This is a genomic window from Hydrogenophaga sp. L99 (genome assembly GCF_058731905.1).
The window spans coordinates 887191-942412 of record NZ_CM178972.1; the positions used below are offsets into that span (position 1 = coordinate 887191).

General features: G+C 63.2%; 52 protein-coding genes, 1 tRNA gene and 1 riboswitch (1 of these 54 cut by a window edge). Of the genes, 36 read left to right on the forward strand and 17 right to left on the reverse strand.

Translation table 11 applies throughout. The annotated features are described in order from the left end of the window. Positions 1-617, reverse strand: partial view of a nitrate- and nitrite sensing domain-containing protein gene (locus tag AC4QBL_RS04285; protein WP_472906609.1) — the 5' end (the start) only. Its footprint begins 679 nt before the window's first position; only the first 617 of its 1296 coding nucleotides appear in the window; it begins with the start codon at positions 615-617; its stop codon lies beyond the left edge, outside the window. Positions 618-725: 108 nt separating this feature from the next. Here AC4QBL_RS04285 and tsaD point away from each other — a divergent pair, with 108 nt between their 5' ends. From tsaD to AC4QBL_RS04415, 26 genes are all read left to right on the forward strand, one after another. Further along, entirely contained in the window at positions 726-1829 is a 1104-nt protein-coding gene (tsaD, locus tag AC4QBL_RS04290; protein WP_472906610.1) for a tRNA (adenosine(37)-N6)-threonylcarbamoyltransferase complex transferase subunit TsaD, read from the forward strand. Positions 1830-2047: 218 nt separating this feature from the next. Next, positions 2048-3361 carry a branched-chain amino acid ABC transporter substrate-binding protein gene (locus AC4QBL_RS04295; RefSeq protein WP_472906611.1) on the forward strand — a complete coding sequence of 438 codons (1314 nt, stop codon included), beginning with the start codon at positions 2048-2050 and terminating at the stop codon, positions 3359-3361. A gap of 43 nt (positions 3362-3404) precedes the next feature. Further along, positions 3405-4613, forward strand: a complete 1209-nt coding sequence (locus tag AC4QBL_RS04300; protein WP_472899384.1) for a pyridoxal phosphate-dependent aminotransferase — start codon at positions 3405-3407, stop codon at positions 4611-4613. Positions 4614-4726: 113 nt separating this feature from the next. Continuing rightward, the gene (rpsO, locus tag AC4QBL_RS04305) at positions 4727-4993 is read left to right on the forward strand and encodes a 30S ribosomal protein S15 (protein WP_472899383.1); all 267 of its coding nucleotides are present in this window, start codon (positions 4727-4729) and stop codon (positions 4991-4993) included. 265 nt (positions 4994-5258) lie between these two features. Beyond that, a complete protein-coding gene (pnp, locus tag AC4QBL_RS04310; protein WP_472899382.1) occupies positions 5259-7388 on the forward strand; it encodes a polyribonucleotide nucleotidyltransferase in 2130 nt (709 codons plus the stop codon). A gap of 17 nt (positions 7389-7405) precedes the next feature. Continuing rightward, a complete protein-coding gene (locus AC4QBL_RS04315; protein WP_472899381.1) occupies positions 7406-8395 on the forward strand; it encodes an NAD(P)H-quinone oxidoreductase in 990 nt (329 codons plus the stop codon). 33 nt (positions 8396-8428) lie between these two features. Further along, positions 8429-9175, forward strand: a complete 747-nt coding sequence (tpiA, locus tag AC4QBL_RS04320; protein ID WP_472899380.1) for a triose-phosphate isomerase — start codon at positions 8429-8431, stop codon at positions 9173-9175. Between the two features lie 36 nt (positions 9176-9211). Beyond that, a complete protein-coding gene (secG, locus tag AC4QBL_RS04325; protein WP_472906612.1) occupies positions 9212-9616 on the forward strand; it encodes a preprotein translocase subunit SecG in 405 nt (134 codons plus the stop codon). Between the two features lie 170 nt (positions 9617-9786). Further along, positions 9787-9871, forward strand: a tRNA-Leu gene (locus AC4QBL_RS04330). A gap of 48 nt (positions 9872-9919) precedes the next feature. Next, complete coding sequence (locus AC4QBL_RS04335) at positions 9920-10279, forward strand: NADH-quinone oxidoreductase subunit A (RefSeq protein ID WP_439114644.1); 360 nt, start codon at positions 9920-9922, stop codon at positions 10277-10279. A gap of 36 nt (positions 10280-10315) precedes the next feature. Continuing rightward, positions 10316-10795: a NuoB/complex I 20 kDa subunit family protein gene (locus AC4QBL_RS04340; RefSeq protein ID WP_068175390.1), complete on the forward strand. Its 480-nt coding sequence runs from the start codon at positions 10316-10318 to the stop codon at positions 10793-10795. Positions 10796-10839: 44 nt separating this feature from the next. Next, entirely contained in the window at positions 10840-11460 is a 621-nt protein-coding gene (locus AC4QBL_RS04345) for an NADH-quinone oxidoreductase subunit C (RefSeq protein WP_472899378.1), read from the forward strand. Between the two features lie 23 nt (positions 11461-11483). Next, positions 11484-12737, forward strand: a complete 1254-nt coding sequence (locus tag AC4QBL_RS04350; protein ID WP_472899377.1) for an NADH-quinone oxidoreductase subunit D — start codon at positions 11484-11486, stop codon at positions 12735-12737. Continuing rightward, positions 12734-13255 (forward strand): NADH-quinone oxidoreductase subunit NuoE, encoded by a 522-nt coding sequence (nuoE, locus tag AC4QBL_RS04355; RefSeq protein WP_472899376.1) that lies wholly within the window; start codon positions 12734-12736, stop codon positions 13253-13255. Before AC4QBL_RS04350 ends, nuoE begins: the two co-directional genes overlap by 4 nt. A 1-nt stretch (position 13256) precedes the next feature. Continuing rightward, a complete protein-coding gene (gene nuoF, locus AC4QBL_RS04360) occupies positions 13257-14633 on the forward strand; it encodes an NADH-quinone oxidoreductase subunit NuoF (protein WP_472899375.1) in 1377 nt (458 codons plus the stop codon). A 14-nt stretch (positions 14634-14647) separates the two neighbouring features. Then, complete coding sequence (nuoG, locus tag AC4QBL_RS04365) at positions 14648-16783, forward strand: NADH-quinone oxidoreductase subunit NuoG (RefSeq protein WP_472906613.1); 2136 nt, start codon at positions 14648-14650, stop codon at positions 16781-16783. After that, a complete protein-coding gene (gene nuoH, locus AC4QBL_RS04370; RefSeq protein ID WP_304825461.1) occupies positions 16780-17862 on the forward strand; it encodes an NADH-quinone oxidoreductase subunit NuoH in 1083 nt (360 codons plus the stop codon). The genes nuoG and nuoH overlap by 4 nt, the downstream gene beginning before the upstream one ends. Before the next feature lie 15 nt (positions 17863-17877). Beyond that, positions 17878-18411, forward strand: coding sequence for an NADH-quinone oxidoreductase subunit NuoI (gene nuoI / locus AC4QBL_RS04375; protein ID WP_472899373.1), 534 nt, complete (start codon positions 17878-17880; stop codon positions 18409-18411). A 33-nt stretch (positions 18412-18444) separates the two neighbouring features. Next, the gene (locus tag AC4QBL_RS04380; RefSeq protein WP_472899372.1) at positions 18445-19101 is read left to right on the forward strand and encodes an NADH-quinone oxidoreductase subunit J; all 657 of its coding nucleotides are present in this window, start codon (positions 18445-18447) and stop codon (positions 19099-19101) included. Further along, a complete protein-coding gene (gene nuoK, locus AC4QBL_RS04385) occupies positions 19098-19415 on the forward strand; it encodes an NADH-quinone oxidoreductase subunit NuoK (RefSeq protein WP_322304288.1) in 318 nt (105 codons plus the stop codon). Before AC4QBL_RS04380 ends, nuoK begins: the two co-directional genes overlap by 4 nt. Before the next feature lie 27 nt (positions 19416-19442). Beyond that, positions 19443-21473: an NADH-quinone oxidoreductase subunit L gene (nuoL, locus tag AC4QBL_RS04390; RefSeq protein WP_472899371.1), complete on the forward strand. Its 2031-nt coding sequence runs from the start codon at positions 19443-19445 to the stop codon at positions 21471-21473. Between the two features lie 13 nt (positions 21474-21486). After that, positions 21487-22962: an NADH-quinone oxidoreductase subunit M gene (locus AC4QBL_RS04395; RefSeq protein ID WP_472906614.1), complete on the forward strand. Its 1476-nt coding sequence runs from the start codon at positions 21487-21489 to the stop codon at positions 22960-22962. Between the two features lie 36 nt (positions 22963-22998). Further along, on the forward strand, positions 22999-24495 hold the full coding sequence (nuoN, locus tag AC4QBL_RS04400; protein WP_472906615.1) for an NADH-quinone oxidoreductase subunit NuoN: 1497 nt from the start codon (positions 22999-23001) through the stop codon (positions 24493-24495). 74 nt (positions 24496-24569) lie between these two features. After that, the gene (locus tag AC4QBL_RS04405; protein WP_472899368.1) at positions 24570-24872 is read left to right on the forward strand and encodes a DUF2818 family protein; all 303 of its coding nucleotides are present in this window, start codon (positions 24570-24572) and stop codon (positions 24870-24872) included. Between the two features lie 104 nt (positions 24873-24976). Continuing rightward, positions 24977-25612, forward strand: a complete 636-nt coding sequence (locus tag AC4QBL_RS04410; RefSeq protein ID WP_472899367.1) for an NUDIX domain-containing protein — start codon at positions 24977-24979, stop codon at positions 25610-25612. Continuing rightward, positions 25609-26097, forward strand: a complete 489-nt coding sequence (locus tag AC4QBL_RS04415) for a DUF1178 family protein (protein ID WP_472899366.1) — start codon at positions 25609-25611, stop codon at positions 26095-26097. Before AC4QBL_RS04410 ends, AC4QBL_RS04415 begins: the two co-directional genes overlap by 4 nt. A 61-nt stretch (positions 26098-26158) precedes the next feature. Here the strand turns inward: AC4QBL_RS04415 and AC4QBL_RS04420 are convergent, their stop codons facing one another. The 4 genes from AC4QBL_RS04420 to AC4QBL_RS04435 all read right to left on the reverse strand — a co-directional run bounded on the left by AC4QBL_RS04420 (position 26159) and on the right by AC4QBL_RS04435 (position 30844). Further along, a complete protein-coding gene (locus AC4QBL_RS04420) occupies positions 26159-27487 on the reverse strand; it encodes a Glu/Leu/Phe/Val family dehydrogenase (protein WP_472906616.1) in 1329 nt (442 codons plus the stop codon). A gap of 398 nt (positions 27488-27885) precedes the next feature. After that, the gene (locus AC4QBL_RS04425) at positions 27886-28491 is read right to left on the reverse strand and encodes a hypothetical protein (RefSeq protein WP_472906617.1); all 606 of its coding nucleotides are present in this window, start codon (positions 28489-28491) and stop codon (positions 27886-27888) included. 210 nt (positions 28492-28701) lie between these two features. Further along, positions 28702-30489 (reverse strand): ABC transporter transmembrane domain-containing protein, encoded by a 1788-nt coding sequence (locus AC4QBL_RS04430; protein WP_472906618.1) that lies wholly within the window; start codon positions 30487-30489, stop codon positions 28702-28704. Positions 30490-30550: 61 nt separating this feature from the next. Then, on the reverse strand, positions 30551-30844 hold the full coding sequence (locus tag AC4QBL_RS04435) for a hypothetical protein (protein ID WP_472906619.1): 294 nt from the start codon (positions 30842-30844) through the stop codon (positions 30551-30553). A 248-nt stretch (positions 30845-31092) separates the two neighbouring features. Between AC4QBL_RS04435 and msrA the strand changes: the two genes are divergently transcribed. Continuing rightward, a complete protein-coding gene (msrA, locus tag AC4QBL_RS04440) occupies positions 31093-31650 on the forward strand; it encodes a peptide-methionine (S)-S-oxide reductase MsrA (protein ID WP_472899362.1) in 558 nt (185 codons plus the stop codon). A 32-nt stretch (positions 31651-31682) separates the two neighbouring features. Here the strand turns inward: msrA and AC4QBL_RS04445 are convergent, their stop codons facing one another. Genes AC4QBL_RS04445 through AC4QBL_RS04455 form a run of 3 tightly spaced genes read right to left on the reverse strand, consistent with a single transcriptional unit; the run spans position 31683 to position 36369 of the window. Continuing rightward, positions 31683-32567, reverse strand: a complete 885-nt coding sequence (locus AC4QBL_RS04445) for a MipA/OmpV family protein (RefSeq protein WP_472906620.1) — start codon at positions 32565-32567, stop codon at positions 31683-31685. 21 nt (positions 32568-32588) lie between these two features. Beyond that, positions 32589-33779 carry a lipocalin-like domain-containing protein gene (locus tag AC4QBL_RS04450; protein WP_472906621.1) on the reverse strand — a complete coding sequence of 397 codons (1191 nt, stop codon included), beginning with the start codon at positions 33777-33779 and terminating at the stop codon, positions 32589-32591. Positions 33780-33783: 4 nt separating this feature from the next. Beyond that, a complete protein-coding gene (locus AC4QBL_RS04455) occupies positions 33784-36369 on the reverse strand; it encodes an FtsX-like permease family protein (protein WP_472906622.1) in 2586 nt (861 codons plus the stop codon). A gap of 197 nt (positions 36370-36566) precedes the next feature. Here AC4QBL_RS04455 and AC4QBL_RS04460 point away from each other — a divergent pair, with 197 nt between their 5' ends. Both AC4QBL_RS04460 and AC4QBL_RS04465 read left to right on the forward strand, forming a co-directional pair. Beyond that, positions 36567-37463: a transglutaminase-like domain-containing protein gene (locus AC4QBL_RS04460; RefSeq protein ID WP_472899358.1), complete on the forward strand. Its 897-nt coding sequence runs from the start codon at positions 36567-36569 to the stop codon at positions 37461-37463. A gap of 109 nt (positions 37464-37572) precedes the next feature. Then, the gene (locus tag AC4QBL_RS04465) at positions 37573-37743 is read left to right on the forward strand and encodes a hypothetical protein (protein WP_169801527.1); all 171 of its coding nucleotides are present in this window, start codon (positions 37573-37575) and stop codon (positions 37741-37743) included. 83 nt (positions 37744-37826) lie between these two features. Here the strand turns inward: AC4QBL_RS04465 and AC4QBL_RS04470 are convergent, their stop codons facing one another. Continuing rightward, complete coding sequence (locus AC4QBL_RS04470) at positions 37827-38483, reverse strand: class I SAM-dependent methyltransferase (protein ID WP_472906623.1); 657 nt, start codon at positions 38481-38483, stop codon at positions 37827-37829. Positions 38484-38662: 179 nt separating this feature from the next. Beyond that, a riboswitch (TPP riboswitch) is annotated at positions 38663-38770 on the forward strand. Between the two features lie 103 nt (positions 38771-38873). On the opposite strand from AC4QBL_RS04470, the gene AC4QBL_RS04475 reads away from it, so the two are divergent. From AC4QBL_RS04475 to AC4QBL_RS04495, 5 genes are all read left to right on the forward strand, one after another. Beyond that, the gene (locus tag AC4QBL_RS04475) at positions 38874-39899 is read left to right on the forward strand and encodes a thiamine ABC transporter substrate-binding protein (RefSeq protein ID WP_472906624.1); all 1026 of its coding nucleotides are present in this window, start codon (positions 38874-38876) and stop codon (positions 39897-39899) included. Positions 39900-39904: 5 nt separating this feature from the next. After that, on the forward strand, positions 39905-41530 hold the full coding sequence (locus AC4QBL_RS04480) for an ABC transporter permease (RefSeq protein ID WP_472906625.1): 1626 nt from the start codon (positions 39905-39907) through the stop codon (positions 41528-41530). Next, the gene (locus tag AC4QBL_RS04485) at positions 41523-42167 is read left to right on the forward strand and encodes an ABC transporter ATP-binding protein (RefSeq protein ID WP_472906626.1); all 645 of its coding nucleotides are present in this window, start codon (positions 41523-41525) and stop codon (positions 42165-42167) included. The genes AC4QBL_RS04480 and AC4QBL_RS04485 overlap by 8 nt, the downstream gene beginning before the upstream one ends. 78 nt (positions 42168-42245) lie before the next feature. Further along, positions 42246-42590: a heavy metal-binding domain-containing protein gene (locus AC4QBL_RS04490; protein WP_472899353.1), complete on the forward strand. Its 345-nt coding sequence runs from the start codon at positions 42246-42248 to the stop codon at positions 42588-42590. 21 nt (positions 42591-42611) lie between these two features. Continuing rightward, complete coding sequence (locus tag AC4QBL_RS04495) at positions 42612-43058, forward strand: hypothetical protein (RefSeq protein WP_472906627.1); 447 nt, start codon at positions 42612-42614, stop codon at positions 43056-43058. Positions 43059-43077: 19 nt separating this feature from the next. Here the strand turns inward: AC4QBL_RS04495 and AC4QBL_RS04500 are convergent, their stop codons facing one another. The 3 genes from AC4QBL_RS04500 to AC4QBL_RS04510 are packed head-to-tail and all read right to left on the reverse strand — an operon-like array spanning position 43078 to position 46831. Further along, the gene (locus tag AC4QBL_RS04500) at positions 43078-44292 is read right to left on the reverse strand and encodes a lytic murein transglycosylase (protein WP_472906628.1); all 1215 of its coding nucleotides are present in this window, start codon (positions 44290-44292) and stop codon (positions 43078-43080) included. A gap of 37 nt (positions 44293-44329) precedes the next feature. Beyond that, positions 44330-45733, reverse strand: coding sequence for an MBL fold metallo-hydrolase (locus tag AC4QBL_RS04505; RefSeq protein ID WP_472906629.1), 1404 nt, complete (start codon positions 45731-45733; stop codon positions 44330-44332). A gap of 60 nt (positions 45734-45793) precedes the next feature. After that, on the reverse strand, positions 45794-46831 hold the full coding sequence (locus tag AC4QBL_RS04510) for a ZIP family metal transporter (RefSeq protein WP_472906630.1): 1038 nt from the start codon (positions 46829-46831) through the stop codon (positions 45794-45796). 318 nt (positions 46832-47149) lie between these two features. Between AC4QBL_RS04510 and AC4QBL_RS04515 the strand changes: the two genes are divergently transcribed. Beyond that, on the forward strand, positions 47150-47923 hold the full coding sequence (locus tag AC4QBL_RS04515) for a ferredoxin--NADP reductase (protein ID WP_472906631.1): 774 nt from the start codon (positions 47150-47152) through the stop codon (positions 47921-47923). 85 nt (positions 47924-48008) lie between these two features. On the opposite strand, the gene AC4QBL_RS04520 is transcribed toward AC4QBL_RS04515, so the two are convergent. From AC4QBL_RS04520 to grpE, 4 genes are all read right to left on the reverse strand, one after another. Then, positions 48009-49145 carry an NAD(P)/FAD-dependent oxidoreductase gene (locus tag AC4QBL_RS04520; protein ID WP_472906632.1) on the reverse strand — a complete coding sequence of 379 codons (1137 nt, stop codon included), beginning with the start codon at positions 49143-49145 and terminating at the stop codon, positions 48009-48011. 556 nt (positions 49146-49701) lie between these two features. After that, positions 49702-50835 carry a molecular chaperone DnaJ gene (gene dnaJ, locus AC4QBL_RS04525; protein ID WP_472899342.1) on the reverse strand — a complete coding sequence of 378 codons (1134 nt, stop codon included), beginning with the start codon at positions 50833-50835 and terminating at the stop codon, positions 49702-49704. A gap of 121 nt (positions 50836-50956) precedes the next feature. Next, positions 50957-52897, reverse strand: a complete 1941-nt coding sequence (gene dnaK, locus AC4QBL_RS04530) for a molecular chaperone DnaK (protein WP_472906633.1) — start codon at positions 52895-52897, stop codon at positions 50957-50959. Between the two features lie 97 nt (positions 52898-52994). Then, positions 52995-53561, reverse strand: coding sequence for a nucleotide exchange factor GrpE (grpE, locus tag AC4QBL_RS04535; protein ID WP_472906634.1), 567 nt, complete (start codon positions 53559-53561; stop codon positions 52995-52997). A 150-nt stretch (positions 53562-53711) separates the two neighbouring features. Between grpE and AC4QBL_RS04540 the strand changes: the two genes are divergently transcribed. After that, complete coding sequence (locus AC4QBL_RS04540) at positions 53712-54563, forward strand: fumarylacetoacetate hydrolase family protein (RefSeq protein ID WP_472906635.1); 852 nt, start codon at positions 53712-53714, stop codon at positions 54561-54563. Between the two features lie 169 nt (positions 54564-54732). Here AC4QBL_RS04540 and AC4QBL_RS04545 read toward each other — a convergent pair whose 3' ends face one another. Continuing rightward, positions 54733-55089 (reverse strand): winged helix-turn-helix transcriptional regulator, encoded by a 357-nt coding sequence (locus tag AC4QBL_RS04545; RefSeq protein WP_472899338.1) that lies wholly within the window; start codon positions 55087-55089, stop codon positions 54733-54735. Positions 55090-55222 lie beyond the last annotated feature (133 nt).

Genomic DNA, 55222 nt, shown 5'->3' on the forward strand with positions numbered 1-55222 from the left:
TGCAGGCAGCGCTCTTGCGAGTCGATCAGGTGCAGCAATCGCTGCTGCTCGCTGGTTTCAGCCCGCCCGCTGGCATACAGCGCCGAGCCGGCTGCGCGCTCTTGCCCGGCAAATTCCTTGCCCTGCATGAAGTTGAAGCGGGCCACCAGCAGGCGGGAAATCTCCGGGTCCGTTGCGCTGTCGGCCGCTTCAAACACCACCGCCAGCAGCCCGGCAATCAGCCGCACATAGGCTTCGGTGGCTTGGCGGGCCGCCCAGGCCTGGCTTTCAATCTGTGCCCGCAGGCCGGGCAGGGCGTCCAGCCCGTGCAGCACATAGGCGATGCGGCTGAACAGCCGCGCGCCATTGCCCACCGAGGCTGATTCGGTGTCCAGGCTGTCAAAGCAGGCGCGCAGGTCGCTTTCAAGGCCCTGGCATTCGCCGATCTGCACCTGGCGCTCGGGCGCAAACCGGGCGCCGTTCGAGCCCAGGTACAGGTTGGACAGCCCGCGCTCGCGCTGCAGCCCGTGCACCAGCCGCCCGGTCACGTTCACCAGCGCGCTGGTGAGCGCCAGCGCCTGCAGCTCAGCGATTTCGCAGCGTTTGGCTGCGACGAGAAAATTCAAACCAGATTTCATGAAGTGCAAGGGATGTTGGGGACGCTGTATGCAACAAACATGCCGCCTTGGGTGGGGCGGTGAGGGCGGGTACCCACCTGCGACGGTGCCGCCCCGTACACTCCGGGCATGCTGATTTTGGGAATCGAATCGTCTTGTGACGAAACCGGCGTGGCCCTGGTGGACGCCAGCGGCACCGGCACGCCCCGGCTGCTGGGCCATGCCCTGCACAGCCAGATTGACATGCACCAGGCCTATGGCGGCGTGGTGCCCGAACTGGCCAGCCGCGACCACATACGGCGCGTGCTGCCTTTGACCGACGCCGTGTTGACCCAGGCCGGGCTGCCGCTGGCGGCGGTGGACGCGGTGGGCTACACCCGCGGGCCGGGCCTGGCGGGCGCTTTGCTGGTGGGTTCGGGCGTGGCCTGCGCGCTGGGCTTTGCCCTGGGCAAGCCGGTGCTGGGCGTGCACCACTTGGAAGGGCATTTGTTGTCGCCGTTTCTCAGCGCCGACCCGCCTGAGTTTCCGTTTGTGGCGCTGCTGGTGTCGGGCGGCCACACCCAGCTGATGCGGGTGGACGGCGTGGGGCGCTACGAACTGTTGGGCGAAACCATCGACGATGCCGCCGGCGAGGCGTTCGACAAGTCGGCCAAGCTGCTCGGCCTGGGTTACCCCGGCGGGCCTGCGCTGTCCAAGCTGGCCGAGCAGGGCGATGCGCTGGCCTACAAGCTGCCGCGCCCGCTGCTGCACAGCGGCGACCTCGACTTTTCGTTTGCCGGTCTGAAAACGGCGGTGTTGACCCAGGTGAAGCGGCTGGCCCACGCCAGCATGGACGGCCCGGCTACCACGCACCTGGCCGACCCGCTGAGCCTGCAGCAAAAGGCCGACGTGGCCGCCTGCGTGCAGGCCGCCATTGTGGAGGTGCTGGTCAAAAAGTCGCTGGCCGCGGTCAAGCTGACCGGCCTGCGCCGCCTGGTCGTGGCGGGCGGTGTGGGCGCCAACGCGCTGCTGCGTGAGCAGCTCAATGCCGCTTGCGCCAAGAGCGGTCTGCGCGTGCACTACCCCGAGCTGCATCTGTGCACCGACAACGGCGCCATGATCGCCCTGGCCGCTGGCCTGCGGGCCCAGGCCGGTCTGGCCTTCACCGGTGACGAGCCGTTTGCCGCCAGCGGCTACCGCTTTGACGTGCGGCCCCGGTGGCCGTTGGCCGAGCTGGCACAAGCCAGCGCCTGATCGGCCTGGCACCCGATTTGCAAGGCTTCGGGCGGCTCATTTCGGCCATGAGCGGCTGACCATCGGCCTGCAAAAATCGGTGGCTGGGCAAAGTTAATTATGAATTACACTGCGCCACCCCGACCCAGCGCGTCACGGGTCTCGCTCCCATTGGGGCGGCTGGACCCCGCCTGGGAACTGTGCCGGCCACCCGCCAGCCCACCTTCACCGGAACCCGTATGAAACCCGTTTTGTCATCTTCTTCGCGCCGGCGCTGCACCACCTGGGCGCTGGCCATGGCGGCCTGTCTGAGCCTGCCGGTGGCCGCGCAGCCAGCCGTTCAAACCGCTGGCGCATCCCCGATTCGCATCGGCATGATCGAAGGCCTTTCGGGTCCATTTGCCAACACCGGCGAGGCCGTGTTCCGCAACCTGGTGTGGGCCACCGAGCGTGTGAATGCGCGCGGCGGTGTCAAGCTGCCCGGCGGCAACCGCCCCTTGCAGATCGAGCGCTTTGACAGCAAAGGCCAGACCGAAGAGGCCCTGTCGGCCCTGCGTTCCGCCATCGACCGCAACATCACCATCGTGACCCAGGGCAACAGCTCGGCAGCCGCGTCGGGCCTGATTGATGCCTTGAACAAGCACAACGAACGCGATCCGTCGCGCCAGGTGGTGTTTCTCAACTACTCGGCGGTTGACCCGGTGCTGACCAACGAAAAGTGCAGCTACTGGCATTTCCGGTTTGACGCCCATGCCGACATGCGCATGACCGCGCTCATGAGCGTGCTGCGTGAAGACGCCGCGCTGAAAAACATCTACCTGATCGGTCAGGACTACAGCTTTGGCCAGGCGGTGCTGCGCGAAGCGCGCAACCAGCTGGCGGCCAAGCGGCCCGACGTGAAAATTGTGGGCGACGAACTGCACCCCATGGCGCGGGTGAAAGACTTTTTGCCCTATGCCAACAAAATCAAGGCCAGCGGCGCCCAGGCCGTGCTCACCGGCAACTGGGGCAACGACCTGACGCTGCTGGTGAAAGCCGCTCGCGAAGTGGGTTTTGAAGGCACGTTTTACACCTTCTATGGCAACGCGCTGGGTGCGCCTGCGGCCATTGGCGATGCGGGTATCGGCAAGGTGGTGGCCGTGGCCGACTGGTTCCCCAACGTGGCCACGCGCGAGTCGGAAGCCTTCTACCAAGCCTTCCGCCAGCGTTTTCCCAAGCCCGAAGAGGACTATGTGCACATGCGCATGCAGCTCATGATCGAGTCGCTGGCGCAGGCCATTGGGCGCGCGGGCGCCGATGGCAGCCCGATCAACGCCGCCAACATCGCCGCCCAGCTCGAAAAAGCCGACGTCACCTTTGCCGGCCAGCGCGCCCGCATGCGCGCCGCCGACCACCAGTTTCAGCAGCCGCTGACGGTGGCGGTCATGGACCGCCAGGGCGCGCCCGGTGTGAGGTTCGATGTCGAAGGCTCGGGCTATGGTTTTCGTGTCATCCGCAGCATCAGCCCCCAGCAGGCCGAGCAGCCACACAGCTGTAACATGGTTCGACCATGACCCTCCCGCCGTCCGGAAGGGTCTCGAACAAAGGAAATGACTGATGCGTCAAGTGGTTGAGAACCTGGAAGAGTCGCGCATCCGCGAAGTGGCCAACGAAGGTCTGGGCCGCCCGGACGTGCTCAAGTTCTGGTTTGGCGAAAGCGACGAGGTCACGCCGGCTTTCATCCGCGAAGCGGCCATTGCCTCGCTGCAGCTGGGCGAGACCTTTTACGCCCACAACCTGGGGCTGCCCGAGTTGCGCCAGGCGATTGCGGTCTACACCCATGGCCTGCATCCTGGGCGCGGCGTCGACCATTGGTTTGACCGCATCGCCGTCACCTCGGGCGGCGTCAATGGCCTCATGCTGGCGTCACAGGCGCTGGTGGAGGCGGGTGACGAGGTGGTGGTGGTCACGCCCGCCTGGCCCAACCTGGTGGCGCAGCCGCAAATCATGAGCGCGCGGGTCAAAACCGTGTCGTTGACCGTGGCCGACGCCGGCGACAACGCGGGCGCCTGGGTGCTCGACATGACTGCCCTGCTGGCGGCCATCACCCCGGCCACGCGTTTGCTGATCGTGAACGCGCCCAACAACCCGACCGGCTGGACGCTCAGCCGCGACGAGCAGGCCGCCATCCTGGCGCACTGCCGCCGCACCGGCACCTGGGTGCTGGCGGACGAAGTTTATGAGCGGCTGTATTACGCCGCTGACAGCGCCAATGGCGCCGCGCCCAGCTTTCTGGATGTAGCCGAACCGGACGACCGCCTGATCGTTGCCCACAGTTTTTCCAAGAGCTTCCTCATGACCGGTTGGCGCCTGGGCTGGCTGGTGTTGCCGCCCGCGCTGACGCACGCCGTGGGCAAGCTGATTGAGTTCAACACCTCGTGCGCCCCGGTGTTCACCCAGCGCGCTGCCGTGGTGGCGCTGCAGCGCGGTGACGACGTGACACCCGCGCTGGTGGCCCACCTGCAAACCTGCCGCGACACCCTGGTGCCGCTGTTGCAAGCCATACCCGGCGTCACGCTGGCCATGCCGAAAGGCGGCATGTACGCTTTCTTTCGACTGGAAGGCCAGCCCGACTGCCTGGATGTGGCGAAGCGGTTGGTGCGCGAGGCCGGCCTGGGCCTGGCGCCGGGCAGCGCTTTTGGCCCTGAAGCGGCGGGCTGGCTGCGGTGGTGTTTTGCCAGCCGCGACCCGCAGCGCCTCGTGCAGGGCGTCGAGCGTTTGCAGGCCTGGCTGCGAGACCAGCGTTCAAAAGCGACTGGGCTATAATTGTCGGTTGCTGTCTGGTTAGACGGCAACTCACGCCCGTTGCGGCGGTCAGGCCTGGCGTTCCGTGCGCTGGCAGGCTGCGACGGGACGCATGTCACCCCAAGGAATTCAACATGATCGAAAAAACCATCAAAGCCGCCGTTGTTGCGGACAACGCCCGCGCCGCCAACGACACCGGTAGCCCGGAAGTGCAGGTCGCTATTTTGACCGCCCGCATCAACGAGCTGACCCCCCACTTCAAGACCCACGCCAAAGACCACCACGGTCGCCGTGGTCTGCTGCGCATGGTGAGCCGCCGCCGCAAGCTGCTGGACTACCTGAAGTCCAAAGACGCTCAGCGCTATATCGCCCTGATCGCCAAGCTGGGCCTGCGCAAGTAATTTTGAGTACGGCATGACACGCAAAACGCCTGAGTTGGTTCGCTGGCTCGGGCGTTTTTTGTTTGTCAGCCACGTTTTTTGATTCCGGAGCAGCAACAACAGAGCGAAGCTGTGTCATTCCAAAGGTGTTGATGGCCGCGCCCGTGCGGTGTTCAGCGGCTCTGGAATGGCATCGTGTTCTGGGTTGTGTTTCCGGGTTTTGTGCAGATGGTCTGCACGCCATGCCGCCCGCCAGTTCTGCTGGGTGGCCCATAGGAGAAAACCCATGAGCATGTTCAATAAAGTCACCAAGACCTTCCAGTGGGGCCAGCACACGGTCACCATGGAAACCGGCGAAATCGCCCGCCAGGCCACTGGCGCTGTGGTTGTCAACATCGACGACACCGTGGTGCTCGCCACCGTGGTCGCCAAGACCGATGCCAAGGCCGGTCAAGACTTCTTCCCGCTGACGGTGGACTACACCGAAAAGTCGTACGCCGCCGGCAAGATCCCCGGCAGCTTCTTCAAGCGCGAAGGCCGCCCCAGCGAACTCGAAACGCTGACCTGCCGCCTGATCGACCGCCCCATCCGCCCCCTGTTTCCTGAAGGCTTCTACAACGAAGTCCAGGTCATCGTGCACGTGGTCAGCCTGAACCCCGAAGTGCAGGCCGACATCGCGGCCATGATCGCCACGTCCGCAGCCCTGTCGGTGTCCGGTATCCCGTTCAACGGCCCCATTGGTGCAGCCCGCGTGGGTTACATCAACGGCCAGTACGTGCTCAACCCGGGTCAGACCCAGTTGAAAGACAGCCAGCTTGACCTGGTGGTCGCTGGTACGCAAGGCGCCGTGCTGATGGTGGAATCAGAAGCCGATCAGCTGTCCGAAGAGATCATGCTCGGCGCCGTGGTGTTTGGTCACGAGCAGGGCAATATCGCCATTGCCGCCATCAACGAGTTGGTGCGCGACGCTGGCAAGCCGGTCTGGGACTGGCGAGCGCCTGCCAAAGACGAAGCCCTGATCGCCAAGATCGACGGCCTGGCCAAGGCCAAACTCGAAGCCGCCTACCAGATTCGCAACAAGCAGGCCCGCACCCAGGCCTGCCGCACGGCTTATGCCGACGTCATGGCGAGCCTGAAAGCCGAAGGCGTGGCCTTTGACGGCGTGGCGATTGAAGCTTTGTTGTTTGAGATCGAAGCCAAGATCGTGCGCGGCCAAATTCTGGCTGGCGAGCCCCGCATCGACGGCCGCGATACCCGCACTGTGCGCGCCATCGAAATCCGCAACAGCGTGCTGCCCCGCACCCACGGCTCGTCGCTGTTCACCCGCGGTGAAACCCAGGCGCTGGTCGTGGCCACGCTCGGTACCGACCGCGACGCTCAGCGCATTGACGCACTGGCTGGCGAGTTCGAAGACCGCTTCATGCTGCACTACAACATGCCTCCCTTCGCCACTGGTGAAGCTGGCCGCTTTGGTACGCCCAAGCGCCGCGAAATCGGCCACGGCCGCCTGGCCAAGCGTGCGCTGATCGCCGCGCTGCCCAGCAAAGAAGACTTCCCTTACACGATGCGCCTGGTCTCGGAAATCACCGAGTCCAATGGTTCCTCGTCGATGGCTTCGGTCTGCGGCGGCTGCCTGGCGCTGATGGACGCTGGTGTGCCCATGAAGGCCCATGTGGCCGGTATCGCCATGGGTCTGATCAAGGACGGCAACCGTTTCGCCGTGCTGACCGACATCCTGGGTGACGAAGACCACCTGGGCGACATGGACTTCAAGGTTGCTGGCACCACCAACGGCATCTCGGCGCTGCAGATGGACATCAAGATCCAGGGCATCACCAAGGAAATCATGCAGGTTGCGCTGGCTCAGGCCAAAGAAGCCCGCATGCACATTCTGGGCAAGATGCAGGAAGCCATGGGCGAAGCCAAGACCGAAGTGTCCAACTTCGCGCCCAAGCTGTTCACCATGAAGATCAACCCCGAGAAGATCCGTGACGTGATCGGCAAAGGCGGCTCGGTGATCCGTGCGCTGACCGAAGAGACTGGCACCCAGATCAACATCGACGAAGACGGCACCATCACCATCGCATCGACCGACAGCGCCAAGGCTGATGAAGCCAAGCGCCGTATTCAGCAGATCACCGCCGAAGTCGAAATCGGCAAGGTCTACGAAGGCCCGGTCACCAAGATCCTGGACTTCGGTGCGCTGATCAACTTGCTGCCCGGCAAAGACGGTCTGCTGCACATCAGCCAGATCGCCCACGAGCGCGTTGAGCGCGTGACCGACTACCTGAGCGAAGGTCAGATCGTCAAAGTCAAGGTGCTGGAGACCGACGAAAAAGGCCGCGTCAAGCTGTCCATGAAAGCGCTGATCGACCGCAACAGCGGCGACCAGGGTCAGCAGCAACAGCAGCAATAAGACGGGGTTTTCTGGCCATGCAAGCGGTTGAAATCAGCGCCTACGGCGCACCCGACGTGTTGCGGTTGACCGAACGCCCCATGCCCGTAGCGGGCGAGGGCGAGGTGCTCATTCGTGTGAGCGCGTCGGGTGTGAACCGGCCTGATGTGCTGCAGCGAACCGGTAACTACCCGGTACCACCCGGCGCCTCTGACATTCCCGGCCTTGAAGTGGCGGGTGTCATCGAGTCGGGTGACGCGGCCGCCATGGCGGCTGTGGGTCTTGCTGTGGGCGACCGGGTGTGTGCGCTGGTGGCAGGCGGTGGCTATGCGCAGTTTTGCGTGGCCCCCGTCGGGCAGTGCCTTCCGGTGCCTGAAGGCCTGGACGATGTGGCTGCGGCCACCTTGCCCGAGACTTTCTTCACCGTCTGGAGCAACGTTTTTGACCGCGCGCGACTGCAGCCTGGTGAAACCCTGTTGATCCAGGGTGGTACCAGTGGTATCGGCGTGACCGCCATCCAGATGGCCAAGGCCCTGGGTGCGCGGGTGATCACCACCGCAGGCAGCGACGACAAGTGCGCCGCATGTCTGGCGCTGGGTGCCGACCACGCGATCAACTACAAAACACAAGACTTCGTGGCTGCTGTGGCTGAGCTCACCGGAGGTCAGGGCGTCCATGTGATTCTGGACATGGTGGCGGGATCCTATGTGGCTCGTGAGCTGGACTGCCTGGCCGAAGATGGCCGTTTGGTCATCATCGCGGTGCAGGGTGGCGTCAAGGCCGAGATCAATGCCGGCATGGTGTTGCGCCGGCGGTTGACCATTACCGGCTCGACCTTGCGTCCACGCACGGTCGCTTTCAAGACCGCCATCGCCCAGAGTCTGCGCACCACCGTCTGGCCGCTGTTGGCCAGTGGTCGCATCAAACCGGTCATCTACCGCGTGTTCAACGCGGGTGAGGCTGCATCGGCGCACACGCTGATGGAGTCCAACCAACACATCGGCAAGCTGGTCTTGACATGGTCCTGATCGCTGGCTGAACGCCGTGCTCGAGAGAAAGCTATGAAAAAACTCATCGCAGGTAACTGGAAAATGAACGGCTCACTGGCTGCCAACGAGGCGCTGGTCAAAGCCATGCTCGAAGGTCTGCAAGGCACCGAGCCCGCGGCAGACATGGCCTTGTGTGCGCCTGCACCCTACCTGGCGCAGCTGCAAGCCCTGCTCAAGGACAGCGCGATCGCTTGGGGCGCTCAAGACGTTTCCGCGCACGAGCAGGGCGCCTACACCGGTGAGGTCAGCGCCGCCATGTTGCGCGATTTCGCCTGCCGTTACGCGATCGTGGGTCACTCAGAGCGCCGCCAATACCATGGTGAAACGGACGCCACGGTGGCCACCAAGGCGCAACGTGCGCTGGCACTCGGCATCACGCCCATCGTGTGTGTGGGTGAAACCCTGGCCGAGCGCGAAGCCGGGCAAACCGAATCGGTGGTCAAGCGCCAGTTGGCTGCTGTGATACATGCTGTGGCGCATTGCACCAGTGAAATTGTGGTGGCCTACGAACCCGTGTGGGCCATCGGGACCGGCCAAACCGCTACGCCAGAAATGGCACAGCAAGTGCATGCCGTGTTGCGTGCCCAACTCTCGGCCGCTACACAGCACCCCGAGCGGGTGCACATCTTGTATGGCGGCAGCATGAATGCGGCCAATGCGGCCAGTCTGCTGGCGCAACCAGACATTGATGGCGGTCTGATTGGTGGTGCCTCGCTCAAGGCGGCCGACTTTTTGCAGATCGTGGCGGCTGCGCACTAAGCGCATCTGACCACTTACCTATTTCCGGAGAAAAAAATGAATGTTTTGTTGACCATCCTTCTTGCGGTGCAGCTTCTTTCCGCACTCGGCATGATTGGCCTGATCTTGATGCAGCACGGCAAAGGCGCCGACGCTGGCGCAGCCTTCGGTGGCGGTGCTGGTTCGGCCAGTCTGTTTGGCGCCTCAGGTGGTGCCAACTTCCTGTCACGCACCACCGCCGTGCTGGCCGGTGTGTTCCTCACCTGCACACTCGGTTTGGCGTATTTTGGCAACCTGCGCGAAGCGCCAGCGTCGGGCAGCGTGCTCGAAGGCTCGGTGCTGCCAGCCGACGTACCCGCCTCTGCACAAATTCCGGGCCAGGGCACGGGTGAAGTGCCCGCGCCGGCTGTGGTGGACACGCAACCTACGGGCACCGGTGCGGCACAAATTCCAGCCAAGTAAGCTGCATGAATCCTGCGTGTGGTGGGTATTGAATTCGGCTGGCCTTTGCAGTCTTGAATTGCAGTGAAAATCCACCGCACGCCCTGAAAAACGGGGTTGTTTCAGGGTAAACTCTAACGGTTGTCGACAAGGTTCACACAGTCCCTCGTGAGCCCGACAATGCAGACCTAGCCGACGTGGTGAAATTGGTAGACACGCTATCTTGAGGGGGTAGTGGCGAAAGCTGTGCGAGTTCGAGTCTCGCCGTCGGCACCAATCTTTGGACAACATGGCCCATGCGCCATGTCAGCGGAACTTACCAAGATGAGTCTCGAGCAATACCTTCCCGTACTCTTGTTCATTTTGGTGGGTGTTGCGGTCGGGATCATTCCGCAGGTTCTGGGCTACATACTCGGCCCCAACCGCCCCGACGCGGAAAAAAATTCTCCTTACGAATGCGGATTTGAGGCGTTCGAAGACGCTCGAATGAAGTTTGACGTGCGCTACTACCTGGTGGCTATTCTGTTCATTTTGTTCGATCTGGAAATTGCATTTTTGATTCCTTGGGCTGTGGCGTTTTCGGACATTGGTCTGACGGGCTTTCTGGCTGGGGTGGTTTTTCTGGCTATTCTGACCGTGGGCTTTGCTTACGAGTGGAAAAAAGGCGCGCTGGATTGGGAATGAGTATGCAATCCTCACGCGCAAACACCGGAGCTGTTCATGATTGAAGGCGTATTCAAAGAGGGTTTCGTCACCACCAGTTATGACTCGGTGGTGAACTGGGCCAAGACGGGTTCGCTGTGGCCGATGACGTTTGGCTTGGCCTGTTGTGCGGTTGAAATGATGCATGCAGCCACGGCCCGTTACGATCTTGGTCGATTTGGTGCCGAAGTGTTTCGCGCCAGCCCGCGCCAGTCAGATCTGATGATTGTGGCGGGTACGCTGTGCAACAAAATGGCGCCGGCTCTGCGCAAGGTCTACGACCAGATGGCTGAGCCGCGTTGGGTGTTGTCCATGGGTTCTTGCGCCAACGGTGGCGGGTATTACCACTACAGCTACTCGGTGGTTCGTGGTTGTGACCGCATCGTGCCTGTGGATGTGTATGTGCCGGGCTGTCCGCCTACGGCAGAAGCTTTGCTTTACGGGATCATCCAGTTGCAGCAAAAAATTCGGCGCACCAACACCATTGCGCGGGCCTGAGTGCCTGTTGTGATCTATCCGGTTCGAGCCCAGAAAGTCTTTTCATGAGCGATACACACGCGCCCTACGCCACTTCGCCTGAGGCGGTTCAAGCTTCTCTTGCTGCTTTGCTGGGTGACCGTGCCGAGTCGATCACGGTAGAGCGTGGTGAAGTGACTCTGACGGTGAGTGCTGCCAGCTATTTCGATGTCATGAAAAGCCTGCGTGACGCGCCTGTTGCGCGTTTCGAGCAGCTGATTGATTTGTGTGGCATGGACTACCAGACCTACGGCGATGGGCGTTGGGAAGGTTTGCGGTTTGCTGCGGTGGTTCACTTGTTGTCGGTCAGTCTCAACCAGCGCTTGCGCGTGCGGGTGTTTTGCCCGCAAGAAGATTTCCCGGTGCTGGCCTCGGTCACGTCGCTGTGGGCCTCTGCCAACTGGTACGAGCGCGAGGCGTTTGATCTGTTTGGCATCGTGTTTGAGGGGCATGACGACCTGCGCCGCATTTTGACCGACTACGGTTTCATTGGCCACCCTTTCCGCAAGGATTTCCCGCTTTCGGGTCATGTGGAAATGCGCTACGACGCCACGCGCCAGCGTGTGGTGTACGAGCCGGTGAGCATCGAGCCGCGAGAGATCACGCCGCGCGTGATCCGTGAAGACAATTACGGCGGGTTGCACTGAGCCGCAGGCGAACCGGAATACCCATGGCTGAAATCAAAAACTACACCCTGAACTTCGGACCGCAGCACCCGGCTGCCCACGGCGTGTTGCGCCTGGTATTGGAGCTCGATGGCGAGGTTGTGCAACGCGCCGACCCGCACATTGGCCTGCTGCACCGTGCAACCGAAAAGCTGGCCGAGAGCAAGACCTTCATCCAGTCGCTGCCCTACATGGATCGCCTGGACTACGTGTCCATGATGTGCAACGAGCACGCTTACTGTCTGGCGATTGAGAAGCTGTTGGGCATTGAAGTGCCTATTCGTGCCCAATACATCCGGGTAATGTTCTCGGAAATCACGCGCCTGATGAACCACCTGATGTGGCTCGGTTCGCATGGCAACGATTGCGGCAGCTCGACCATCCTGATCTACGCTTTTCGTGAGCGCGAAGACCTGTTCGACATGTACGAGGCGGTGTCAGGTGCTCGCATGCACGCGGCTTACTTCCGTCCCGGCGGTGTTTACCGCGATCTACCGGACACCATGCCGCAGTACCGCGTGAGCAAGATCCGCAATGCCAAGGCCATGGCCGAGTTGAACACCAACCGCCAGGGTTCATTGCTCGACTTCATCGACGATTTCACCAAGCGTTTCCCCACCTATCTGGGTGAATACCACACGCTGCTCACCGACAACCGTATCTGGAAACAGCGCACGGTGGGTATTGGTGTGGTGACGCCCGAGCGTGCGTTGAGTCTGGGCATGACCGGCCCCATGCTGCGTGGTTCCGGTATCGCGTGGGATTTGCGCAAGACCCAGCCTTACGATGTCTACGATCAGATGGAGTTCGACATCCCGGTGGGTAAGACGGGTGATTGCTATGACCGTTACCTCGTCCGCATGGAAGAGATGAAGCAGTCGAACCGCATCATCGAGCAATGTGTGAAATGGTTGCGCGCCAACCCTGGCCCCGTGATCACCGACAACCACAAAGTGGCCGCTCCATCGCGTGAATCGATGAAGTCGAACATGGAAGAGTTGATCCACCACTTCAAGTTGTTCACCGAAGGCTTTCATGTGCCCGAGGGCGAGGCCTATGCCGCGGTGGAGCATCCCAAAGGTGAGTTCGGCATTTACCTTGTGAGCGATGGCGCCAACAAGCCCTACCGTTTAAAAATTCGCGCTCCTGGCTTTGCGCATCTGGCCACCATGGACGAGATGGCCCGAGGCCACATGCTTGCAGACGCGGTGGCCATCATTGGCACCATGGACATCGTTTTTGGAGAGATTGACCGATGATCTCCGGCATCAAAACTGTGCAAACGGCATCGCTGCCCGAAGCCACCCTGCAGCGCTTCGCGCGCGAAGTTGCCAAGTACCCTGCTGACCAGGCCCAGTCCGCTGTGATGGCCTGTCTGTCAATCGTGCAACAAGAGCAAGGTCATGTGAGCCTGGAAGCTGAAAAGGCGATCGCGCAATACCTGGGTATGGCGCCGATTGCCGTGCATGAAGTAACCACCTTCTACAACATGTACAACCAGCACCCGGTGGGCAAGTTCAAGCTCAACGTGTGCACCAACCTGCCATGTCAGCTGCGCGATGGCAACAAAGCGCTGAAACACTTGGAGCACAAACTCGGTGTCACCATGGGCGGTACCACACCCGATGGCATGTTCACCTTGCAGCAGAGCGAGTGTCTGGGTGCTTGCGCCGACTCACCTGTGATGCTGGTTAATGACCGCCACATGTGCAGTTTCATGAGCAACGACAAACTCGACCAGCTGATCGACGGCTTGCGGTCGACGGAGGCAAAGTGACATGAACGCCGAGCAAATTTTTTCTCAGTTTCGCGCCACCGGCGTGCAAACGTGTTTTCACGGTCGTCATATCAATCCGCAGATTTACGCAGATTTGAACGGCAGCAACTGGTCGCTCAAAGATTACGAAGCACGGGGTGGCTACCAAGCCTTGCGCAAAATCTTGGGGCAGGACGGTTCGGCACCGAATCCCGACACCGGTGTGGCCGGTTTGACGCAGGACCAGGTGATTGCAACGCTGAAAGAGTCGGCGTTGCGTGGACGTGGCGGCGCAGGATTCCCGACCGGCCTGAAGTGGAGCTTCATGCCGCGCCAGTTCCCGGGCCAAAAATACCTGGTTTGCAATTCGGACGAGGGCGAGCCTGGCACCTGCAAAGACCGCGACATCCTGATGTACAACCCGCACATCGTGATCGAGGGTATGGCGATTGCCGCCTTCGCCATGGGTATCAGCGTGGGTTACAACTACATTCACGGCGAAATTTTTGAAGCCTACGACCGCTTCGAAGCAGCGTTGGAAGAGGCCCGTGCTGCAGGCTTGTTGGGTAACAACATCATGGGCAGCAACTTCAGCTTCCAGCTGCATGCGTTCCATGGCTTTGGTGCCTACATTTGCGGTGAGGAAACTGCGCTGCTTGAATCCCTTGAAGGCAAAAAAGGCCAGCCACGTTTCAAGCCTCCATTTCCAGCCAGCTTTGGCTTGTATGGCAAGCCCACCACGATCAACAACACCGAAACCTTTGCGGCTGTTCCTTGGATCATCCGCAACGGTGGTCAGGCCTATCTGGAATGTGGCAAGCCCAACAACGGTGGGACCAAGATTTTCTCCGTCAGTGGTGACGTGGAGAGCCCGGGTAACTTTGAGGTTCCCATGGGGACGCCGTTTTCCAAGCTGCTGGAACTTGCCGGTGGCGTGCGCAAAGGGCGCAAGCTCAAAGCGGTGATTCCTGGCGGTTCTTCGTCGCCCGTGTTGCCTGCGTCGATCATGATGGAATGCACGATGGACTACGACTCGATTTCCAAAGCCGGCTCGATGCTGGGCTCTGGTGCCGTGATCGTGATGGACGATAGCCGATGCATGGTCGAATCCCTCAAGCGCTTGTCTTACTTCTACATGCACGAAAGCTGTGGCCAGTGCACACCTTGCCGCGAAGGCACGGGTTGGCTCTGGCGCTTGGTGGACCGCATTGAGCGCGGCGAAGGCAAGCCGGCTGACATGGCTTTGCTGGACAACGTGGCAGAGAACATCATGGGGCGCACCATTTGCGCCCTGGGCGACGCAGCGGCGATGCCGGTGCGCGCCATGATCAAACACTTCCGGCCTGAGTTCGAGCACTACATCGAACACAAGACCCGCATGGCCACGGCCAACGTCTGAAAAAGAAGTCGCACATGGTTGAAATTGAACTCGACGGCAAAAAGGTGGAAGTGCCCCCGGGCAGCATGGTGATGCATGCTGCCGAGAAGGCAGGTACCTACATTCCCCATTTCTGCTACCACAAGAAACTGTCCATTGCGGCCAACTGCCGTATGTGTCTGGTGGATGTGGAGAAGGCACCCAAACCCATGCCCGCCTGCGCCACGCCGGTGACCATGGGCATGATCGTGCGCACCAAGAGCGACAAGGCGATCAAGGCCCAGCAGTCGGTGATGGAGTTTCTGCTCATCAACCATCCGTTGGACTGCCCGATTTGCGACCAGGGCGGTGAATGCCAGTTGCAGGATCTGGCCGTGGGTTACGGCGCTGGAGCCTCGCGTTACGAAGAAGAAAAACGCGTGGTGTTCCACAAGGACGTCGGTCCGTTGGTTTCGATGCAGGAAATGAGCCGCTGCATCCATTGCACCCGCTGCGTTCGCTTCGGACAGGAAATCGCCGGTGTCATGGAGTTGGGCATGTCGCACCGAGGCGAGCACGCCGAGATCGAGGCCTTTGTGGGCAACACGGTCGACTCCGAGTTATCCGGCAACATGATCGACATCTGCCCGGTGGGCGCGCTTACTAGCAAACCGTTTCGTTACAGCGCCCGCACCTGGGAACTCTCGCGCCGCAAGAGCGTGAGTCCGCACGATTCAACCGGTGCCAACCTGATTGTTCAGGTGAAAAACCACAAGGTCATGCGTGTGGTGCCGCTGGAAAACGAAGCCGTCAACGAATGCTGGATCGCCGACCGCGACCGTTTCTCTTACGAGGCCGTCAACAGCGAAGAACGGTTGACCGCACCCATGCTCAAGCAGGGCGGCGAGTGGAAAACGGTGGACTGGCAGACGGCGCTGGAATACGTAGCCAACGGCCTGAAGCAGGTCAAGACCGAACACGGCGCTGGCACCATCGGTCTGCTGGCCAGTCCGCACAGCACGGTTGAAGAACTCGCGTTGGCTGGTGCCTTGGTGCGCGGTCTCGGTAGCCAAAACATGGATGCGCGTTTGCGCAGCGCCGATTTCACCAACACCGCGCCGGTTGGTGCTGCGCGCTGGTTGGGTCAATCCATCGCATCGCTGTCTTCGCTTCAGCGTGTGCTGGTGGTGGGGTCCCATCTGCGCAAAGACCATCCGCTGTTTGCACAGCGTATCCGTCAAGCTGCTCGAAAAGGCTGCCAGGTCAACGTGCTGGACGCCGTGTCGCAAGACTGGGCGATGGCCGTCAAAAACACCATGCTGGCTGAAACCGCTTCGTGGGTCTCGGCTCTGGCAAGCATTGCCGCTGCAGTGGCCCAAGAAACGGGTGCTGCGGCACCAGCGGCCGCCGAGGTGAGCGACGCTGCTCGTGCTGTCGCCAAATCGCTCTTGGGTGGTGAGCAAAAAGCCATTCTGCTAGGCAACGCAGCGGCACACCATGAAAAAGCCAGCAGCTTGCTGGCACTGGCCAACTGGATTGGGCAGCAGACGGGTGCGACCGTGGGTTATCTCACCGAGGCAGCCAACACCGTTGGCGCACAGCTTGTGGGCGCTACACCTGGTCAAGGCGGTCTTCATGCGGCTCAAATGCTGGGCGGCGCCCTCAAGGCGGTGGTGCTTCTGAACACCGAACCTGCCCACGACAGCGCTGCAGGTTCCTCCGGTCTCGCTCACGCTGACATGGTGGTCACGCTCAGCCCTTTCAAGTCGAACATGGACGTGAGCGATGTGTTGCTGCCCATCGCGCCCTTCACCGAAACGTCGGGCTCTTTTGTCAACGCCGAAGGTCGTCTGCAGAGTTTCCACGCGGTGGTGCGTCCGCTGGGTGAAACCCGCCCAGCTTGGAAGGTGCTCCGCGTGCTGGGCAACTTGCTCGGCTTGGCCGGATTTGACGCCGACTCTTCGCAAGCCGTGTTGGCAAATGCACTGCCCGGTGTGGTTGCCGGAAGCACCGTGGACGCCACGCGTCTGTCCAACACCTGTTCAGTGAGTATCGACCTCGCTCCAGCCGGTGCCCAGCCTTGTGTGGCTTCCATTTACCAGCTCGATGGGCTGGTTCGGCGTGCCACCTCGTTGCAGCTCACGAGCGACGCACGCGCGGCAAGCGTGCAGACGGAAGGAGTCCACGCATGATCGACGCCATGTACAACGGCGGTATGGGCTTGATTGCTGCCTCGTGGTGGACCACGGCGGCTTGGCCTGTGCTCTGGATTTTGATCAAGATTGTGGCCGTGCTCGCACCTCTCATGGGCGCTGTGGCTTACCTCACCTTGTGGGAGCGCAAGTTGTTGGGTTTTATCCAGGTTCGCCTGGGCCCTAACCGGGTCGGTCCATTTGGCCTGTTGCAGCCCATCGCCGACGCGATCAAACTCCTGACCAAGGAAATCATCAGCCCCAGCGCGGCCAGCAGCGGTCTGTTTCGTCTGGGTCCCATCATGGCCATCATGCCGGCGCTCGCCGCTTGGGTCGCGGTGCCGTTTGGTCCCGATGCGATCCTCGCCAACGTCAATGCGGGCTTGCTCGTCATTCTGGCCATCACGTCCATCGAGGTTTACGGCGTGATCATCGCCGGCTGGGCATCCAACTCCAAATACGCCTTTCTCGGCGCCTTGCGTGCCTCGGCACAAATGGTGAGCTATGAAATCGCCATTGGCTTCTGCTTCCTGGTGGTCGTGATGACCGCCGGCAGCCTGCACCTGGGTGAGATCGTGGCTTCACAAAGCCGCGGTATGGCCGCAGACATGGGCCTCAATTTCCTGTCCTGGAACTGGTTGCCTCTGTTGCCCATTTTCTTTGTCTATCTGATCTCTGGCGTGGCCGAGACCAACCGTCACCCGTTTGACGTCGTGGAGGGCGAAGCAGAGATCGTTGCTGGTCACATGGTCGAGTACTCGGGCATGGGTTTCGCCATCTTCTTCCTGGCCGAATACGCCAGCATGTGGTTGATCTCCATCCTGGCTGTGCTGATGTTCCTCGGCGGCTGGCTGCCCCCTATTGACAGCGCGCTGTTCAATTGGATCCCGGGCTGGATCTGGCTGGGTCTGAAGACCTTCCTCGTGGTGTCGATGTTCATCTGGATCCGAGCCACTTTCCCTCGCTTCCGTTACGACCAGATCATGCGTCTGGGCTGGAAGATTTTCATTCCTGTCACGCTCATCTACCTGCTGCTGGTCGGCGCGTTGATGCAGACGTCTTGGAATATCTGGAAATAAGCAGGGCGAATGACCATGTCTACCACCACCGCCTCCGTTGCCACGACCGTTGCCGTCGCGCCGTTTTCCTTTCGCGACTTTTTTAAAAGCTTTTTGCTGGTTGAATTGTTCAAAGGCATGGCGCTGACCGGACGCTATGCATTCCGTCGCAAAGTCACGGTGCAGTTCCCTGAAGAAAAAACGCCCATCTCGCCACGGTTCCGTGGGCTCCATGCCCAGCGCCGGTACGAGAACGGTGAAGAGCGCTGTATTGCCTGCAAGTTGTGTGAAGCGGTATGCCCCGCCATGGCGATCACCATCGAATCCGATGCACGGGAAGACGGTTCGCGCCGCACGACGCGCTACGACATCGATTTGACGAAGTGCATTTTTTGCGGCTTTTGCGAAGAAGCTTGCCCTGTGGATGCGATTGTGGAAACCCACATTTTTGAATATCACGGCGAAAAACGCGGTGACCTGTATTTCACCAAGGACATGCTGTTGGCCGTAGGAGACCGTTACGAAACCGAAATCGCTGCAGCCAAAGCAGCCGACGCTCCTTACCGCTGACCCTGGGCTGACCCAAGAACGAAGAACCATTCCATGGACTACCAGACCGGCTTTTTTTACCTGTTCGCGGCACTGCTGCTGTTTGCAGGCTTCCGCGTGATCACCGCGCGCAATCCTGTGCACGCTGTGCTTTTCTTGATGCTCGCCTTTTCGCAGGCCGCTGCGTTGTGGTTGCTGCTGAAAGCCGAGTTTTTGGGCATCACATTGGTGTTGGTCTACCTCGGCGCGGTGATGGTGTTGTTCCTGTTTGTCGTGATGATGCTCGATATCAACATGGAAGGCGTGCGTAAGGGTTTTTGGAAACACTTCCCCTTAGCGGCTTTCTTGGGTGCGTTGGTGGCGGCCGAACTCATTGCCGTGCAGTGGGCAGGTTTCCCAGCCATGTCCATGAGCCCGGATGCACCCGGCACCGGTGTGAATGCCCCGGACTACGCCAATACCAAAGAGTTGGGCCTGCTGCTGTACACCGAATACCTGTATCCCATTGAAGTCGCAGCCGTGATCTTGCTGGTGGCCATGATCGCCGCCATTGCTCTGACGCTGCGCCAGCGCAAAGACAGCAAGGCCATCAACCCTGGGTTGCAGGTGCATGTTCGGGCGAGCGACCGCCTGGTTGTGCTGCCGATGGCCGCAACCCAAAAATCACCGCCTGCTGCCGAGGCCGCTGCCACCGAAGAGGGCAAAGTATGACGCTCACTACGCTGACCCTGGGTCACTTCCTCACCGTTGGTGCGATTCTGTTCACGCTGTCGGTGGTCGGGATTTTCCTGAACCGAAAAAACCTCATCGTGCTGCTGATGGCCATCGAACTGATGCTGTTGGCTGTCAACATGAACTTTGTGGCGTTTTCCCATTTTCTGGGTGACCTGCATGGACAGGTTTTCGTGTTCTTTATCTTGACGGTGGCCGCTGCCGAATCGGCAATTGGCCTGGCCATTCTGATGCTGCTGTTCCGCAACAAGTCGTCCATCAGCGTCGAAGAACTCAACACCCTCAAGGGTTAAGCCCGTACCCCAAGAGGCAAGAACACCATGAGCACCACCCTTTCTGCAAGCACACTCCTGGCCGTCCCACTGGCTCCGCTGGTGGGTGCAGCCCTCGCGGGTATTTTGGGCACCACTTTCGGCGGCAACGTCATTGGACGCCGCACCTCGCACACCCTCACCATTTTGGGTGTGCTGGTCGCTTTTATCCTGTCCGCCATGACGCTCAAGAGCGTGGCCGTTGACGGTGCAAGGTTCAACGAAACCATCTACGAATGGATGGTGGTCGGTGGTCTGAAAATGGAAATCGGCTTCATGGTCGATGGGCTGACCGCCATGATGATGGTCGTGGTCACGTTTGTTTCGCTCATGGTGCACCTCTACACCATTGGCTACATGGAAGAAGACGCCGGCTACAACCGTTTCTTTGCCTATATCTCGCTGTTCACCTTCTCCATGCTGATGCTGGTGATGAGCAACAACCTGCTGCAGCTGTTCTTCGGCTGGGAAGCTGTGGGTCTGGTGTCCTATCTGCTGATTGGCTTTTGGTACAACAAACCCACCGCGATTTTCGCCAACATGAAGGCTTTTCTGGTCAACCGCGTGGGTGACTTCGGTTTCATTTTGGGTATTGGCCTGATCGTGGCCTATACCGGTAGCTTGAACTACACCGAAATCTTCGCCAAAGCACCAGAGCTGGGTACGCTGGGCTTCCCAGGGACCGACTGGTTGCTGGTGACCGTCATTTGCATTTGCCTGTTCATTGGTGCGATGGGCAAGTCTGCTCAATTCCCTTTGCATGTGTGGTTGCCCGATTCGATGGAAGGCCCTACGCCTATTTCGGCGCTGATCCACGCAGCCACCATGGTGACGGCCGGCATTTTCATGGTGTCGCGCATGTCGCCGCTGTTCGAGATGTCGGACACAGCGCTTAATTTCATCATGGTGATCGGTGCCATCACGGCGCTGTTCATGGGCTTTCTCGGCATCATTCAAAACGACATCAAGCGGGTGGTGGCCTACTCCACGCTGTCGCAGTTGGGTTACATGACGGTGGCCCTGGGCGCTTCGGCCTATTCGGTGGCGGTTTTCCACCTGATGACGCACGCGTTTTTCAAAGCCTTGCTGTTCCTGGCGGCCGGCTCGGTCATCATGGGCTTGCACCACAACCAGGACATTCGCTGGATGGGCGCGGTGCGCAAGTACATGCCCATCACCTGGATCACCTCCTTGCTGGGCACGCTGGCCCTGATCGGCACGCCGCTGTTCTCGGGTTTCTACTCCAAGGACAGCATCATCGAAGCGGTGCACTTCAGCAACCTGCCAGCCTCGGGCTTCGCCTACTTCGCGGTGCTGGCCGGCGTGTTCGTGACGTCCTTCTATTCGTTTCGCTTGTATTTTCTGGTGTTCCACGGCCAGGAACGTTACGACCAAAACCCCGATGCACACCACGGGCATGACGATCACCACGATGACCATGGGCACCACGGCGACGGCAAACCGCACGAATCTCCTTGGGTGGTGACGGTGCCACTGATCTTGCTGGCCATCCCCTCGGTGGTGATTGGTTACATGACGATCGAGCCCATGTTGTTCGGTGACTTCCTCAAGGACGCCATCACCATCAACAGCGAAGCCCACCCGGCCATGGCCAAATTTGCTGAGATCTTCCATGGCCCCCTGGCCATGGTGAGCCACGCGCTTTACACGCCGCCGCTTTACCTGGCGCTGGGCGGGGCTGTCACGGCTTGGTACATGTACCTGATCAACCCCGCCGTGCCCGCCGCCATTGGCCGTGCGCTCACGCCCATCGTCACCCTGTTGGAAAACAAGTATTACCTCGACTGGTTCAATGAAAACGTGTTGGCCAAGGGTGCACGTGGCTTGGGCATTGGCCTGTGGAAGGGTGGCGACCGCGTGTTGATTGAGGGTGGGGTGGTCAATGCCAGCTGGAAGCTGGTGGGTTGGGTGTCATCGCTGGTGCGTCAGGCCCAGACGGGGTATCTGTACCACTACGCGCTGGTGATGATCGTGGGCGTGTTGCTGTTCATGACGTATTTCGTGTGGCTCGCCAAATAAGAGGAAGAACAAGATGGGTTTGCTGAGCCTTGCGATCTGGACGCCGATTTTCTTTGGCGTTGTGCTGCTGGCCTTTGGCCGGGATGATCAGGCACATGTGGTGCGTTGGATAGCCCTGGTGGGTGCGTTGGTGTCCCTGGCTGTGACGATTCCGCTGTACAGCGGCTTCGAGTTGGGCACGGCGGCCATGCAGTTTGTCGAAAAGAGCGCCTGGATCGAGCGCTTCAACGTGCACTACCACCTGGGCGTGGACGGTATCTCACTCTGGCTGGTGTTGTTGACGGCGTTCATCAACGTGGTGGTGGTGGTGGCGAGCTGGGATTCGATTACCCGCCGCGTAAACCAGTACATGGGCGCGTTCCTGATTCTGTCGGGTTTGATGATCGGTGTGTTCAGCGCGCAAGACGCGATGCTGTTCTACGTATTCTTTGAAGCCACCTTGATTCCGATGTATCTGATCATCGGCATCTGGGGTGGACCCAACAAAATCTACGCTGCGTTTAAGTTCTTCCTGTACACGCTCATGGGCTCGTTGCTCATGCTGGTGGCGCTCATTTACCTGTACACCCAGTCGGGTGGCAGCTTTGCGCTGGCAGACTGGTACAAGTTGCCTTTGAGCGGTACAGCCCAAACGCTGCTGTTCTTCGCCTTCTTCGCCGCCTTTGCTGTCAAGGTGCCCATGTGGCCGGTGCACACTTGGTTGCCAGACGTCCACGTCGAAGCGCCCACGGGCGGTTCTGCCGTGCTGGCCGCCATCATGCTGAAACTGGGCGCTTACGGTTTCTTGCGTTTTTCGCTGCCCATCCTGCCCGATGCGTCGCATGAGTGGGCCTGGCTCATGATTGCGCTGTCGCTCGTGGCGGTGGTGTACGTGGGCCTGGTGGCCATGGTGCAGCAAGACATGAAGAAGCTGGTGGCGTATTCGTCGGTGGCGCACATGGGTTTTGTGACGCTGGGCTTCTTTGTGTTCAGCGACCTCGGTGTGTCGGGTGCGATCGTCCAGATGATTGCGCATGGCTTTGTGTCGGCCGCCATGTTCCTGGCCATTGGTGTGCTGTACGACCGCGTGCATTCGCGGGAAATTGCCGACTACGGTGGTGTGGTCAACACCATGCCCAATTTTTCCGCCTTTGCTTTGCTGTTCGTGATGGCCAATTGCGGCTTGCCTGGCACCGCTGGTTTTGTGGGCGAGTGGATGGTCATCCTGGCCGCAGTCAAATTCAACTTCTGGGTAGGCGCTGCAGCCGCCACTGCACTGATCTTTGGTGCAGCCTATTCTTTGTGGATGTTCAAACGCGTCTACCTCGGACCTGTGGGCAACGACAACGTCAAGGGCTTGACCGACCTCAACCCCCGCGAATTCCTGGTGATGGCTGCGCTGGCGATTGCCGTGCTGTTCATGGGCGTGTACCCCAAGCCCTTCACCGATGTGATGGACGCTTCGGTCGCCGATTTGCTGCGCCACGTTGCCATCTCCAAACTGAACTGATTCCGTGACCGGCCAAAAATACAAGAGAGCGCTTACATGATTGACAACCTCAGCTGGGTCACGGCTTACCCTGAAATCCTGTTGCTGGTGATGGCTTGCGTGATTGCGCTGCTGGACCTCGGCGTCAAGTCGCCGCTGCGTGGCGCCACCTATGTGCTCACCTTGCTCACCCTGGGCGTGGTGGCATTGCTGCAGGGCTATTACGCAAGTTCGGGCGAAACCATCATGGGCTGGGGCGGCATGATCGTCAGCGACCCCATGGGCAACTGGCTCAAGTGTTTTGCCGCGCTCGCCATGATGGCGACCCTGGTTTACGGCCGTGCTTATGCGGGTGCGCGCGACATGCTGCGCGGCGGCGAGTTGTTCACCCTGGGCTTGTTTGCGCTGCTGGGCATGTTCGTCATGATCTCGGGCCACAATTTCCTGGTTATTTACCTGGGTCTGGAACTGCTCACGCTCTCCAGCTACGCCTTGGTCGCTCTGCGTCGCGACGACGTGCAAGCCACTGAAGCGGCCATGAAGTATTTCGTGCTGGGCGCGCTGGCCAGCGGCTTCCTCTTGTATGGCATGTCGATGGTTTACGGTGCCACGGGGTCGCTGGATCTGGCTGAAGTGATGAAAGCCATTGCGGGTGGCGAGGCAACCCTCAAGGGCTCTGCACAGGTGCTGACCCTGGGCCTGGTGTTCCTGGTGGCCGGCCTGGCGTTCAAGCTGGGTGTGGTTCCATTCCACATGTGGGTGCCCGACGTGTACCACGGCGCTCCCACCGCCGTCACCCTCATGATTGGTGGCGCGCCCAAGCTGGCGGCGTTTGCCATTGTGGTGCGTCTGCTGGTTGAAGGCTTGCAGCCGCTGGCGTTCGACTGGCAGCAAATGCTGGCGGTGTTGTCGGTCATGTCCTTGCTGGTGGGCAACTTTGCGGCCATTGCACAAACCAACATCAAGCGCATGCTGGCGTTTTCCACCATCGCACAGATGGGTTTCATGCTGCTGGGTTTGCTGGCGGGCGTGGTGCAGGGCGATGCCAGCAACATGGCCAACGCCTATGGTTCGTCCATGTTCTATGTGGTCACTTACGTGTTGACCACCCTGGGTACGTTCGGCGTGATCCTGTTGCTCTCGCGCAGCGGGTTCGAGTCTGAAAACATCAGCGATCTGGCCGGCCTCAACCAGCGCAGCCCGCTGTACGCCGGTGTGATGGCCGTGTGCATGTTCTCGCTCGCCGGTGTGCCCCCGTTGGTGGGTTTTTACGCCAAGCTTTCGGTGCTGCAGGCCCTACTGGCTTCCAGTGATTCGTTCTACATCGGCCTGGCGGTGTTTGCTGTGCTGATGTCGCTGGTTGGCGCGTTTTACTACCTGCGCCTGGTCAAGGTGATGTATTTCGACGCACCCACGCAAACGGCTGAGATCGTTGCCGGCGCCGACGTTCGTTCGGTGCTCACCCTCAACGGCGCGTTGGTGCTGGTGCTCGGCATCGTCCCGGGCGGCCTGATGGCGCTCTGCGCCCAGGCGGTTTCCTCCCTGTTCGTTTAACCGGGGCATACCCGCCCGTGCGGGCGGGTGTCTCTGGTTGAACTTCCGGCGCTTCCCCGGCTCACACTGCCCCTATGACCCACACCTTTTCTGTCTGGCTGGTGTTGATCGCCGCCCTGATCGCTGCCAATCTGCCCTTCGTCAACAACCGCTGGCTGGCGGTGATTCCGCGCGAGGAAACCAAGACCCTCTGGTTGCGCCTGGGAGAGTTGTTTGTCTTCTACTTCCTGGTGGGTGGAATCGGTTTGGCGCTGGAGCAATCGGCCGGGCAAATCTATCCCCAGGGCTGGGAGTTTTATGCCACCACGGGCGCCCTGTTTTTGACCCTGGCCTTCCCGGGCTTCGTGTACCGCTACCTGTTCAAGCGCCGTGGCTGACAGTCCGTGGCGGCTGACGTGATGGGCTGTGTGTTGCTGCACGCTGCGCTGCTCTGTGTCGGGTGTGTGGTTTGATCTACGGCCCCGATGCAACGGTAACTTCCATGTCCGAAGCACCTGCAGCCGTTGATGCGCACCTGCGCGAGAGCCTGGTGTCCCGCACCGAGTTGTTGCAGGGGCATTTCCTGCACGTCGTGCGCGATACGGTCCGCCTGCCGTCCGGGCACGAAGCCACCCGCGAATTTGTGCTGCACCCGGGTGCCGTGATGGTGATCGCCTTGCTGGACGACGGGCAAGTGGTGCTGGAGCGCCAGTTTCGCCACCCCATGCAACAGGTGATGGTGGAGTTTCCCGCTGGCAAACTCGATGCCGGCGAGCCCAGCCTGGTGTGTGCGCAGCGCGAACTGCGGGAAGAAACCGGCTACACCGCCCGTGAATGGGCCTTTGCGGGCCGCTTGGCCCCCACCATCGCTTATTCCAATGAAGTCATCGACATTTGGTTTGCCCGTGGCCTGAGCGTGGGTGAGCGCCATCTGGACGACGGCGAGTTTCTTGACGTGTTCAGCGCTACGCCTGCCGAGTTGCAGACCTGGTGCCGCAGTGGCGAGGTGATCGACTGCAAGACCTTGGTGGGCGCTTTGTGGCTCCAAAACGTGCTGCGCGGTGATTGGGTGCTGGACTGGGGCCCTGACACGTCGGCGGCTGTGGGCACTGCGTCTGCCGGATCATTCGCGCCATGAAGGTCCTCAACCTGCAATGCGGCCAACAACACGACTTTGAAGGATGGTTCGGGTCTGAAGACGATTACGCCAACCAGCTGGAGCGTGGTTTGCTGAACTGCCCCTTGTGTGGGAATGTGCAGATTCAGAAAATGCTGAGCGCGCCCCGTTTGAACCTGCGCAGCAGCCACGAAAACCGCACCCCTGCAGACGGTGGTGGTACGGTCGATGAGACCACGCAGCCCAGCAGTGTCGAGCTGGGGCGTACCGCGCCGGGCTCGCCGTTGCAGGGGCAGTTGCTCAAGGCCATGCGGCAGGTTTTGGCGAACACCGAAGATGTAGGCGACCGTTTTGCCGATCAGGCCCGCGCCATGCACCATGGCGACATGGACCAGCGCAACATCCGAGGGCGAACCACGCCCGAGGTGGCGATGGAACTGTTGGACGAGGGTATCGAGGTGCTGCCCCTGCCGACCCTGCCGGCCTTGAAAGAGACCTTGCAGTAGGGCGCTGATGGCCCATTGAAAAAGCCCCGCGTGCGGGGCTTTTTGCTGGAGCGAACAGTGCTCAGGGGTACAAACCACGCAGATCGCGCGCATGCAAGATGCGTTTGCAAGCCACGATGAAGGTGGCCGTACGCAGGCTCACCTTGTTGGCGTCGGCCACCTGCCACACGGCGGCAAAGGCGTCTTGCATGATCTTCACCAGCCGGGCATTGATCTCGTCTTCGCTCCAGAAGAAGCTGGAAAAGTCTTGCACCCATTCAAAGTAGCTCACCGTCACACCACCGGCGTTGGCGATCACGTCGGGCAGCACCAGAATGCCACGGTCGTGGAGGATGTCGTCTGCCTGCGGCGTGGTTGGGCCGTTGGCGCCTTCAATCACCATCTTGGCCTGGATGCGGCCCGCGTTGGCTTCGGTGATCTGCTGCTCCAGGGCGGCAGGAATCAAAATGTCGCACGGCACACCCCAGAAGGCGTCATCGGCCATCACCTCGGCCTGCTCAAAACCCGCCACCGAGCCGTTGCGGGCCACGTGTGCCAGCAGTGCGGGCACATCCAGCCCGGCTTCGCGGTAAATGGTGCCGCCATGGTCTTGCACCGCCACCACCTTGGAGCCCGCTTTGGCAAACAGCTTGCCAGCCACACCGCCCACGTTTCCAAAACCTTGTATGGCCACGCGCGCCGTGCTGATGTCCATGCCCGTGTGTTTGGCGGCCTCAACGCCCACGGTGAACACGCCGCGCCCCGTGGCTTCGCGCCGCCCGAGCGAGCCGCCCAGGTCCACCGGCTTGCCGGTGACCACGCCGGTGGCGGTGGACCCCTCGTTCATCGAGTAGGTGTCCATCATCCAGGCCATGATTTGCTCGTTGGTGTTCACATCGGGCGCGGGGATGTCTTTGGTCGGACCAATGATGATGCCGATTTCGCTGGTGTAGCGGCGCGTCACGCGCTCCAGTTCGCCTATGGTGAGCTGGCGCGGATCCACCCGGATGCCGCCTTTGGCACCGCCGTAGGGCACATTGACCGCAGCGTTCTTGATCGACATCCAGGCCGAGAGCGCCATCACTTCTGAGAGCGTCACGTTCTGGTGGAAGCGCACGCCGCCCTTACCCGGCCCGCGGCTGGTGTTGTGCTGCACGCGGTAGCCCTCAAAGTGGGCCACCGAGCCGTCGTCCAGGTGGATCGGCACGTCCACGATCAGCGTGCGCTTGGGCCGCTTGAGCGTGTCGACCCAGCGGGCCAGGTTGCCCAGGTAGGGCGTGACGCGGTCCACCTGTTGCAGGTAAATGCCCCAGGGGCCGAGGTTGTGCGGGTCGAGGTACGAGGGCAGGGCGTTGGTGAAGGCGGCCGGGCTGTTGGCCGCGGCGCCTGCGGGGTGCGGTGCTTGTGACATGTTGCGGAGTTTCCTTGTGGGTTGCGCCTGCCCGTTTCTGTGGGCCAGCGCTCGCCACTGTAAGGAGCCGCCGGGAGCCTGTCCAAGGCCGAGTTTTCTTGTATATATGCGTTTGATGCATAAGGTTGACCCTGTCACCCTTGGTGACGCCAGTGGGTTGGTCGAACCATGCGCGGCACTTTGAATTCTTCCAGCGTAAGCGCGCGAATCTGGCACCAAGGCCAAGAGCCTTTGGGTTCAAACAGGCCGCCTATGGGCGGCTAATTTTTTTGATGGCCTCAGCAGCTGTGCGCTCCAAACCTCACATAAGCGCCAACCGGGCGAAAAAAAGGCGCCACTGGCGCCTTTTTTTAATTCCATTCAAGCCAGGATTGCCCTGCGCTTTCAAGGTGTTGATTTCACCATCTGGCCAGGACCTTCGTCGTTGCCTCTGGCATGGGGGCCGCATCGACAATAGCCTGGATTTCTGGCTCAGCCGTAAGCCTGCAGCCGCCCATGAAGCTATCCCAGATGGAGTCGGCATTCTTCTTGAGGTCCGGCGAAAGCTGCCCTTGCAAATCCATTTTTTCCACCAGCTCTTTGTAGGCATCCAGAACCGACTTCATGGAGGCCTGGTCTGCGCTGGAGTGTTGGAGTGCCTTCTCAATCTGCTTCAGGCGCATCTTGATTTTTTTGCCATAGGCCTCAAACTCATTGTTTTTAGTGAGGAGTTTAACCTGTACGCCAGCCCCAGCTCTAGCGACGCTGACAACCTCAGCCTCTGCGGCAGAGAGCTTTTCCTGCAGCGCATCGCGCTCGTTCAGGCTGTCTCTGAGTGCGGCCCTCAGCGCTTTCAGCTGATCCTCTTTTTGCATTGCAATGCGGTACCAGCCCATGGCTTTGTCTTCGGCAGCATCCGCTTGCTGATGCGCTTGACCAATGACCTCGCCCAACATGGCGCCATGGGCGGCGTCCACCATGGCTGAGCCAACGGATGATCCAAGAGAGGGGTGCCATTGGGACATGCTGGTATTCCTGATTTTGTGGGGTGAAGGCGAAAGCCCCTGTGCGCCTCATTCACACGGCTGGGCGTTGGCAGTATAGGCATATTTTCTTAACCGTCAACAGCGCATCTGCAGCTGTTGATGCCCGCAAAGGCCGTGTATGGGATGGGTTTCGGGCGTGGCATTTCAAGGAATTTCTCCACCCCATAACCGTGGCGATCGGGGGCCCTTTCAGGCGTTGAATTGCAGCGCCGCCAGACCCGCATAAACGCCCCCGCGGGCCACCAGCTCGGCGTGGGTGCCTTGTTCCACCAGTTGGCCGTGCTCCAGCACCACAATGTGGTCTGCCTTTTGCACCGTGGCCAGGCGGTGGGCAATCACCAGCGTGGTGCGGTCGCGCATGGCCGACTCCAGAGCGGCTTGCACCATGCGCTCGCTTTGTGCGTCCAGCGCGCTGGTGGCTTCGTCCAGCAACAACAGCGGCGGGTTTTTCAGCAGGGCGCGGGCAATGGCGATGCGCTGGCGCTGGCCGCCTGACAGGCGCACGCCGCGCTCGCCCAGAAAGGTGTTGTAGCCCTCGGGCAATTGCACAATGAACTCGTCGGCAAACGCGGCCACAGCAGCGGCGTGCACCTCGGCGTCGCTGGCGCCGGGTTGGCCGTAGCGGATGTTCTCCAGCGCGCTGGTGGAGAAAATCACCGGGTCTTGCGGCACGATGCCGACCCGATCGCGCAGCGCGTGCAGGCTGAGCTGGTTGATGGGCACGCCGTCCAGCTCAATACGGCCTTGCTGCGGATCGTAAAAGCGCAGCACCAGGCCAAACACCGTGCTCTTGCCGGCACCGCTGGCGCCCACCAGGGCCACCGTTTGCCCGGGTTGCACCTTCAGGCTGAAGTCGGACAACGCGGCCTGGTTCGGCCGTGAAGGGTAGTTGAAACCCAGTTTGTGAAACACCAGCGTGCTGCCGCCAGCGGGCGCCGGGGTGTCCAGCGGCTGCGCGGGCGACTGCACCGGTGACTCGCTGGCCAGCAGCTCCATCAGCCGCTCGCTGGCGCCAGCGGCGCGCAGCAGGTCGCCATACACCTCGCCCAGCACGGCCACCGCGCCGGCCAGGATGATGATGTACACCACCGTTTGCCCCAGATGACCGGCGCTGATTTCGCCGGCAATCACGGCCTGTGTGCCTTGGTACAGGCCCCACAGCAGCAGCGCGGCGGTGCTGATGATGATGAAGGCCACCAGGCCCGAGCGGGCGCGGCTGCGCCGCACGGCGGTGCTGAAGGCAAATTCGGTGGCGGTCGCAAAGCGCTGCGCTTCGCGGTTTTCTGCGGTGTAGCTTTGTACGATGGGAATGGCGTTGAGCACCTCGGCCGCGATGGCGCTGGAGTCGGCCACGCGGTCCTGGCTGGCGCGCGAGAGCTTGCGCACGCGCCGGCCAAACCACATGCTGGGCAGCACCACCAGCAGCAAGATCAGCAGCACCTGCGTCATCACGTAGGGGTTCGTCCACACCAGCATGATCAGCGCACCCGCACCCATGAACGCATTGCGCAGCCCCATGGACAGCGACGAACCCACCACCGTTTGCACCAGGGTGGTGTCGGTGGTGAGGCGGCTCAGCACCTCGCCGGTCTGGGTGGTTTCAAAAAACTGGGGGCTTTGGCGCAGCACATGGCTGTAGACCGCGTTGCGCAGGTCGGCGGTGACGCGCTCGCCCAGCCAGCTAACCAGGTAAAACCGCGCCGCCGAAAACAGACCCAGCGCCACGGCCACGCCAAACAGTTGCAGAAAATGACCGCGCAGCCCCATGGCCTGTTCGCTGCGATCGGCCGACACCAGTCCGCCGTCAATCAGGTGGCGCAGCGCCACGGGAAAGAGCAGCGTGGCCGCTGCGGCCCCAATGAGAAACAGCACCGCGAGCCCGATTTGCAACCGGTAGGGCCGCATGAAGGGCAGCAGGCCGCTGAGAGAGGTGGGGGTGGTGGCCTTGGGCCGTTCGTTCGATGGGGGTGCGCTCATGCCTTGAGTGTGCCGGGTTTGTCTGGCCTTGGCCCGGTGGGGGCGGCACGGGCGGGCGTGGTCAGTCCTGCAGGGCGGCGTACTGGCTGGTGACGCGGCCGTGGGCTTCTTCCAGCTGGACGATGAGTCCGTCCACATCATCCAGAAATGCTTCACGGCTGGCTTGCGGGCTGTCCGTGACCAAGGCCGTGGCGTGTTCGGCCAACGCGTCTTCGCCGGCCGCCCTGGCCCAGCGCCGCACTTCGCAGTAGGCCAGCAGTGCCAGCCGGCCCAGGTCGTTGTTGCGGCGGGCGTAGTGCAGCTCCCCGAGGAGGTCCTCAAGTCCGAGCTGGATGGGCGCAGTGCGTGTGTTCATGTTGCAGTGCAGCATTATCCTTCATTCTGACGCGAAACTGACGAATTGGTGGCCTGCGAACGCCACACACCGGGCTCGGGCTTGCCCGCGGGCGTGTGCCCTGAGGTCCGACCTGGTAGACACTGACCACCAAATGGCTCGCTGCGGGCTGAAACAAGGATGTCGAGATGATGAAGCGTGACGTAGGGAGAAGGCCGGGCATCTGGGCTGTAGATGGGGCCGTGTTCAATGCTCTTCGGACGGTTTCTGTGGCGCTGCTGCTGTCGGCCAGCGCCGTTGCTGCGCAGGCCGCCACCGCCACGGCGGTGTTTGCCGGGGGCTGCTTCTGGTGCATTGAGGCGGACTTTGAAAAGCTGGCTGGCGTGGTGGCGGTGGAGTCGGGCTACACGGCCGGAAAAACCACCAACCCCAGCTACGAAACTGTGAGCCGCGGCCACACCGGGCACACCGAAGCGGTGCGCGTGACCTACGACCCTGCCCGTGTGAGCTACCCGCAGCTGGTGGCGTATTTCTGGCGCCACATCGACCCCACTGTGAAAGACCGCCAGTTTTGCGACCTGGGGGACCAGTACCGCAGCGGAATTTATTGGGGCAACGAAGCCGAGCGCCTGGCGGTCCTGGCCAGCCGCGACGTCTTGGTGAAATCAGGCCGTTTCAAGACCATTCACACCGAGCTCGCCCCTGCCAGCGTGTTTTATCTGGCCGAGGAATACCACCAGGACTACTACAAGAAAAACACGGTGCGCTACAACTACTACCGCCTGTCTTGCGGGCGCGATGCGCGGGTGAAACAGCTCTGGAAGTGATGGCTGGCGCGTTGTTGTGGCCGTGGCTGCGCTCAGTCAACCGCGGTGCTGCTGCTGCGCCAGGGTGTCCAGACCACGCCGGCGCCCATGGCGAGGTTGCTGCGGTCGCGCAGCAGCGGGCTGCCCGTGTTGGCCGCGCCGTGCAGCGACATGAGCCGTGCCGTCACAAACCAAGACACATCGCGCTGCGGGCGGTGGCTTAGCGTGAGCGCCGCTTCGGTGCCCAGGTAGCCGGCGCGGGCGTTGTAGGCGGGCCGGTTCAGCGTGGCTTCGCTCGGGTTGACTTGGTAAAAATACGTGTGCAGCGAACGGCTGGCCCAGGTGGGTTGCAGTGAAAAACTCAGGCTGGCAGGTGTGCCGGCTACTTGCCGCAGGCGCCAGCGCAGTTCGGGGTCGAAGCTGAAGCCGCGCCCGTCAATTTGCTGGAAGTCGGTGGACATGAGCGCGCGCAGCTTGAGGTGCAGCGTGGGCTGGCCGGGCCACGTCCGCAAGCCCTTGTAGACCGCTTGCGGGCCTACGCCAAACAGGTAGTCCAGGGCCGGCATGCCCTCTCGCAAGGCGTTGTTGCGGGCGTTGAAGGCGCCGGTGGCGCTCAGATCCAGTTCCCAGTCGGGCGTCCTGGCGAGGCGCCCCCGGATGCTGCCGCCGTCAATGCGCAGCACCGGCCCGCGGTAGGTGAACACCGGCAGCACCGCGCCACGCGTGCGGTAGCGGTCAGCACCGGGGTAGTCCGGCACGTAGCCAGCGCCCAGTGCCAAGCCGGCTTCCCACAGCGGCAGGCCGGCAGGCATGGTTGCTGGCGCGGCGGTTGGCGCCATGTTGCTGGGCGGCGTCTGGGGGGGCGCAGGCTCGGTGGCCCATGCGCCCAGGCTGGCGGTGCTCGCCATCATCAACGTGCAAAAGGTGTGTGGTTTCATGGGCAAATTATGGGGCTCGCGTTACAACACCAGGCGCTGGGCGTAGCCCGTCATTTCCAGGTAGCCCCGGCCCACCGGCTGGCCCTGCACGTCCAACAGGTCGGACAGGCCTTCCCAGTACACCGTGCCGGTGCTCTGGCTGCTGTCGAGTTCCTGGGGATCAATCACGGCTTTGACGGTGTAGACCGCTGCGCTGGGTGTGCTGACGCGCCATTCCACCGGGTAGCGGGCGCGGGTGCGCGGGCTGGTCCAGAAGCGCAGCGGCGTGAAGCTCACGGCGTCTGGCGCAAACGGCCGGGCCTGCGGGCTTTGCGCGGCTCGAAACGAGCCCCCAGCCCAGACCGGGCTGCCATCGGCGCGGCGCAGCCGAAAGGCGGTGAGGCTGTCGCCGTTGAACAGGTTCATGCCGATCCAGTCCCAGCCCACCGCCTCGGGGTGCAGCAGGGCTTCGCTCCATTCGTGGTCGAGCCAGGCGGTGCCCTGCACCTGAAAGCGCTGCCCGCCCAGGCTGAGCTGCCCCTGCACGGCCAGCTGGGGCTGTGTGACGTAAAAGCTGGCCTGCGCCGGGTCGGGTCCTTTGCGGGAAAAGCCGTTGTCGCCCTGCAGCAGCAGCGGCTGCGTGGGCGCGGCGCTGATGTCAATGCCCAAGGTGTCGCCGCTGATGCGGGTGGTGTAGGCACCGCTCGGCTGGCGCTGGATGGCCCAGTCGCGCAGCTGCACATGGGTGTCTTGCGCACTGGCAAACACGCCGCGCCCGCTGGGAAGGCCGGGGGTAGGCGGCTCGCCGTTCCAGCGGGCAACGCGCTGGTCGTGCCACAGCTTGCCGGCTTGCACGTCGGTGATGGCGGCGTGGGCAAACAGCAGTTGGCGGGCCGCCAGCCGCCCGGGCAGGGTTTGGGTGCCGTCCACCCGGCTGCGGAAAAACGTGACCTGAAAACCAAACGCCCGACCCGCCGCGTCTTGCGCGTGGCCGGTCAGGTACCACCATTCGGTGCGGGTGTCGTTGTGGGTGCCGTGGTCGCGCGCAAACACCAGCGGGCGGGGTTGCAACACTCGGGCAGGCTCTGCTGGTTCCGCCCGGGAGGGTGCAGCGGTCTGGGCTTGAGCAAACCAGGGTGCCACCAGCAGGCCGCCTGCGCCCAGCACCAGCTGGCGCCGTTGCAGGGCCCATGGCGGCCGGGCGTGCGTGTGTTGTATGGGGTTTGGGGGCATGGGCTTACCAGTCTTCTTTCACGGCCTGCACCGCGTCGCGGCTGGCGGCAGCGCGCCCGGCCAGCCAGGCGGTGGCGGTGCCGGCCACCACCACGGCGGCGCACAAGGCGAGCAGGCGCGCCCAGGGCAGGGCGAGGTCCATGGTCCAGTGGAAGCTTTGCGGGTTCACCACATGCACCAGCACCAGGCTCACGCCCAAGCCCAGCGCCAGGCCCGCCAGCGCACCCAGCACGGTCCAGGCCAGGCCCTCCAGCGCCACCACGCCCAATATCTGGCGGCGTGTGAGCCCCAGGTGCGCCAACAAGCCAAACTCGCGCCGCCGCGCCAGCACCTGCGCGCTGAAGCTGGCGGCCACGCCAAACAGGCCAATGCCAATGGCGACCGCCTGCAGCCAGTAGGTCACGGCGAAGCTGCGGTCAAAAATGCCCAACGAGATGGCGCGTATCTGGCCGGCCGAGGCGAACTCGACCAGATCTTGCGCCCCCAGCGATTCGGCCAGTTGGCGCACGCGCTCACGCACCGCGTCTTCGTCTGCGCTTTCAGTCAGGTACAGCGCCAGGTCGTTCACCCGGTCGTCGCCCGAGAGGCGCACAAAGTCGGCGCGGTCCAGCACCACGCTGCCGTGCTGGCGGGCGTAGTCGCGCCACACACCGGCCACAAAGTAGCGCGTGCCCGCTGGTGCCTCGGGAAACGCCAGCCCCAGGGCCGGCAGCCAGCCACCGGGCTCGGCGCCGTGCAGGTCTTGCATGGCCTCGCTCACGTACACCGTCACCACATTGCCTGGCGCTTCGCCAGGTGTGGCGGGCGTGGCCAGCGGGTTGCCCACCAGCGGCAGGCTCTGGCCGTCCAGCCCGCGGCTGCCCATGGCCAGCGGCCGCGCCAGCAGCGTCACCGGGGGCAGGCTGGCGCTGAGTTGCAGTTGCGTGGCGCGCAGCGGCTCCACACGGGCCACACCGGGCACGCGGGCCACGGCTTGCACAAAGTCGTGGGGCAGGGTGTTGCCTTCGCCCATGCTGCTGCCCGCGCGCACATAGAGCGGCGCGGGCAGCACGCCATCGAGCCATTGCGTGACCGAATCGCGAAAGCTCGCCACCATCACCGTGAGCGCCACCGACAGCGCCAGGCTGGCCACCACGCCGCTGGTGGCCACCGCCGCCGTTTCGCGCAGGCGGCGTGAACGCTCCACCGCCAGCAGCGGCAGGGCATGGCGGGCCACCCACGGTGCCAGTTGGTTCAGCAAAGCGCCCACCGCCAGGGGCAAAGCGGCAATGCCCCCCACCAGCAGCAAGCCCACCGAAAAATAGGCCGCCAACGGAATGCCCCCTACCGGCGGTGCCCAGGCCAGCGCGGCCGCCAGCACCATCAGGCTGAGTGCCCAGCCGGGGTGCATGGGCCGCGCCGCGCCGGCACCGCCCAGCCCCTTGAGCGCCAGGGCGGGCGCCATGCGTGCGGTGGCGCGCGCCGGCCACCAGCCGCCCGCCAGTGCGGCGGCCACACCCAGCCCGCCGTACAGCAAGGCGGCGCCCGTGCTCCATTGCAGGCTGGGCGCCACGCCGGCAAAGTAGCCACCGCCCAGGTCGCCACCGAGCACCCGCAGCGCCAGCGCGGCCAGCGCCGTGCCCACCGCCACCCCCAGCGCGCTGCCCAGCAGGCCCAGCAAGGCCGACTCGGCCAGCACCAGCCGCAAGCGCTCGGGGGCTGACAGGCCGAGCACGCCGAGCAGGGCAAATTGCTGCTGGCGCCGCGCCACGGACAGCGACAGCACCGAGAACACCAGAAAAGCGCCGGTGAACAAGGCCACCAGCGCCAGCACCGTGAGGTTGACCCGGTAAGCGCGCGACAGGTTGCTCACCCGCTCACCCGCCTGGTCGGGGCGCTGTGCGATCACGCTCGCGGGCAGCTGCAACGCCGCCAGCAGGGTGTCGGCCTGCGTGCCGGGCTCCAGCCGCAGGTCGATGCGGCTGAGCTGGCCGGGGCGCACCATGAGTGCCTGGGCGGCGGCCACGTCCATCACCAGCAGCGGCATGCCTGGGGCGTTCACGGTGCCCGCCACACGCACCGTGCGCAGCGCCAGGCCGCTCTGCACCCGCAAGCTGGCGGGCGCATCGCCGCTGGCCAACAAGGCTTGCCGCGCAGCGGGGTTTAAAAACACCGCATCGGGCGCAAACAGGTCAAAGCGCTGGCGGCTGCTGTTGTCGCCCGCGGTGGAGCGTGGCATGAGCGCTGGCGACACGCTGGCCACGGTCAGGGCGTCCACACCCACCAGTTTGACGGCCACCCTGGCGCCATTGGCCGCCAGCACGGTGGTGGCCACTTCCAGCACCGGGCTGGCCACGGCCACGCTGGGGTGTGTGGCCACGCGCTCCAGCAGCTCGTCGGGTAGGGCACCTTGGCGCGCCCGCAGCTCCAGGTCGGGCTGTCCGTTGACAGAGCTCACCGCGCTGGAAAACTCGGCCAATGCCGAAGCGTTGATCAGGTGCACGGCAAAGGCCAGGGCCACACCCAGCATGACGGCCACCACCGCCGACGCATTGCGCCACGGGTGGTGCAGCAGTTCTTGCCAGGAAAAGGTGGAGAGCAATGCGCGCATGGACCGCGCAGCTTAAAGCACGGGCAAATCCCCGCGTGCCGGGGCCACCATGGCAGCACGCCACATCGGCCCGCAGGGCGCTGTCGCAAGTTGGCCCAATGCTTGCATGCGCGTAGGATGGTCTTTTCAAACATTTGAAATTCACCGTTCCGCGGCCCGCCGTTTTTGGCCAACCTTTCTACTTCACGGTGAAAACCATGGTTCGAATCCACCTTGCCATTGACCTCCAGTACGAGATCAACCCGCCTTCAGCCGACTTCATTTTCAACGTCCAGTGCGCCCACACGCCGCAGCAAAAAGTGGTGTGGGAAGAGCTTCAGGTGAGCCAGCCGGTGCCACTGGTCATGCACACCGACCCGGCCACCCGCAGCCGCACGCTGCGCCTGACGGCCGGCCCCGGCTCGCTGCAACTGCGCTACCGCGCCACGCTCGACATCACCCACCACGTGGCCCAGCCCGACAGCGTGTTTGAAACCCCGGTGGCCCAGCTGCCGCCCGAAGCGCTCACCTACCTGTACCCCAGCCGCTATTGCCAGTCGGACTGCGTGACCGCGCTGGCCAACAGCCTGTTTGGGCAGATGCCGCAGGGCTACCGGCGCGTGGAGGCGATCCAGAAGTGGGTGCAGAGCCAGGTCACGTTCCAGTCCAACACCAGCAACTCCATGACCTCGGCGCTGGACACGCTGAACGACCACAAAGGCGTGTGCCGCGACTTTGCCCACCTCATGATCACCATGTGCCGTGCGCTGAACATTCCGGCCCGCTTCACCACCGCCATCGACTACGGCGCCGATCCCGCCTTGGGCCCCACCGACTTTCACGCCTACGTCGAGGCCTACCTGGGCCACCGCTGGTACATTTTTGACCCATCCGGCACGGCCATTCCCATGGGTTTTGTGCGCATTGGCACCGGGCGCGACGCGGCCGATGCGTCGTTTGCCACCATCTTTGGCGGTGTGGTGGCCCACGCCCCGCGCATTGACATTTCGGCCCAGGTCAACCCGCAAAACGGCTGGCAGATGCCGGTGCGCCGCGAAGAGGGCCTGTCAACCGACTCGGCTTTCACCTGGAACATGGTGGATGTGGCGCGTTGAAAGGCCACTTCCCGTGGCTGCACACCAACCTCTGAGGCGCTCCGGCCAAAGCGGCCGTGGCCTGTGGCCTAATAGAGGGGTTTTCAACCAATTTCTGTCTGGAACCGACATGGGCAACAAAATCGTCACCGAAGCTGACCGCAAAGCTACTCCCCGTCCCACGCCTGTCGCTGGCGTTTCGCTCACCACCCCTGGCCGTGGCCAGCGCGTGAGCCTGGAGCGTGGCGTGGCAACGCGCAGCAAGAAAAACCCGGGCAAGCGCTCCAAAAAGGGCGGCTGACCGGTTGCTGGCTCCTGCGAGCCAGCCCCATGCAAAAGGCCCGCAACCGCGGGCCTTTTGCATGGGGCTTTCTCAGGCGCTGTTCAGGCCGCGCGTTGAAACGTCAAAAATCGGCCTTTGTAAGCCACCCCATCTTCCAGCAGGCGGTCTGCCGCGCGCATGTCCAGGGAGAAGCCCAGGGCGCCCATTGCCCGCCCAAACGCGGCGCGGTTGCCGCGGTCCGGGTCGACGATGATGACCTGCGCACCCGGTGCCGCGTGGCGGTGAATGAAACCGGCCAGCTGGGCCGGTTGCTGGCGCTCGTACAGCAGGTCGCTTCCCACAATCAGGTCAAAACGGCCCAGCAACGGATTGTCGGTTTCCCAGTTGCCCGCCTGGTATTTCAGCGGTCCCAGGCCATTGAGCAGCAGGTTTTCTTTCAGAAAAAGCTCGGTCAAAGGGTGCCAGTCGCTCACAGTCACATTGGCGCCGCGCCGGTGCATCACCAGACTGGACAGCGCCAGCCCGGCACCTATTTCCAGCACCCGCTGGCCAGCCAGCGCATGCGTCTGCATGGCCAGTGCCAGCACCCGGGCCGAAGGCCACACCTGGCCAAACAGCGACCAGCCCGCGGGCGGAATACCCAGCGCACCCGATGTGTTGACGGGGTCAGCGTATTGCTGGGTGTCTAGCAGGCAGCGCATGTGCCAGTCGACACCGCCGAGCGTGACGGTCTCGGTCTTGACTTGGTAGCCGGGCATGGTGGATGTTTCTCATGGGGTGGGACGTGGTGAAGCAGTTCAGATCGAACGGGCACAACGTTTCCTGGAGAAAGGCATGCGGGCCGAAGAGGCACTCTGGTGGTGGGCTTTGCCCTTGCGGGTTGGGCCAATGCACAGTAACACGCCGACCCGCCAACGCGTCGCAGGGCTACAATCCGCCACTTCACCGGGGGTGCCGGCTCACAGCCATGTGGGCAGCGGCTGAGAAATACCCCTCTCACCTGATCTGGGTTGTGCCAGCGTAGGGAGCGTGACGAGCCGGACCACCCAGGGTTGTGTTCCGTTCTTTTCAAGCGCCTGGCGTGGCGGTTATTGAAAAGGCGGCATCGCATGCAACGGCGGATTTTTTCTGGGCTTCTGGTTTCCCTCTTGCTGGCCGGTCACGCGGCGGCCAGCGCGCAAGCGCCCACGGTGCTGCGCCTGCTCACCCACAGCTCGTTTGACCTGCCCAAAGAGCTGCTCGCCCAGTTTGAAAAAGACGCGGGCGTGAAGCTGCAGATCGTCAAGGCGGGCGACGCGGGTGAAATGGTCAACAAACTCATCTTGACCCGCGCCAAGCCGCTGGCCGACGTGGTGTTTGGCATTGACAACACCCTGCTGCACCGCGCGCAAACCGCGAACGTGCTCGATGCCTACACCGGCCCCGCCGCCCAGCGCGCTGTGGCCGCGGGCATGGCCGAGGGCGCTGGCCCCAGCGGTGTGGCGGCAGGCGTGGTGCCGGTGGACTTTGGCTACGTCACGCTCAACATCGACAAAGCCTGGTTTGCCCAGAAGGGCCTGGCACTGCCCACGTCGCTGAACGACCTGACGCTGCCCGCCTACCGCAAACTGCTGGTGGTGCAAAACCCGGCCACCTCCAGCCCCGGCCAGGCCTTTTTGTGGGCCACTGTGGCCGGCCTGGGCGAGGCGGCCGCGTTTGACTGGTGGGCCCGCATGCGCGCCAACGGCGTGAAGGTGGCCAAGGGCTGGACCGAGGCCTATTACACCGATTTCACCCGCAACGGTGGCACGCGCCCGATCGTGGTTAGCTACGCCAGCAGCCCGGCGGCCGAGGTGTTTTACGCCAAAGAAAAACTCACCGAGTCGCCCACCGCCAACCTGTTCCTCAAGGGCGGCGTTTTTAGGCAGGTGGAGGGCGTGGCGCTGGTCAAGGGTGGCAACCCGGCGGCGCGCGAAGCGGCTGGCCGTTTCATTGAGTTTTTGCGCTCGGCCCCGGTGCAGCAGGCCTTGCAGACCAGCATGTGGATGTTTCCGGCCGAAGCCGGTGCGGCGCGGGTGGACGTGATGCAACGCCACGCCAGTGAGCCCACGGCTTACAACAACCCTCCGGCTGACCCAATGGGTCAGCAAGGCAAAGCCTGGCTGCAGCGCTGGACGAAAGTGGTGCTGAAATAAGCAGCATGCCCCGCCTGCCCCTGCGCTGGATGCTGCCAGCCCTGCCGCTGGCGTTTCTGGCGGTGGTGCTGGTGGCGCCTGTGTTGCGGCTGCTGAACGAGGGCCTGGGGAGCTCGGGCGATGTGTCCTGGTGGGCGCTGTGGCAGGACGATCACCTGCGCTGGCGCTTGCTCTGGTCGTTTTCGCAGGCCGCCATCACCTGCGCGCTGGCACTGCTGCTGGGCCTGCCGCTGGCCTGGGTGCTGGCCCGGCTGGAATTTGCCGGGCGCGGCGCCGTGTTGCGCTTGTTGATGCTGCCTTTTGTGGTGCCCACGCTGGTGGCGGCGCTGGGTGTGCTGGCGCTCTGGGGGCCTCGGGGCTGGCTGGGCGAGCCGCTGGCCAGCGCCGGTGTTGACCTGGAAAACAGCCCCTGGCTGCTGCTTTACGGCAACCTGTTTTTCAACCTGTGCCTGGTGGTGCGCGCGGGTGTGGATGCGCTGGAGCAGGTGAGCGCTGCCCGCGTGGGCGCCGCGCGCTCGCTGGGCGCCACGCCATGGCGCGCGTTCTGGCGGGTCGAATGGCCGGCCATTGCGCCCTGGCTGGCCTCGGCGCTGTGTCTCGTGTTTCTGTATTGTTTTTCGGGTTTTGGCCTGGCGCTGATTTTGGGCGGCCAGCGCTACGCCACGGTCGAGGTCGAGATTTACACCCTGGTGGCCTATGAGCTGGAACTGGGCCAGGCCGGCGTGTTGGCCGTGTGGATGCTGGGACTGACCGGTGCCGTGGCCGTGGCTTACGCCTGGATGGAGAAACGGCTGGCGGCACCGGGGCGCATCACACCGGTGGCGCGCCGGCGCCCGCACGGGCTGGGCCAGTGGGCCGCCGTGGCCGGGGCACTGGTCGTGCTGGGGCTGGTGTGTGCCGCGCCGTTGCTGGCCATCGTAGGGCAGGCCGCCCGGGCGCTGCTGTGGGGGCAGGGCGGGGTGGTGTTGCTGGAGCCCGAGACCGGCCAGGCCCTGTGGAACACGCTGCGGTTTTCAGCCATGGCGCTGGTGTTGGCCACCACGCTGGGCCTTACTCATGCGCTGGCGGTGCGCGCGCTGGATGTGGCTGGTGCCGCGCGTGGTGCCAGCCAGGCCCGGGGTGGGCTGGCCCTGGCCTGGCGGGCGGCCGCCTTCTTGCCATTTGTGGTGTCACCGGTCACCGTGGCGTTTGGCTTGCTGCTGCTGTACCCGGACTGGACCGCCAGCCTGGGGTTGCTGGTGGCCGCCTACGCCCTGCTGGCCTACCCCTTTGTGGCCAAGTCGCTCACCGCCGCGCTGGACAGTCTGCCCGCCAGCTATGCCCAGGCCGCTGCCACGCTGGGCGCGAGCCCTTGGCGGGTGTTCTGGCGAGTCACCCTGCCACTGGTGTCGGGCGCGCTGCGCCGCGGCATGGCGTTTGCCGCGGCCACCGCGCTGGGCGAGTTTGCGGTGTCGCTGTTTCTCTCGCGGCCCGAATGGACCACCCTCACCACGCTGATTTACCAACGCCTGGGCCGTCCCGGCGCGGGCAACCTCGACGCTGCGCTGGTGCTGGCCTGCGTGCTCATGGCGCTGGCACTGCTCGCTTTTGCGGGCATTGAAGGCAAAAAGGACAATCGCTCCCATGCTTGAACTGCGCGACATCGCCAAACAATGGGACCAACGCCCCCTGCTCGACGGCGTCAACCTGCGGGTGAACAGTGGCGAAACCGTGGCGCTGCTGGGTGCGTCTGGCAGCGGCAAAAGCACCTTGCTGAAGATCGTGGCCGGGCTGGAAGTGCCGGAGCGCGGCAGCGTGTGGTTTGACGGCGAAGACATCACCCGACTGCCGCCTGAGCGGCGCGGCTTTGCGCTCATGTTTCAAGACTTCGCCCTGTTTCCGCACCTGAACGTGCAAGACAACGTGGCTTTTGGCCTGCGCGAGCAGGGGGTGGGCAAGGTGGCTGCTCGCGAGCAGGCGCGCGAGCTGCTGGCGCGCTTTGGCCTTGGCGCCCACGCCACGGCCCGGGTGTGGACGCTCTCGGGTGGCGAGCAGCAGCGGGTGGCGCTGGCCCGTGCCCTCATCACACGCCCGCGTGCCCTGCTGCTCGACGAGCCTTTTTCGGCGCTGGATGCAGCCCTGCGCGACCAGTTGCGCGCCGAATTCCGCGAGCGCATTCAGGCCGCGGGTATGACCGCCCTGCTGGTGACCCACGACGAACAGGAGGCCCGCGCCATGGCCCAGCACGCCTGGGGCGTGCAGGGCGGCCAGCTGGTGGCCTTGTGGTGAACCGGTTTCAAACGCGGCGCGCGTGGCTGGCACAATGAACCCGCACCCGCCGGGCGGTGCGTTACAGGGACGTTCACCATGGGCTGGTTTTCCAAAAGCACCGACAACTTTTTCCTCAGCACCACCTCGCCCGATGGCATTGCGCTGAGCCAGTACCTCGGCGTGGTCAACGGCGAAGCCATCATTGGCGCCAATATCTTTCGTGACATGTTTTCGTCGGTGCGCGACGTGGTGGGCGGGCGGGCCGGGGGCTACGAGCGTGCGCTGGCCGGTGCCCGCGATGCCGCCATGGAAGGCCTGGTGGAAGCCGCCAAAGAAATGGGCGCCAACGGCGTGATTGGCATCGACTTTGACTACGAGGTGCTGGGCGAGAACAACGGCATGATGATGGTGGCCGTGAGCGGCACGGCGGTGAAGCTCTGACATGAAGGCTTGAAACACCCCATGGACGCTTACATCATCATCGGCAACACCAACACCCGCAAAGCCTCGCTGGTGCGCAGCCTCTCCGGTTGCTTCAACCGCAGCGTGCGCGAGATCCAGCTCCAGAGCGCCAAAAAACCTCTGCGTTTTTACGCCCGTGTGGGGACCTTGCAAGACACACGGGTCACGGTGGAGCAATTTGTCGCCGAAGTGGCCCGAACCCGCGCCGAAGCGGTGTTGTTTTGCCTTTCGCCGGAACCGCACAAAACCGACACCCTGGAATACCCCGATGCACAAGCCTATGTGGCCGCGCTGCGCGAGCTGGGCTGGCGCATCAAAGGCGTGGCCGTGCTGGGCCAGAACAGCGGTGGCGTGCGGGCGCCGAATCTTCGGCAATACACGGCGGCCCCCACGGCGCCGGTGAACGTCACGGCGCGTGACGTGCGGGCGCAATTTGGGTGGCTCTGAGGCGGGTTGCCTCAGCCTCTCAGCTGCCGCGCAGCGCTTGCAACAGCTTCAGGCCGCCGCGCCCGTTCACGTCGTGCCCCAGCCGCGCCTGCTCCAGGCGAATGGCGGCCCGGCTCTTCTCGCCCAACATGCCGTCCACGTCACCAATGTCGTGACCGCGCAAAATCAGCAGACCTTGCAGTTCGCGGCGCTCGGCACGTGAAATGCCAGGATCGTCGGTGGGCCAGGCGGTGGTGAACGGGCCCGCGCCGCGTAGGCGGTCGCTCAGGTGGGCAATGGCCAGGCCGTAGCTCTCTGCCGCGTTGTAGCTGTACAGCGCGTCAAAGTTGCGAAACACCAAAAATGCCGGGCCTTGGGGGCCGGCGGGCGCCAGCAAGCCCGCGCTGCCTGCCTGGGTGGGCAGGGCTGAGCCGTTGGTCTGTCGCAGGCCGCGCGCCGTCCAGTCGGCCATGGGGCGTTTGGTGCGCCGGCCCTCGCCGGTGGTGCTGAAGCCGGCGGGCAGCTTCACTTCAAAGCCCCAAGGCTGGCCGGTTTGCCAGCCGGCTTTGGCCAGAAAGTTGGCGGTGGAGGCCAGGGCGTCGGCGGTGCTGTCCATCAGGTCGCGCTTGCCGTCGCCGTCAAAGTCCACCGCCAGCCGCTCAAAGGTGGTGGGCATGAACTGGGTGTGGCCGAAGGCGCCGGCCCACGAGCCCACCAACCGCTCGGGCGCGATGTGCCCGGCCTGCAAGATGCGCAGCGTGGCGTAAAACTCGCCGCGAAAAAAGGCCTGGCGCCGGCCAAAACAAGAGAGCGTGCCCAGCGCCTGCACCAGCGGGTATTTGCCAAAGGTCTGGCCAAAATTGCTTTCCACGCCCCACACCGCCACCACGGTAGCCGGGTCCACGCCGTAGCGCTGCTGCACGCGCGCCAGCGTGTCGGCGTGTTGCGCCAGCAGCGCCTGGCCCTCGGCCACGCGTTCTTCGTCCACCAGGCCGGCCAGGTAGTCCCAGATCGCCATGCGGAATTCAGGTTGGAAGTTCAGCTTGTCGATCACGCTCAAGTCGGGCGCCAGCCCCTGGGTGTGCTGGGCAAAGGTGGCGTCTTGCACGCCAGCGGCGCGGGCGGGTGCTCGCAGGTTGTTCAGGCAGGCGTCGAACTCGGCATTCGGCGCCTGGGCCCAGGCGGGGGCCGCCAGCAAAAGGCAGGCGCTCAATAGGGCGGGGAAGAGGGTGGTAACGGTAGCGGTGGTCTTCATGTGTCGGATTGTCGGGCATGCCCCGTGCGGGGGGCGGTCAAACGCCCCAGGTGCTGCCGTGCTCGGGCACCAGCGCCTGCCAGCGCAACTCTGTTTCGATGCGGTGGCGCAGCCGGTCAGACGCTTCCATGTCGCCATGCGTCACGAACACCCGGCGCGGCGCAGCGGGCATGGCACGCAACCAGTCCATGAGCTGGCTGGCGTCAGCGTGGGCCGAAGCCGAAGCGAGCTGCACCACCTCGGCCCGAACGGGCACGTCTTGCCCGTGGATGCGCAGGTGGCTGTGGGGGGCTGGCGATCCCCGTGTGCCGCCTTCCTGGTTGGCCACCCCCGCCAGCGTGGCGCCGCGTGTGCCGGGCGCCTGGTAGCCGGCCAGCACCACCATGTTGCGGTGGTGGCCGAGGTATTGGGCCAGGTGGTGCAACACGCGCCCGCCCGTGGCCATGCCGCTGGCAGACAACACCACTTTGGGGCCGTGTTGCAGGGCAATCGCCTTGGACTCTTCCACCGTGCGCGTCATCTTGGCCACGCGTTCCATGGCTTCGCATTGGGCCGCGCTCAGCCGGTGTTCGCCCACATGCTTCGAAAACAGGTCGGTGCTGTGGATGGCCATGGGGCTGTCCAGGTAAATGGGCAGGCTGTGCGGCAGCACACCGTTGGCTTTCAGCAGGGCTATGGCGTGCAACAGTTCTTGCGCGCGGCCCACCGCAAACACCGGCACCACGGCGGTGCCGCCCCGCGCGGCCACGCGCTGCAGGGCCGGGCCCAGCTCGGCCAGCACGTCTTCTTCGGGGTGCTCGCGGTCGCCATAGGTGGACTCGATCACCACCACGTCGGCCGCCGGGGGCTTTTCGGGGGGCTTCATCAGCATGTCGTCGGGGCGGCCCAGGTCGCCCGAAAACACAATGCGCCGTCCTCCCACTTCAAGCAACAGGCTGGAAGCCCCCAGGATGTGGCCGGCGCCGAAAAACTGCGCCGTCCAGCCGTGCACCGGCTCAAAGCGCTGCCCCATGGGCACGGTCTTGAACAGCTTCAGGCTTTCGTGCGCGTCGTCTTCGGTGTAAAGCGGCAAGGCGGGTGCATGCTTGGAGAAACCATGGCGGTTGGCAAACGCGGCGTCCTCTTCCTGGATATGGCCGCTGTCGGGCAGCAAAATTTTGGCCAGGTCCCGCGTGGCGGGCGTGGCCCACACCTTGCCGTGAAAGCCTTCCTTGGCCAGCAGGGGCAGGTAACCGCTGTGGTCCAGGTGCGCATGGGTCAAGATCACCGCGTTGATGTGGTTGGGCATCACCGGCAACGGGTCGCGGTTGCGCAGGCGCAGCTGTTTGTAGCCCTGAAACAGGCCGCAGTCCACCAACACACTGTGGCCCGCGTGTTCCACCAAATATTTGGAGCCGGTGACGGTGCCGGCCGCGCCCAGAAAGCGAATGTGTACGTTCATGCAAAACATCGTACCCCCGGCCGGGCGCAACCCCCAAGCGTTCCGTCAAGGCAGGGCCATTCAACCGCCCAAGGCTGCGTCAAGCAACAGCATGAAGATGAAGCCGCCCAGCAGGGTGGATGTGGCCAGGGTCTCAAACCCATTGCGGTGGGTTTCGGGAATGATCTCGTGGCTGACCACAAACAGCATGGCGCCCGCCGCCAGCGCCAGGCCCACCGGGTAAAACGCCGGCACGCTGCCCAGCACCCACAGACCCAGGATGGCGCCCAGTGGCTCGGCCAGCCCGGTGAGGGCGGCCACGCCCCAGGCCTGGCCCGCGCTGCGGCCCAGGGTGCGCAGGGCCATCGCCACAATCAGGCCCTCAGGCATGTTCTGCAAGCCAATGGCCAGCGCCACCGAGGCGCCCGCCTGTGCTGTGCCGCCCGTGTCCACGCCCAATGCCGCGCCGGAATAAGCCGCGCCCACCGCCAAGCCTTCGGGCACGTTGTGTATGAGGATGGCCAACACCATGAGCCAGGCGCGTTGCGCGGCAGCCTGGTCCACCGGCCCGCCGGCGGCCCATTGGCCGGTGTGGCCCGGCGCTGCCGGTGGCAACACCGCGTGTTCGTGCGGTGTGAATCGGTCAATGGCGAGCATGAGGCCCATGCCCAACGCCAGGCCCACGCCGCAGAGTGCGGCGGCACCCGTGGCGCCGCCCGCCACGCCCGCCAGTAAAGCCTGGCCAGCGGCCAGCGAAGGCAGCAGCAAGGCAAAGATGGCGGCAGCCAGCATTACCCCGGCCGAGAAAGACATGAGTGCCGCCTCTTGCAGCTTGCTCACCCGCTGCACCAGAAATACGGGCAAGGCACCCACAGCGGTCGCCATCGCCGCGATCAACGACGCCTGCACACCCGCTGCCATGGCACTGCCGTTGTGGGCCGCGTCCCACCAGGCGCGGGTGGGCGCCCAGAACGTGCTGAGCGACACCACACCCGCCATCAGCAGCAGGCCAGCGCCCAGTGCGAGCAGGCTGTGCAACACGGCCTGGGGCGGCACGGGCAATTCAAAGCGCTGTACTTGGGCCCAGACCGGGCGGACTTGTCGTATGAGGGCTGTCATGGTGGGTTGCTCCTTGCGTGGGCGGGCGGCGTGTTTTCAATCGCCCCTGGTCAGTAGTTTGTCAAAAACTATTAAAAAACGCCAGTCGATCGTTTTTATCGATCTCATAGGCGGGGGATCAGCCGACCGCTCAAAGGCATCGGTGTGCGCCGTGCATGTCAGCGCCCAAGGGAAGGGTTTTCACACGTTTTACAATCCGGGGTTGCCCCAGTGTTGCCGAACAGGGTTGGCTGGCGGCATCCACAGTCCTGGGCGTATGCGCGGCAGCCGCCGTGTGCATGGCCTGCATTCTGTTTTCTCACCAACTTCCCGGACCCCATGAGTGCATTTGACGAAGAGCGCGTGTTGAGCGTTCACCACTGGACCGACCGCCTGTTCAGCTTCACCACCACCCGGGGTTCGTCCCTGCGTTTCTCCAACGGCCACTTCACCATGATTGGCTTGCGCATCAACGGCAAGCCGCTGGTGCGCGCCTACAGCATTGCCAGCCCCAACTACGCGGAGCACCTGGAGTTTCTGAGCATCAAGGTGCCCGACGGCCCGCTCACCTCGCAGTTGCAGCATATTCATGTGGGCGACACGGTGCTGGTGGGACGCAAGCCCACCGGCACGCTGCTGATCGACTACCTGCTGCCGGCCAAGCGCCTGTATATGTTTGCCACCGGCACCGGCCTGGCACCGTTTCTGAGCGTGATCCGCGACCCCGAAACCTACGAGCGCTACGAGCAAGTGGTGCTGGTGCACGGTGTGCGCGAAGTGAAAGAACTCGCCTACCGCGAACTGCTGTCGGAAACGCTGAAGCAGGACGAGTTTCTGGGCGAAATGGTGGCGCAGAAGTTTCTGTATTACCCCACCGTCACCCGCGAGCCCTTTGAGCACCAGGGCCGCATTCCCACGCTGATTGAAAATGGTACGCTGGCCAAAGACCTGGGCCTGCCCCAGCTCAACCGGGCGGAAGACCGCATCATGATCTGCGGCAGCCCCGAAATGCTGCGCGACCTGAAAGGCCTGGCCGAGCAATACGGCTTCGAAGAAGGCAGCACCAGCCGCCCAGGCGAGTTCGTGATCGAACGGGCTTTTGCGGGCAGCTGACAGCACCAAGCGGCTGGGTTTCAGCCGCTGAAGCCTGGGCTGTAGGTAACGCCGAGCCCAGGCGTCTGTTGGATGGTCCGGGGCTTTACCCGGCCACGCCTTGCAGCCGCAGCGGCGACAAAGCATCGGCGCTGACGCCATGGAGCACCAGGTCGTCTGGCAAGGGCCGGCGCAGCGCCAGCGCCGCACAGGCTTCCCCCATGGCGGCGCTGGTCTGAATGCCGTAGCCGCCCTGTGCGGCACACCAGAAAAAGCCCGGCGCGTGTGCATCAAAGCCGCCCACCAATTCGCCATCGGCCACAAATGACCGCAAGCCCGCCCAAGTGTGCGTCGGTCGGGGCTTCAGCGTCGTCCATGTCTCCACCGCGTGCAGGCCCAGTGCGATATCCAGTTCTTCGGGCTGAACATCCTGAGGGTGTGTAGCGTCTTCGTTAACGGGTGACGCCAGCAGCGCACCGGCATCGGGCTTCATGTAAAAGCTCTCGTCTGCCGCCAGCAGCAGCGGCCAGTCGGCGGTGTCGGTGCCGGCTGGCGAGGCAAAGGTGAACGCGGTGCGGCGCCTGGGCACCAGGCCGATGGGTGCCACACCCGCCATGCCTGCAACCGCGTCGCACCACGCGCCAGCCGCGTTGATCAACACCTGGGCCGCGTACGCCGCACCCGCGGCCGTGCGCACCTGCCAAAGGTCGCCCGCTCGCTCGATGGACACCACCTGCGCATCCGCAACCAACTCGCCACCCGCGCGTTTGAAACCGCGCAGGTAGCCCTGGTGGATAGCATGCACGTCCATGTCGAAGCTGTCGGGCTCATAAAGGGCGGCGCTCACCTTGTCGGGCCGCAGCGCCGGCACCATGGCCAGCGCTTCGGCCGCGGTCAGTCGGCGGCCGCGCGGGCTGACGTCTTTCAGCACCGCCCAGGCTTCGTCAAGGTGGTGCATCTCGTCCGGCCCCGCTACCGTGAGCAGGCCCCGTGGCATGAGCAGCGGCGCCTCGGCAAACCCCGCCGGCGGTTGCTTGAAAAAAGCCTCGCTCGCCAGTGACAGCGCACGCACTTGCGGCGGCCCGTAGCTGGCAATGAACTGCGCCGCCGAGCGCCCGGTGCTGTGGTAGCCCGGCTGGCTCTCGCGCTCCAGCATCACGCATCGGCCTTGCGGTGCCAGGAAATAGCCGGTGGAGGCGCCAGCAATGCCGGCGCCGAGGATAAGAAAGTCGGTCTGGTTCATTTCTGGCATTGTGACTGGCCAGACCGAGCACCTCAGCTGTGAAAACTTTCCCAATCTCTCTGCAGTTCCACTTTGATGATTTGCAACCCTTCCCACTCAGCGTGTTCTGCGCTGGCTTGCGTCGCACGCCTCAACTCCACCACCCATGTTGTCGCCCGATCCAGTAAACAGGTCCAGCACCCGCAACGAGGATGTGGGGCAGCCGAAGTATGAACAGTGCGAACAGACGCACGCCGGGTCCGTCCCGTCTGAAGTGCTTCAAAGTGTCAGGAAAAAGACCGGTTGGCCTTGAAGGCTGGGGATGTTTGCTTGCCATACTCAAAGGGTAAGCGAACCGAAAACGCGCTTTGCCAAAAAGTGGTCCTGCGACCGGCGCGTCGTGAATAAACCATTGATTTAATTGGGTATTTTCTGTTTCTAGGCTTGATAGGGTCGAACGGGATGTAGCTGTCGGGGGTGCTTTCGCGCGTTGCTGTCCAGTTTCCCGCAAGAGGAAAACCAGAAGGGGCAACGGTTACCCGTTGCCCCTTCAAATTTCTGAACCCTCCAGCGTCAATCAGCTGAAAAAGCTCTTCGCCTTCTCAAACCAACCCTTGTCGTTCGGGCTGTGCTTGTGGCCGCCCTTCTTGAACGATTCGTCGAGTTCCTTAAGCAGTTTGCGCTGGTGCTCTGTGAGCTTCACCGGTGTCTCGACTGCCACGTGGCAGTACAGATCACCGGGGTAGCTGCTGCGAACGCCTTTGACGCCTTTGCCGCGCAGGCGGAAGGTTTTGCCGCTTTGCGTGCCTTCAGGCAGGTCGATGGTGGCCTTGCCTTGCAGCGTGGGCACGTCGATCTCGCCGCCCAGGGCCGCGGTGGTCATGCTCACCGGCACCTGGCAGTGCAGGTCGTCGCCTTCGCGCTCAAAGATGTCGTGCTTGCGCAGGCGCACTTCAATGTAAAGGTCGCCTGAAGGCCCACCGTTTTGGCCCGGCTCGCCGTTGCCGGTGCTGCGGATGCGCTGGCCGTCGTCGATACCGGCTGGGATCTTGATTTCCAGCGTTTTCTGCTTTTTGATCTTGCCCTGGCCGTGGCAAGCGGTGCAGGGCTCGGGGATGATCTTGCCGCTGCCGTGGCAGGTGGGGCAGGTTTGCTGCACGCTGAAGAAGCCCTGGCGCATTTGTACCTGGCCCTGGCCGTGGCAGGTGGAGCAGGTCTTGACGCTGGTGCCGGGTTTTGCGCCGGTGCCTTTACAGCTGTCGCAGTCGTCCCAGGAGGGAATACGGATCTGGCTTTCTTTGCCGGCCGCCGCTTCTTCCAGAGAGATTTCCATGGCGTACGACAGGTCGGCGCCGCGGTACACCTGGCGCCCGTTACGCTGGCCGCGTGCGCCGCCAAATATGTCACCGAAGATGTCGCCGAACGACTCGCCGAAACCGCCAAAGCCCTCAGCGCCACCAGGGCCGCCGCGCATGTTGGGGTCCACACCGGCGTGGCCGTATTGGTCGTAGGCCGCTTTTTTCTGCGGGTCCGACAGCATTTCGTAGGCTTCTTTGGCTTCCTTGAAGCGCTCCTCGGCGGCCTTCGCCGCGTCACCCTGGTTGCGGTCGGGGTGGTGCTTCATCGCCAGCTTGCGATACGCCTTCTTGATTTCTTCGTCTGAAGCGTTTTTCGGAACGCCCAGCACTTCGTAAAAATCTCGTTTAGCCATGGTGTCGTGCAGTTCTGTTTGAACACAAACGCCGCGGACGGGCATTTTTCAATGCCCGGGCGCGGCGGCTGATCGGTTACGTGGCCGGTGAGGGCGAGTGCAACCGTTCGTGGGGTGGCGATCAGCCCTTTTTGACTTCCTTGACTTCGGCGTCAACGATGTCGTCGTCAGCGGCCTTGCTGGCGTTGCCCTGGCCAGCGCCTTCGGTGGCGCCACCAGCGGCCGCAGCTTGCTCGGCCTGCGAAGCGGCGTACACCTTTTCGCCCAGCTTCTGGCTGGCCGACATCAGCGTTTCCGTCTTGGCTTCAATGGCTTCTTTGTCTTCGCCTTTGAGTGCTTCCTCGACGTCTTTCACAGCCGCCTCAATGGCGTCTTTTTCCGCTGCGTCCAGCTTGTCGCCGTGCTCAGCCAGGCTCTTCTTCACGCTGTGCACCATGGCTTCGCCCTGGTTGCGAGACTGCACCAGCTCGACCTTTTTCTTGTCGTCAGCGGCGTTGAGTTCGGCGTCTTTCACCATCTGCTGGATCTCGTCTTCGCTCAGACCCGAGTTCGCCTTGATGGTGATCTTGTTTTCCTTGCCGGTGCCTTTGTCTTTGGCGCCCACGTGCAAGATGCCGTTGGCGTCGATGTCAAAGGAGACTTCAATCTGGGGCGTACCGCGGGCCGAAGCCGGGATGCCTTCCAGGTTGAACTCGCCCAGCAACTTGTTGCCCGAAGCAATTTCGCGCTCGCCCTGGAACACCTTGATGGTCACGGCCGGCTGGTTGTCTTCGGCGGTGGAGAACACCTGCGCAAACTTGGTCGGGATCGTGGTGTTTTTCTGGATCATTTTGGTCATGACGCCGCCCATGGTCTCGATACCGAGGCTCAGCGGGGTCACGTCCAGCAGCAGCACGTCTTTGCGGTCACCGGAGAGCACCTGGCCCTGGATGGCGGCGCCCACGGCTACGGCCTCGTCGGGGTTCACGTCTTTGCGTGGCTCCTTGCCGAAGAACTCTTTGACCTTTTCCTGCACCTTGGGCATGCGCGACATGCCGCCGACCAGGATCACGTCGTGGATGTCGCCCACGCTGATGCCGGCGTCCTTGATGGCCATGCGGCACGGTGCAATGGTGCGCTCGATCAGCTCTTCCACCAGGGCTTCGAGCTTGGCACGCGTGAGCTTGATGTTCAGGTGCTTGGGGCCCGACGCGTCGGCGGTGATGTAGGGCAGGTTCAGGTCGGTGGCGGCCGAGCTGGACAGCTCGATCTTGGCTTTTTCAGCGGCTTCTTTCAGGCGCTGCAGGGCCAACACGTCTTTGGACAGGTCAACGCCTTGTTCTTTCTTGAACTCGCCAATGATGTAGTCGATGATGCGCTGGTCGAAGTCTTCGCCGCCCAGGAAGGTGTCACCGTTGGTGGACAGCACCTCGAACTGTTTTTCGCCGTCGACGTCGGCGATCTCGATGATCGACACGTCAAACGTGCCACCACCCAGGTCGTACACGGCGATCTTGCGGTCGCCCTTTTCCTGCTTGTCCAGGCCGAAGGCCAGGGCCGCAGCGGTGGGCTCGTTGATGATGCGCTTCACATCCAGGCCGGCAATGCGGCCTGCGTCTTTGGTGGCCTGGCGCTGGGCGTCGTTGAAGTAGGCCGGCACCGTGATGACGGCTTCGGTCACCGGTTCGCCCAGGTAGTCCTCGGCGGTTTTCTTCATCTTGCGCAAAATGTCGGCGCTGACCTGCTGGGCCGAAATCTGTTTGCCGCGCACTTCCACCCAGGCGTCGCCGTTGTCGGCGGCCACGATGGAGTAAGGCATGAGGTTGATGTCCTTCTGGACTTCTTTCTCGGTGAACTTGCGACCAATCAGGCGCTTGATCGCGTAGAGCGTGTTGCGCGGGTTGGTCACGGCCTGGCGCTTGGCGCTGGCGCCCACGAGCACTTCACCGTCTTCCTGGTAAGCCACGATCGACGGTGTGGTGCGTGCACCCTCCGAGTTCTCGATCACCTTGGTGGTGTTGCCTTCCATGATGGACACGCACGAGTTGGTGGTGCCCAGGTCGATGCCGATGATTCTTCCCATGTTGTTTGCTCCGGTACGAAAAATGAATTGGTGAAAAGGATGTTTGGGATGTGTGGATAAACCCCCTTGCTTTCAAGGGGATACCCGCACAAAACACTCAGTGGGGTGCGGCCACCGTGACGAGCGCCGGGCGCAACACGCGGTCGGCGATCAGGTAGCCTTTTTGCAGCACGCTGACCACCGTGTTGGCTTCCTGCTCGGCGGGCACCATGCTGATGGCTTGGTGCTGGTGCGGGTCAAACTTGCTGCCAGCGGCGGGGGCAATTTCCAGCACCTTGTGGCGCTCCAGCGCGGTTTTGAGCTGCTTGAGGGTGGCTTCAGAACCTTCGCGCAGTTGCTCGCGCGTGGCTTCCTGAATGGCCAGGCCGGCTTCCAGGCTGTCGGCCACGGCCAGCAGGCTGTCGGCAAAGCTTTCCACCGCAAATTTGCGCGCCTTGCTCATCTCGTCTTCGGCGCGGCGGCGGGTGTTTTCGGCTTCGGCCTTGGCGCGCAGAAACTGCTCGGCCAGATCGGCGTTTTGGGCTTTGAGGGTGCTGACTTCGTTGGACAGGGCTGCCAGCGCATCGGCTTCGGCCACGGCGGCTGCGGCCAGCGCTTCTTCCGGGCTCACAGGCGCGGCATGTTCAGGGCTGGTGCTTTCGGCGGAGTGGGGTTGTTGGCTCATGTGCGTTGATGGTTTGACGTGAATTCAAAGGCAAAGCTTGCTGGGCGGTAACTTGGGGCTTGTCGCGCAAGTTCAAGTGTGAGCGCCCGCAAAGGCGGCAAATCGGCGGTCGTCGGGTGAAAATCGGGGTTTTGTCACAGAACAACGTCCATGAAACTCTTTCGCCACGGCCCGCAGGGCGCAGAAAAACCCGGTTTGTTGGATGCGAGCGGCGCCTTGCGCGATCTCTCTGGCGTGCTCACCGACATCACACCCGCCACGCTGGGCCCCGATTCTATGTCCCGTCTGGCCGCGCTCGACCCGAGCACCTTGCCGCGGGTGCCCGCTGGCGCCCGGCTGGGCGCCTGTGTGGGCGGTGTGGGCAACGTGGTGTGCATCGGTTTGAACTACGCCGACCACGCAGCCGAGGCGGGCCTGAAGCCGCCCGGCCAGCCCATTGTGTTCAACAAACACAGCGGTGCCATCAGTGGCCCCAACGACCCGGTGTGGCTTCCACCCGGGTCGGTCAAGCTGGACTGGGAGGTGGAGCTGGGCATCGTGATCGGGCAGCGGGCTTTTCATGTGAGCGAGGCCGAAGCGCTGCAACACGTGGCGGGTTATTGCCTGGTGAACGATGTGTCTGAGCGGGCCTACCAGATCGAACTGGAAGGGCAGTGGACCAAAGGCAAGAGCTACCCCACGCACTGCCCGGTGGGTCCTTGGCTGGTGACGCCCGACGAGCTGGGCAACCCGCAAAATGTGGACCTGTGGCTGGAGGTGAACGGCGTGCGCCGCCAAACGGGCAACACCCGCACCATGATCTTCGGCGTGGCGCAGATCGTGAGCTACCTGAGCCGTTTCATGGCGCTGCAACCGGGTGACGTGATCGCCACCGGTACCCCACCCGGCGTGGGCATGGGCCAGAAGCCCCCGGTGTATCTGAAGGCTGGTGATGTGGTGCGTCTGGGCGGCCGCGCCTTGGGCGAGCAGTGCCAGACCGTGGTGGACAGTCCGGCAGGCTGAGAGCCTTTCGCGCGTGCCCGCTCACCACCCCAAAACGCACCCGCACGGCGATGCAAATGCGCGCCATAGCCTTGCTATGGCTGTGCTTTGCGCCTTGATCGGGCACGTTTTGAGGCGTCGCTCGGACGCGCGCGAAAAACTCTCAGCCTCTGAGCTTTTCTGGCCCGGCTCAGGCGGCCGGGCGGGCCGGCTCACGCTGGGCGGAGGCCGCGGCGTTGGCAGCCGCCCGGGCTTGTTGCTGGCTCCATTTCGGCGCGAACTGCTGCACGTCGTGCAGGCGGCGGGCCAGGTCGGCCCCTTGCGATGTGAGCCGGTAGCCCTCGCCAGAGTGGTCCACCAGGCGGGCCGCGCGCAGCTCTTTCAGGCGGGTGTTGAGCGTGTTGGGCGTGACGCCGCCCACGCTGTCTTGCAGCAGGCGGAAAGTCTGGGGGTGGCCGTCGCTCAGGGCCCAGATCACCCGCAGGGCATAGCGCGATTCCAGCAGGTCGAACAGCCGGATCACAGCGGCGTTGTCTTTGGCACTCATGCGGGTTCTCCTGTGACGGCCTGGCGCAGGCTGCCCGCTAACGCTTGTGGGGCAGGCTTGCTAGCAGTTTTCTAGCTGGAGACCATGGTGCCCGTGCGCAAGGGTTCGAACGATCCGGATTTACCCCCATTGC

Excerpts from the sequence above, each read along its gene's own strand:
- tsaD (WP_472906610.1), top strand. The coding sequence starts at position 726 with ATGCTGATTTTGGGAATCGAATCGTCTTGTGACGAAACCGGCGTGGCC.
- AC4QBL_RS04295 (WP_472906611.1), top strand. The coding sequence starts at position 2,048 with ATGAAACCCGTTTTGTCATCTTCTTCGCGCCGGCGCTGCACCACCTGG.
- AC4QBL_RS04300 (WP_472899384.1), top strand. The coding sequence starts at position 3,405 with ATGCGTCAAGTGGTTGAGAACCTGGAAGAGTCGCGCATCCGCGAAGTG.
- rpsO (WP_472899383.1), top strand. The coding sequence starts at position 4,727 with ATGATCGAAAAAACCATCAAAGCCGCCGTTGTTGCGGACAACGCCCGC.
- pnp (WP_472899382.1), top strand. The coding sequence starts at position 5,259 with ATGAGCATGTTCAATAAAGTCACCAAGACCTTCCAGTGGGGCCAGCAC.
- AC4QBL_RS04315 (WP_472899381.1), top strand. The coding sequence starts at position 7,406 with ATGCAAGCGGTTGAAATCAGCGCCTACGGCGCACCCGACGTGTTGCGG.
- tpiA (WP_472899380.1), top strand. The coding sequence starts at position 8,429 with ATGAAAAAACTCATCGCAGGTAACTGGAAAATGAACGGCTCACTGGCT.
- secG (WP_472906612.1), top strand. The coding sequence starts at position 9,212 with ATGAATGTTTTGTTGACCATCCTTCTTGCGGTGCAGCTTCTTTCCGCA.
- AC4QBL_RS04335 (WP_439114644.1), top strand. The coding sequence starts at position 9,920 with ATGAGTCTCGAGCAATACCTTCCCGTACTCTTGTTCATTTTGGTGGGT.
- AC4QBL_RS04340 (WP_068175390.1), top strand. The coding sequence starts at position 10,316 with ATGATTGAAGGCGTATTCAAAGAGGGTTTCGTCACCACCAGTTATGAC.
- AC4QBL_RS04345 (WP_472899378.1), top strand. The coding sequence starts at position 10,840 with ATGAGCGATACACACGCGCCCTACGCCACTTCGCCTGAGGCGGTTCAA.
- AC4QBL_RS04350 (WP_472899377.1), top strand. The coding sequence starts at position 11,484 with ATGGCTGAAATCAAAAACTACACCCTGAACTTCGGACCGCAGCACCCG.
- nuoE (WP_472899376.1), top strand. The coding sequence starts at position 12,734 with ATGATCTCCGGCATCAAAACTGTGCAAACGGCATCGCTGCCCGAAGCC.
- nuoF (WP_472899375.1), top strand. The coding sequence starts at position 13,257 with ATGAACGCCGAGCAAATTTTTTCTCAGTTTCGCGCCACCGGCGTGCAA.
- nuoG (WP_472906613.1), top strand. The coding sequence starts at position 14,648 with ATGGTTGAAATTGAACTCGACGGCAAAAAGGTGGAAGTGCCCCCGGGC.
- nuoH (WP_304825461.1), top strand. The coding sequence starts at position 16,780 with ATGATCGACGCCATGTACAACGGCGGTATGGGCTTGATTGCTGCCTCG.
- nuoI (WP_472899373.1), top strand. The coding sequence starts at position 17,878 with ATGTCTACCACCACCGCCTCCGTTGCCACGACCGTTGCCGTCGCGCCG.
- AC4QBL_RS04380 (WP_472899372.1), top strand. The coding sequence starts at position 18,445 with ATGGACTACCAGACCGGCTTTTTTTACCTGTTCGCGGCACTGCTGCTG.
- nuoK (WP_322304288.1), top strand. The coding sequence starts at position 19,098 with ATGACGCTCACTACGCTGACCCTGGGTCACTTCCTCACCGTTGGTGCG.
- nuoL (WP_472899371.1), top strand. The coding sequence starts at position 19,443 with ATGAGCACCACCCTTTCTGCAAGCACACTCCTGGCCGTCCCACTGGCT.
- AC4QBL_RS04395 (WP_472906614.1), top strand. The coding sequence starts at position 21,487 with ATGGGTTTGCTGAGCCTTGCGATCTGGACGCCGATTTTCTTTGGCGTT.
- nuoN (WP_472906615.1), top strand. The coding sequence starts at position 22,999 with ATGATTGACAACCTCAGCTGGGTCACGGCTTACCCTGAAATCCTGTTG.
- AC4QBL_RS04405 (WP_472899368.1), top strand. The coding sequence starts at position 24,570 with ATGACCCACACCTTTTCTGTCTGGCTGGTGTTGATCGCCGCCCTGATC.
- AC4QBL_RS04410 (WP_472899367.1), top strand. The coding sequence starts at position 24,977 with ATGTCCGAAGCACCTGCAGCCGTTGATGCGCACCTGCGCGAGAGCCTG.
- AC4QBL_RS04415 (WP_472899366.1), top strand. The coding sequence starts at position 25,609 with ATGAAGGTCCTCAACCTGCAATGCGGCCAACAACACGACTTTGAAGGA.
- AC4QBL_RS04420 (WP_472906616.1), bottom strand. The coding sequence starts at position 27,487 with ATGTCACAAGCACCGCACCCCGCAGGCGCCGCGGCCAACAGCCCGGCC.
- AC4QBL_RS04425 (WP_472906617.1), bottom strand. The coding sequence starts at position 28,491 with ATGTCCCAATGGCACCCCTCTCTTGGATCATCCGTTGGCTCAGCCATG.
- AC4QBL_RS04430 (WP_472906618.1), bottom strand. The coding sequence starts at position 30,489 with ATGAGCGCACCCCCATCGAACGAACGGCCCAAGGCCACCACCCCCACC.
- AC4QBL_RS04435 (WP_472906619.1), bottom strand. The coding sequence starts at position 30,844 with ATGAACACACGCACTGCGCCCATCCAGCTCGGACTTGAGGACCTCCTC.
- AC4QBL_RS04445 (WP_472906620.1), bottom strand. The coding sequence starts at position 32,567 with ATGAAACCACACACCTTTTGCACGTTGATGATGGCGAGCACCGCCAGC.
- AC4QBL_RS04450 (WP_472906621.1), bottom strand. The coding sequence starts at position 33,779 with ATGCCCCCAAACCCCATACAACACACGCACGCCCGGCCGCCATGGGCC.
- AC4QBL_RS04455 (WP_472906622.1), bottom strand. The coding sequence starts at position 36,369 with ATGCGCGCATTGCTCTCCACCTTTTCCTGGCAAGAACTGCTGCACCAC.
- AC4QBL_RS04460 (WP_472899358.1), top strand. The coding sequence starts at position 36,567 with ATGGTTCGAATCCACCTTGCCATTGACCTCCAGTACGAGATCAACCCG.
- AC4QBL_RS04465 (WP_169801527.1), top strand. The coding sequence starts at position 37,573 with ATGGGCAACAAAATCGTCACCGAAGCTGACCGCAAAGCTACTCCCCGT.
- AC4QBL_RS04470 (WP_472906623.1), bottom strand. The coding sequence starts at position 38,483 with ATGCCCGGCTACCAAGTCAAGACCGAGACCGTCACGCTCGGCGGTGTC.
- AC4QBL_RS04480 (WP_472906625.1), top strand. The coding sequence starts at position 39,905 with ATGCCCCGCCTGCCCCTGCGCTGGATGCTGCCAGCCCTGCCGCTGGCG.
- AC4QBL_RS04485 (WP_472906626.1), top strand. The coding sequence starts at position 41,523 with ATGCTTGAACTGCGCGACATCGCCAAACAATGGGACCAACGCCCCCTG.
- AC4QBL_RS04490 (WP_472899353.1), top strand. The coding sequence starts at position 42,246 with ATGGGCTGGTTTTCCAAAAGCACCGACAACTTTTTCCTCAGCACCACC.
- AC4QBL_RS04495 (WP_472906627.1), top strand. The coding sequence starts at position 42,612 with ATGGACGCTTACATCATCATCGGCAACACCAACACCCGCAAAGCCTCG.
- AC4QBL_RS04500 (WP_472906628.1), bottom strand. The coding sequence starts at position 44,292 with ATGAAGACCACCGCTACCGTTACCACCCTCTTCCCCGCCCTATTGAGC.
- AC4QBL_RS04505 (WP_472906629.1), bottom strand. The coding sequence starts at position 45,733 with ATGAACGTACACATTCGCTTTCTGGGCGCGGCCGGCACCGTCACCGGC.
- AC4QBL_RS04510 (WP_472906630.1), bottom strand. The coding sequence starts at position 46,831 with ATGACAGCCCTCATACGACAAGTCCGCCCGGTCTGGGCCCAAGTACAG.
- AC4QBL_RS04515 (WP_472906631.1), top strand. The coding sequence starts at position 47,150 with ATGAGTGCATTTGACGAAGAGCGCGTGTTGAGCGTTCACCACTGGACC.
- AC4QBL_RS04520 (WP_472906632.1), bottom strand. The coding sequence starts at position 49,145 with ATGAACCAGACCGACTTTCTTATCCTCGGCGCCGGCATTGCTGGCGCC.
- dnaJ (WP_472899342.1), bottom strand. The coding sequence starts at position 50,835 with ATGGCTAAACGAGATTTTTACGAAGTGCTGGGCGTTCCGAAAAACGCT.
- dnaK (WP_472906633.1), bottom strand. The coding sequence starts at position 52,897 with ATGGGAAGAATCATCGGCATCGACCTGGGCACCACCAACTCGTGCGTG.
- grpE (WP_472906634.1), bottom strand. The coding sequence starts at position 53,561 with ATGAGCCAACAACCCCACTCCGCCGAAAGCACCAGCCCTGAACATGCC.
- AC4QBL_RS04540 (WP_472906635.1), top strand. The coding sequence starts at position 53,712 with ATGAAACTCTTTCGCCACGGCCCGCAGGGCGCAGAAAAACCCGGTTTG.
- AC4QBL_RS04545 (WP_472899338.1), bottom strand. The coding sequence starts at position 55,089 with ATGAGTGCCAAAGACAACGCCGCTGTGATCCGGCTGTTCGACCTGCTG.